The sequence below is a fragment of the Gammaproteobacteria bacterium genome (assembly GCA_022450155.1).
Lineage (GTDB): Bacteria > Pseudomonadota > Gammaproteobacteria > Arenicellales > UBA868 > REDSEA-S09-B13.
This window is the reverse complement of sequence record JAKUQR010000006.1, coordinates 57,672-115,342: the sequence shown is the minus strand read 5'-3', so window position 1 is coordinate 115,342 and position 57,671 is coordinate 57,672. Positions and strand designations below refer to the sequence as shown.

Genomic DNA, 57,671 nt, shown 5'->3' with positions numbered 1-57,671 from the left:
AATGATCCTCAAGCGGCTGACTGGTTGTCGTTTTGTGCACATACTGAACGTGGTAGGGCTCGATGAAGTTTTCCATCAACAACTTCCAGTTGGCCGGCACCTCGCCAAAATCCAAAGTGGCGACAGGTTCAAACTTTTCGGGTTCAAACCCAATCAGCTGGCGTTTGAGTGGCTCGATAAAAACATCGAAATATTCGGCCTGGCCATCCAGGTTGATAAATACCCAGTCATGAAATGTATGGCACCGAATCTCATAAAGTCCGTGATCTGCAAGGTCAAATCCATCGGGCAGACCTGTTTTTTCACCACCAAAGTATGGGGCGAGGCGGAGCTTCCCGCTGAAATCATAGGACCAGCGGTGATAAGGACAGGTAATCAGGACATCGCAATGCCCAGCCCGATCAATCAACTTAAGGTTTCGATGCCGGCAAACGTTATGGAATGCACGAATTTTGTCTGATTCACTTCGCACCAGGAATACCGGCTTACCCGCCACAGTTAGTGGTTGCACATCACCCACCTTAGCCAACTGATGCGCAAACCCGACAAATGACCACGAAGCAGTAAATAACAGGTTGGATTCCAATTCAAAAAACTCACTACGTGTATAAGCCGCGGCCGGTAGTCCATGGTGTACCGGACCCACTTGATCGAAGGCGTTAAAGAATGCTGTGTCTATCAGCACGGTCATAGTAATCACTCAGTGGGCTAATAGCGATGCAAGAGCCTACTTGTCATCATGATGCTCCGACTAATGCGCGGTTACCATAACAGAGAATTTACTTTTTACGTAGACGTACCTAGACTGACTGTACATCACCTGCCGGACCTTGAGGTCGCTTCTGTAACCGACACAAGCCGGCAGCACCCTATCTTGTCTATTTACAGGAATTCTGTCCATGCCCTACATCGAAAACTTTGCCGATGCACTGCCTGATTCAGCGCGTGTAGCCGAAGAAAAAAGCCGACTCGAAGCCGCGGGGGTTAAATACATCCTATCCTGCTGGATCGACCTGCTGGGTGTGCCCAAAACCAAGCCAGTGCCAATTAGCGATTTCGAGTTGTTATGCATGGGAAAAGGGCCTCAGTTCGCAGTCCATTCAATTTCATTCGTGCCAGAACTTGGTCCCGCTGATTCCGACCAAATTCCCCTGCCCGACCTCGACAGTCTCGTGATCTGTCCGTGGGATAAAACTTGTGCCTGGGTGTTCGCAGACCTGTGGTGGGAGGGACAACCTTACAAGCTGTGTCCACGCAGTGCGCTGAAACAAACCATTCAGAACGTTGCAGATCAAGGCTATGCAGTGTACGCCGGTGTAGAGCCTGAATTCATCGTCATGAAATGGCAGGACGGACAACCAGTCAAGGCGTTCGACAATGACCCGGCACCCGGGCAGGGTGTACGGCCCCGCCGACAGGCGTTCGGCTACGATATTGAGTTCTCGATAGACTCGATGGGTTTTCTCGGCGAGATGATCGACATCATCGAGGGACTCGGCTGGAACCTGCACGATGTGGTCTGTGAAGGGGGTTATTCTCAGTTTGAACTGGACTTTCACTACACTGACTTGCTGGCGATGGCCGACCGTCTGGTCTTTCTGCGAGTACTTCTAAAAGAAGTCGCCAAGCGCCACGGGCTGTTCGTCACCTTTATGCCGAAACCGACTATCGGTGACTGGCGATCGGGTGCACACATGAATACGTCGATGCAACTGGTCGATAAACCCGGCGAGAATATTTTCGAAGGCCCAAACGGTAGCTGGGGTGACGCTGTCTTTGGTGCGGTGGGCGGTTTGCTGCGACATGGCGGCGCCCTGACGGCCATTGCCTGCTCAACGGTAAATTCCTATAACGGTCTGGTTCCCCGGGTAGGCGGTTTTGAAGGCGGCACGGTCACGTGGGCACCGACTCACATGACCTATGGCTACAACAACCGGTCGGCCATGCTGCGCCTGCCACAGAGCCGGTTCGCTATCGAGAACCGGGCCGCGGATATGTGCATGAACCCCTACCTTGCCCTGGGCATGTCTGCCGCTGCGATGACTGAAGGCATCGTGAATAACTATGACGCCGGTACGCCGCTCAATCAGGATCTTTACAGCATGAGCGAGGATGAAATCGAACGTTCCGGCGCCCAGCGGCTGCCGCGAAACCTGCTGGAAGCCATAGAGATTCTGCGTACTGACAACCTGGCACGCACAGTACTGGGCGATGCCATGATGAATTCTTACCTGGCCTACAAATCCGACGAGTGGGAACGGTACCATCAGGCCATTACCGACTGGGAAGTCGTTGAATATCTGCGCCTTTACTGAGCGCTGGCCAGATCACCAGTCGTCAAGATCAACTATCTGATGATGCCTAACTCCAATCGATATCGACTACCAAACATTGTTAGAGAATATTGAGCAGTTAATCCAACGACAATACCATCTGCAAAAACAAGTTGTTTCTCTAAGTGTGTAAAAGCTGGTGGTAATTAGCTCAGAGAATATTTTTACTTACGGTGGTTGTTCTTGTAAATCCTCCTGACCATCAACATAACCGCGATCACGTTGGCTTGGGCATATCCTCCGGATCGATCCCTGGAACAAAGGTGATGCCTGCCTGCTGCTTCCAGTCGTGTGGATAAGCCGCATAGAAAATCACACATTTTTCATCGCACTCATAGGCAATATGATTGTCCTTCGGAACATAAAGGACATCACCTGGACTGCAGCTGTACGACTCACCATCGCAAGTCAAACGAAATGTCCCTTCCATGCAGTAAATTATCTCATCGCACGTCAGGTCCCAGGGCACCGAGACCTGATTAAGGAAGTTAAGACCACCACACATAGTGTCACTGACCGCGCTGGTTACGAACGGCTTGATGTAGCTTTTGCCAGGTTCCAGCGTGTGCAGTCGATGTTCGATGTCAGAGAATTTGTAGAGTTGTGGTTTGTTGGCCATATTCTTATCCTTTGCTTATCGGAAGTATTATTGCCGCGCTGAACCTGTTGTAACTTTACAGTCACTGAGATCGTTGCGGATATTATCTACCTAGTATCGTTGAAAGTTGGGTTGTTCGCGAACCACACTTTGCTGGTTCGTCTGGCAATCAATCAATTCCAAACGACAAACAGAACATCTGCATCTAATCAACATGGCGCGGTACGATTACCACATGAGTGCCACCAAGTGAACCCGAATCACCCCCCGTCTCTGTTCCAGGGGCAACATCTACATGTGGCGTTTCTGCTTGTCGCACTGCCGCTGATTTATATCACCCAACCGACAGAAGGTGTCTGGCTCGGCATCTCTGTTGCTCTCTGGTATTGGATCGCGATCACCACACCCGTCCTGCACCAGGCATTTGTATGGATCTCCTGGCGACTTCAACTCCAGCATCGGGTGTTCACCCGACACGGATCCTCTGAATCGGGTCTTCGAATTTATCTGATCTTGTTCTTTACGCTGTTTGTTGGCCGGTTCGTTACCCTGTTCGCCCTTTGCCTGGCCAATCAAAACACTGTTTCCCTACCAATGGAGTTGAGATTGCTGCTGGCGTTGCCGATCCTGTGCCTTGCTGGCTACACAATGTATTCCGTTAAGAAATTCTTTGGCTTTGCGCGTGCAGCCGGACTCGATCACTTCGATCCCGATTATCGCAACCGACCCTTGATCCAGGAGGGCGCATTCAGATGGACAGCCAATGCGATGTACGTGTTCGCCATTCAATCACTGTGGCTGTTCGGAATTCTGGCTGCGTCCAAACTGGCGCTCGTTGCGGCGGCGTTTCAGGCTTTATACATCTGGGTACACTACTACGCGACCGAAAAACCCGACATGGCATTCATCTACCGCAAACAGCAATAACCCCAGACTGACGACGAAAATACCGGAGACACCCATGGCCTCGTTACCCGACGACAGCTCTCAAGAGCAACTCAAACCTTTCGATGGTATCCGGGTGGTGGATTTCACCCATGTGCTGGCTGGCCCTTCCGCGACCTATCAACTGGCCGTCATGGGGGCCGATGTCATCAAGATCGAGCCCCGCCATGAGCCGGACATGTACCGCGAAATCGGCGATAGTGCCGCGCTGGCAAACGAAGGCCGTGGCACCGAGTTCCTGTCCCAGAACGGCAACAAACGCTCACTGTCTCTGGACCTTTCAGCACCAGACGGTGTGGCGGTCGCCCGCAGACTGATCGAAACTGCGGATGTGATGGTTGAGAACTATCGCTTCGGGGTGATGGAACGCCATGGGCTGGGCTATGACGTGGTCAGCGCATTGAACCCACGCATCATCTACTGCTCACTGACCGGGTTTGGGCATACCGGACCTAAAGCCAGGCACCCGGCATACGATGTAGTCATCCAGGCCTACTCCGGACTCATGGCCGCAAATGGTACGCCCGACAGTTCGCCCGTCAGGGTCGGCCCCGCTGTGCTTGATTACGGCACCGGTGCCCACGCGGCGCTGGCGATCTCGTCAGCACTCTTTCAAAGGTCACGAACAGGATTGGGTCAATGTATTGATGTGGCCATGGCCGATGCAGCAATGATGCTGATGTCAAATCTCGTCATGACGACTCAATCCATTGGCCAGACGCCTCCGCCGCCCGGCAATCAACATCCCTCCCGTGCCGCCTATTCAGCCTATCCAACAGCTGACGGCCTACTGATGGTCGGTGCCTACACACTGAAACAACTGCAGCGGCTGTTGAGAGCGATTGACCGTAACGATCTTGCAGAAGAAGTCACCCACGCCACTGCTAAAGAGATCGGCGAGCGTCGGGATGAGTTTGCCGAACTACTGACCAATATTCTGGCGACAAAAACAGCCGACGAGTGGGAGGCACATTTCAATGACGCCGGTGTGCCTGCAGCGCGCGTACGCCGAATTGACGAAGCGCTTCAACATCCTCAAACACAATCGCGCCAGGTGCTGCAACAATCCGATACCATTCCTGAAACGGGCCTGCAACTAAAGGCACCGGTCGCTGCCTTCAATTTCGCGCATGGTGGGCCTACCCTGACGCGGCCAGCGCCCCGACTGGGTGAGCACAGCCATCAAGTTCTCAGCGAACTCGGCTATAGCGACGATGACATCAGTCAGTTGGCTGCCCGTGGCACCGTGTATCTTGAGGAATACTCCTCCACGCCCAAATAATGTACCTATGGGTCAGGTCCTGGACGCGGGCGGCCGCAAAAAGCGGAGTAAGCACAGCGCACTAACAGCACCCAGGAGCAGCCAGAATATCGCGTTGACGATTGCAGTGTGTACCAAGAAAACACTCGTCAGCGCTTCGGGCGCGGCACCGCTGTAGCTCTCCGGGCGGGGTTCACCGACCAGGTGAGGTATTGGTAACAATGCCGCACCGATAACCTTCACCCATCCTGGCGAACCTAAAATGAGCAGCAGCAACCCGATCCCGGTGAACGTCACCGCCAACAACCACCAGAGCTGACGCGGCGCCAATGTCGTCACCGTAGTGCCCGGCAACTCAGGCGGTAAACCCAAGGCAGGTGCAAAAAAGAACGTGGCGTAGCCCCCTATCCCCCAGAGTAGACCTTCGCGCCAACTAACCCGGCCACGAAGCGAAAGTACTGCAGTCATCAACAGTCCAAAACCGATACCCAGACCAATATTGCTGATGGCTGTCCACAGTAAGCGTGTGTGACTGTGCGCTGCATCACCGTGTGCTGACACCGCGTTCTCCGCACTGGAAACGCCACTGTCGATTGCCTGTTCATAGGACTCGGCTTCAGCAATAATCGGCAGCACAAATAATGATTGTGCCCCAGTCAGAACCAACCCGGACACCAGCCCAGCCAGACAGGCTGAGAAGACAATCCGTCTGAATACGTCCAAGTACGAGGTTCAGTGGCAGGGGAAAGCCGCCGAGTGGCGGGTGTCATGGGCCGAGTGATGCAGCGAGTCGTTATGCGCAAAACCGACACCATACAGAATGATCACTGCCAGGATGATGCCGACGAGTGATGGCCACCCGAGACGCCCAACAGCGGGTACCGAAGCTTCAACAACTGGATTAATGCTGTTCATGGCATGTCATCTGATTGACTGTAAACCTGAATTATCGCGAGCCGTGTAAGCATAACAGACCTGATACGGATCACTCCAGCGACCGGCTTTCGTGATCCCCGAACCGGCGCACTATATAAAAGTCGGGACAGAGTCTGGGATTCTGGTGTGCGACCAGTAGTCTCCTCAGTCATACGGTTTTGACACCTGCGGCGGTGCTTGCAGTTCTGGTCGCCGCGGGGAAAACAGCACCCGACATCCAATCCGTCATAGACTTCGCACGTCAGCAGATCGGCGGCTACAAAATACCCCGTCAGATGGTGTTCGTCGATGAACTGCCCAAGAGCGCTCTCGGAAAAGTCCTGAAATCTGAACTGAGATCTTTTTACGGAATCAGCCAAACGACTCAAGAACATTAGAGTTCTATTGCCGCCTGTCAAACCGATAGAAATCGATCTATTCAGGAGGATCTAGAAGCGACAAGGCCTAATTTCCTGACAGTCCCTAGCCTTCCAATCGGGTAGACTTTTCATCAAAGAGAACTACGAACAAACAGATCATATCTAAAGCAGATGATCGACTTGACCAGCAAGACCATACTCGTGACAGGGGGATCACGTGGTATTGGCGCAGCCACCGTGCGCCAACTCGTCGCCCATGGTGGCAGCGTGGTCGTTCACTTCGGTTCCAACCTTACCGCTGCACAGGCGCTCGCTGATGAATTCGGTGGCTCCTCGATTCATCTGTGCCAGGCAGACCTCACTTCTGAAAGCGAAACCGAACACCTCTGGGATAATGCCCTAGCCTGGCGCGGTCATATCGATATCCTGATCAATAATGCCGGCATCTACGAAAAATCACCCCTGAACCTTGATCTTGGCCAATGGCTTGACGACTGGCAACGGACGTTGCGTATCAACCTGCTGGCCGCCGCCCAACTGTGCCGCCGGGCCGTCACCCATTTTCGTGAAACCGGTGGCGGTGTACTGATCAATGTTTCGAGTCGCTCCGGAAAACGAGGCGACAATATCGACCACCTGCACTATGGTGCCTCCAAGGCCGGTATGTTGGCTCTCAATCGAACCATCGCCCGCGATTGTGCAAAAGACAATATTCTCGCCTACGGCATCGCACCGGGTTTTGTACTGACCGACATGGTTCGCCCGGTGATTGAGGAGAAAGGACTCGAAGCCATGGCAGCGATGTATCCCACCGGACGTGTGGCAACGCCGGAAGAGGTGGCCAGCTTGATTACTTTTTTTGCCAGCGGAGTGGCGCCGCAGGCAACAGGGAATACGATTGACTTAAGTGGCGCGGCAGAGGTCACCTGAACCGGGTTTAGTTTTCACTCAGAAATCGACCAACTGCTGGCCCGATGCATGAATTAGGCCGACATATGATTAAAGGAATTATCACACCATGAACCAGTTTTCTCCCGATAGCCTGGTTGCCCAGGATGACTGGAGTGACCTCAGCCAATTCAAGTCACCCCCCGCGATTGATATCGCACGCCTCCATACCCATCGTCTGGCGCGGCTGCGCTCATGTCTTCGGGATACTGGGGCCGCGATGTGCCTGCTCGTCAGTCCGATCAGCCTCCGATATGCGGTCGACTACCGGGCTTATGCACTGTTTCAGTCGCACATCCCGACAGCCTACTTGTTTCTGCCAGTTGACGGCCCGGTGGTTATCCACGGGGCCTTGGATTCCGCCCCGATGGCGGATGAATTTCGTGAGGCCCGGCCGATTTCCTACTTCGATGGCGCGACAGAACTTGAGAACAATGCAAAGCAACTGGCGCGGGATGTGGTCAATTACCTTAAAGAGATCGGTACCGACAATCGGCGGGTGGCTGTTGAATACGTCAACCCCAGTATCACTCAGGCACTGGAGGCGACAGGACTTGAAGTGATCGACGGTGTGCTGGTCTCTGAAAACGCCCGAGTCATCAAATCGGAAGATGAAATCAACTGTATCCGCTGGGCGGTCGCCGTCGCCGAGCACGGCATCGCCAAACTCAAAACCGCTCTGCGCGCGGGCGTGACCGAAGCCCAACTGTGGGGCTTACTCAACTACACCAACCTTGCCAACAACGGAGACTGGCACGACGGCCGCATGCTCGCTTCCGGTCCGCGAATCAATCCCTGGATGCAGGAAGCCACACTCAGGCGCGTAGAATCCGGTGACCTGGTGGGCTTTGACACCGACATGATTGGTCCTTACGGCTACTGTGCCGACATTTCCCGCACCCTGCATTGTAGACCCTCCAAACCAACCAAACGCCAAAAGGAACTCTACCGCCTTGCCCTAGAGGAGATTGAATACAATCTGAAACTGATCCGGCCGGGGATCACCCTGGAGGCCTTTCAGCAACAAGCTTTTGTGCCGCCGGAAGCCTTTCACCAGAATGCTTACACCTGTGTCATACACGGGGTGGGCATGTGTGATGAATATCCGAGAGTGAATCCGGTTTTTCGCGGGCCCAATCCCTACAACGGGACATTGGAAGCAGGGATGATCATCTGTGTTGAGAGTTATATGGGTGCTGTCGGGGAGCGCGACGGCGTTAAACTGGAACAGCAGGTGCTGGTGACAGCAGACGGCTATGAGATGCTCTCTAGCGACCCTCTGGAACCTTCATTGCTGGACTGATTGATAGACACATTAATCGGATCGTCTGCAACACTTTAATGCCTGTGTTCCCGCCGTTACTCGTGGCGCGATGACACTACCACGGCTTCGAAGACCCGTCCCAGGCATCAGCAACCTGCGGGACCTGGGCGGCTATGCGGTGCAGGGCGGATCACTGCGCTGGCACACACTGTACCGCTCTAGCGAGATCTCTGCGACGGATAACGACACCCTGCGCCAATTCCAGACGCTGGGCATCCGTACCCTGTGTGATTTCCGAGATGACAAACAGAAACAGAAGGTACCTATCGATCTTCCGTTCAGCGCGAGGGCGAATACCATCACGACCCCCATCAGCGTCAGCGTGCTGATTCGCTCAGCGCTTTCCGGTGAAAAACTCACTGGCACGAGTGCACGCAAGATTCTCGCGGATATCTACCGATCGTTGGTGTTGGACCACGCCGATGCCTATAAGCTCTTCTTCAACAGTCTTTTGGATCTCGGCAACTATCCTCTCGTCTTTTTGTGTGTGGCCGGCAAAGACCGCACAGGTCTGGCGGCGGCCTTGCTGCTGACCGCGCTCGGTGCCTCCCGCGACGCGATATTCGATGACTACCTGCTCTCGAACACCTACTGGGAAATGCCGACAGATGTGCTCACCGAAGAAGATGATGACGTCAGGAATGCTGTGTTTACAGCCGACTCACAGTACCTAGACGCCGCATTTACCGCGATATCCGAGCACTATGGCTCTACTGAGCGCCTTCTGCACGATGTTCTAGGACTGACCCCAGGACACCGAGAACAGCTACTCGCCTATCTGGTCGAATAAGGGCAGAGTGCTGCCACCCGTATCAACTGAACCTTAAAGGGTCTTTCAAACGGTACTCATAAAGATGTTCGTAATGTGGCCGCACTTTTTCGTACAGCTGTTTGGCGGGGTCCGGCACACTGGAAATGTCCGTGTAACCTGGCTTCTGCGGTTTTAGTCCCGTGGAGCCTTTCAATTTCTCGTGCCAGGACCCTCCGTCATAGAAGTCCCGCGGCGGACAGGTGAAACCGACCTGATACGGGAAAAGCTTGTTTTTCCAATCCGCCCAGTGGGTCGGTTTTTTGGTAGACGCTTACGTGTGCTCCAATGGCAGCCACTTCTTATAAATAGTTGCGCGCTTGAAGATAGGAGATGATCTGTTGTACGAGCGTATCCGGGTCTGTATCTTCGGCGTTGAGGACGATCTCAGCGTTTTGTGGCGGTTCATAGGCCGAGTCGATACCGGTGAAGTTTTTCAACTGCCCAGCTCTTGCTTTTTTGTACAGTGATTTCGGATCACGGGCTTCACAAACCGCAAGCGAAGCATCCACAAAAATCTCCACGAACTCGCCTTCACTCATGAGCGAGCGGGCCATCGCCCGTTCAGAGCGAAACGGTGAAATAAACGACGCCATAACGATCAAACCCGCATCGACCATCAGCTTGGCGACTTCCGCAACGCGCCGGATATTCTCAACGCGGTCCTGATCAGTAAATCCAAGATCACGACTGAGCCCATGCCGGACATTGTCCCCATCGAGCAGATAAGTGCGTTTACCCATCGCGTGCAGTTTCTGTTCCACCCGGTCAGCAACGGTCGACTTACCGGCGCCCGATAAACCGGTAAACCACAGTACACACGGCGTCTGCTGGCCAGCTCGTGCACGCGCTGCCTTATCGACCTCCATGTCGAACCACATCACATTGGTGGCCCGGCGTAACGCAAAGTCGATCACACCGGCACCCACCGTCATGTTCTGATCTTTATCGACCAGGGCAAACGCACCGACCCAGTCGTCACTGTCATGATCGGCGAACGGTACCGCCCGGTCCAACGCGATCTTGCAGTAGGCGATCTCTCCCTGGCCCAGTGTTTTAGCTGCGAGTTGCTCCAGCGTATCCGGCTCAACACGATACGAGAGATCTGTGATCTGGACGGTCGTTTCGATGCCCGCCAGACGGATCAGATAAAGTCGTTCGGGCAGCATGGCATCACGGCCGCTCCAGATCAGATGAACCGCAAACTGATCTGATGTGGGCATGTCATCTTCAGATGCGGCAGACCGGTCATCAGCAAGCGGATCAAACGCCCCACTCAGCAGTGCGGCCGACACATCGCGCACCTTTTGGATTTTGCTGTGCGCTAATTCCTGGCCGGCAGTTTCATTCATAGCCTGTGGATCCGCTGATTACGCATTAAGTGCCTGGGCACACCACGATGTTTCCAACGTGCTGCTTGTCGATAAACGCCTGTTGGGCGGCATGAAACTGCGACAAAGGGAATGTTGCCGCGAGCAAGGGCCTGATTTCACGCTGCTCAATATAGCGTACCAGATCCTCGAAGACGCCGGGCGGTGCCACCGTGGCACCGGTAAAGGTGAGATCTCGTAGATAGAACGTCCGCAGGTCGAATTCTACGACCGGCCCGGCAATGGCTCCAGCACAGGTATAACGGCCACCACGTGCAATGGCATCGATCAGCTGTGGCCACAGGACACCTCCAACCACATCTGCCACCACGTCGACCGTATCGCGGCCGATGGCCGCCTTAAGTCGTGATCGGATGTCTTCCGCGTTACGCTCGAGAACCGCAGCAGGGCTAATGGCACTCACCGCCTGTGCTTTATCAGCACCACATAGCGCTACCACAACCGCATCGCGCCGGTTTGCTAGTTGGACAAGAGCAGACCCAACACCACCCGACGCACCGGTCACCAACACGGTATCGCCAGCCGCGACTTGGGCATGATTCAGCATATTTTCTGCCGTGACATAGCTACAGGCGAACGTCGCCAGCTCCGCATCAGACAATACGCAATCGATTGGATGGACCTGACGCTGACTGACCTTGGTATATTCGGCATAGCCGCCGTCACACTCACTACCGAAGTACCCGGTTTTGTCGAGATTCATAGGGTCATTCCAGTCGCGGAGCCAGCCGTCGACCAGCACGCGCTGTCCGACGAGTGCGGCATCAGCCTGCTGCCCCACCGCCACCACGATACCGGCAACATCAGCCCCTTGAATTCGTGGAAAACTGACTGAGGTACCGCCCCAGGTGCCATCCTCCCCATCGGCACCCGTCAGAGCATCTCCGGTGGTCGCTTCCGTGTTCCCTTTGGAGTACCAGGCACTGCGGGTGTTCACATCAGTGTTGTTAAGCCCGCAAGCACCCACGCGGATCATTACGTCGTCGGTTTCCGGAACCGGCGTGGGCCAATCATCATGAAACACCAGCTTATCCAGGCCACCGTGGCCTGTCAGTACAACCGCCTGCATGGTCTTTGGGATTTCAGTTGTCATCTTGCATCGCCTCGGTTAACAGCCCGAGTCCTATGCTGCATACACCGCAACTGGTTTTCCCAGCAAAGACTCGTCTGGAGAAAATCCTAAGCCTGGCAGATCTGGAATCCTAAGTTCGCCGTATTGGCTACGCGGTCCCCTGCCTGGGGCCACGTCGACCGTCAGCATGTCCTGACAAGCCCAGCAGCCCAGCCGGAACTCATCCGGAATAGTTTGTGCCAAGGATGCGGCTTCGGCATCGGCCAATACGGAGCCTCCAGTGGCCATGACATAAATCTGGATACCGTGAGCGATGGCCACATCGCGAATCCGCTTGGCCTTGGTCAGCCCACCGACCCGATTGATCTTGATTCCAGCAACATCTGCAATGCCTTCGTGGGCGATCCTAACCATATCGTTCAGACTGACCAACGATTCGTCTACCGAAATCGGAGAAGTGGTCACCGCACGCACGGCCTTGATATCGTCCGTCGTCTCGCAAGGTTGCTCAAACGTCACTCCCAGATCAGCAACTGCATTCATCACGATAGCGGCTTCCCGGCGTGTCCAAGCCCGGTTAACATCATAGAGAATGCGCTCTCCCTCAAGCCGGTTTTGTTCGATATGCCGGATCCGCCGAATATCGAGCTCGATATCGCTGCCGCCCACCTTTACCGAATGGCCACGATAGCCCATCTTCCGGTATTTCTCGATGATCTCTATCATGTATTCAGGCTGACCTGAAGACACGGATGACATGATGCGCGTACCGGTTTCATAGCGCCCACCCAGCAGGTCCGGCAACGACAGGCCAGCAGCTTGGCCAGCAATATCCAAACAGGCCATGTCGATTGGAGATTTCACATAAGGATGACCGGGGAGTTCTTTGTCCATCACATATTCAATCCGCTCATTCTGTCGTGAATCCATGCCTATCAGAACAGAAGCAATGGTTTCGATGCCAGCCCGGATGCCGGGGCCATGGGCAGGTACATAGGTATGTCCCCAAGGCGTGCCTTCACCCCAGCCGATATGGCCGCTATCGGTTTCTATTTTCACGAAGGTGGCATCCAGCACTTCGAATTTCAGCCGTCCACCGGACAACCAATAGGGCTCGGAAAGTGGCAGATCCTTTTGATAGACGGAAATCTTCTTAATCTTCATCGCTGTTTACAACTCACACCCTTCGCGCATCCACTGCTGCAGTACCTTGATCGAATGCTCTGAATTCACGCCACCTGCCGGATCGATGACCAAAGGTCCAGGCCGGTAACCGCGATTCTTGAATCCCCTCTGTTGCGACTCAACCAGGTGGATATCCTCTTCGACGGTGGTCGCGCGGTCCTGTACTGCCAGTTCACGGATGATTCTTGATTCTTCGCCACCGACCGTAAACCAGCCTCGGGTCAGCCTGACCTCTTCAACATCTGTGGGCTGCCAGTGATAGGTATTGAGCACATTACCCGGATAGACTTGAAACGAAAATGTGGGCCAGAGAAACCACGATGAATAGTCACCGGCATGCCCATTGGCATCCAGGTTTATGGGGTAACTCATCTGGTCAAGATTCTGACACTCGGTGGTATGGCGCAGGCAGTATCCCTGGGGTTGAATGTCGTAGGTTTCGGGCTTTATGACACCGGTAGCAAACGTCTTGTGATTGATCCGGCAGTGATAGCACTCTGAATAGTTTTCAACTGACACCTTCCAGTTACATTTTTCGGGTACCTGAATCCACTCCAGGGGCTTCAGCGTATCGATATCCGGCACGTATGCCCGTAACTCCTGCTCTAGGTTCGGATACCACGTTGCCATGGGTGCAGCGTTGTCATCCAGGTTAACAAAAATGAAACCGCAGAGGACTTCTGTACGAACCTTCGACAGGCAGATCTTTTCATTCGAGAACCCTGGTACGACTTCGGTGTTCGGGCCTTTGAGCAACTGACCGTCCAGCTGGTAGGTCCACCCATGGTACGGGCAGACGATTACCTTGCGACAATTGCCTGCACCGTGCACGAGTTCGTGAGCCCGGTGCTGGCAAACATTATAGAATGTACGTAGTTCGCCCTGAGCATCCTGGATACAGAACAAGCCCTGCCTGGCGATCTCATAAGTGAAGTAATCACCCGGTTTCTGTATTTGAGAAACATGACCTGCGTACTGCCAGGTCCGCATAAACAGGCCCGACCGCTCGTTTTGGAAGTGCGCTTCACTGGTGTAGTAGTTTGGCTCCAAAGTGCGTATCACTTCGGAACTAGACGCCTTGTCGTCTGATGTCATGACAAACTGGTTTCGCTGTTCAAGAAAATACCCTGCTCATGGATACATTTGAATTTGGCAGCCAGTCATTCATGGGCATCAGCGATAACAGAAGCCATTAAAGTCTCCAATAACGCATGCAACACCGCTTTCAACATAACAAACAGTGGCCTAGCGACTGGCACCACAAAACGAGGGCGGTCTTGTACAAACAGCGGCGACGCGGGACGGTCTGAACTCCCGATAACGGTGATCCCCTGATCAATCTCGAGCTGCACAGATTCGACTACGTCAACTCATCGCGCCGTCCGGTAGTATTGTAATTATACTATCCTGCTGCCTATCTTCAGACCTGCTTTTGGGAAGTAAACTCACAGAAATGAATCAACCTGATAGCAACAGTACTAAACCAACGGAGACGGTGTACGGAAACCTGCTCCAACCCATTGCGTTGGGACCAACACGAGTTGCCAATAGGATTTTCAATCCTCCACACGGCACGACGTTGGGTTCCGAAGGGGTCGTTACGAATAACCTGATCGCATATCACGAGGCCCGCGCAAAAGGCGGCGTGGGCCTGATCATTCTCGAGGGCATGGCTTTTCACCCAAGCTTCGAGTTCGAGTCGGCTTACTTGAATGCGGGTCGTGACAGCATAATTCCTGGACTCAAAAAGCTATCCAGAGCTTGCAGAGAGCATGGCACAGCGGTATTCGGGCAGCTGTACCATGCGGGGCGTGCCGTCCGATCCAGTCATGACGGATCAAAACCATTAGTCTACTCACCGTCCGATATTCCCGATGAACGTTATCGCGTGGTGCCCAGGCCTATGCCCAATGAAATGGTCTGGGAGGTCATTGACAGCTACGCCAAGGCAGCTGTGCGTTTGGTGGAAGCAGATTTAGATGGCGTCGAAATTCTAGCGAGTATGGGTTATCTGATTGCTCAGTTTCTAAACCCGGCAACGAACCGACGCGAAGATGAGTTTGGCGGCAGCTTCGAAAACCGACTGAGATTCTTGCGCGAAACGGTTACACAGACAAGAAAGGCAATTGGTCAGGGGAAAACTTTGGGAATTCGCATCACCCTGGACGAGAAGACTGATACCGGCCTGGATGCCGATGAGGTCATCAAAATCTGCAGCGCCCTGGAAGAGGACGATGTCCTCGATTACTTCAGTGTGATCTCTGGTTCGTCGTCTTCTCCCGCCGGCTGGATTCATGTCTTTCCACCCATGGCTATCCCCCATGCTTATGTTGCAGACGATGCTGCACGACTGAAAAATGCAATCTCGAAACCAGTCCTGGTTGCAGGAAGAATCAACCAACCTCAGACGGCTTCAGAGATCTTGTCTGAGCGTAAGGCCGACATGATTGGCATGGCGCGGGCACTGATTGCCGATCCCGAGTTTGTAAATAAGGTTGCCCAGAACAAAAGCGATCATATTCGCGCCTGCATCGGATGCAATCAAGCCTGTGTGGGGCATCGTCTAACACACCACGCGATTTCCTGCATCCAGAATCCGCGAACCGGTAGAGAGCAACTCTTCCAGAATACTCAAGAATCGCAATCAACGAAGACGGTTATGGTTATCGGTGGCGGACCAGGAGGGATGAAAGCCGCCGTGACTGCAGCAGAACACGGGCACCGGGTTTTACTTTTTGAGCAGCAGGCAAGGCTCGGCGGCCAGGTAAATCTTGCAGAATTACTGCCCGGTCGGGCCGAATTTGGCGGTGTCACTACTAACCTTGTACATGAGTTGGAGCGGAACAGCGTTGATGTCTGCTTAAATTCAACCGTATCCAGTGAGACGGTCAACAAATTCGAGCCCGATGCAATAATTGTCGCAACAGGCGCAGTGACCCGGCTGCCAGAAGTTGAAGTAAACGATGTAGAACTCGTTCATGCTTGGTCTGTCATCCAGCGCCACAAGAAAATTGGACAGAACGTTGTCATTGCAGACTGGGCATGCGATTGGACCGGCCTTGGAGTTGCTCATAAACTGGCGCTGGAAGGGCATCACGTGAGGTTGCTGTCGGGTGCCAGTATTCCTGGAGAGTCGATTCCGGGTATTGTTCGAGACCAATGGATCGGCGAACTGCAGAGCCTGAATGTTGAATTAATAAACTTCGCCCGTTTTTTCGGAGCGCAGGATCGCTCTGTATTTTTCCAGCATATGATCAACGGCGAACCGATTATCTGCGAAAACGTCGACACGATCGTCAGTTGCTACGCACCCCAATCAAATAAGCAATATGACTGGTTATTTGAGCCAACCGGCACGCACAAACAACCCACACTCATAAAAGTCGGTGACGCACTCGCCCCCAGAACCGTTGAAGAGGCAGTTCTGGATGGATTTCAGGCAGCCTGGTCTTTACAGTGAAGAAACACTGGGTGGGCCCGCGAAGCATTTACAGGTAAGAGTAGCATCGTGGAGGACCCATGAATTCTCTCGATACAACAGGAGTGTCAGGTGGGTAACGATCATTGGTTTGATCCAGATCTATGGACACGCATCACTGAACCCACGGCTGAGGGGTCTGGCCTGCCTAATGCTGCCTACACTGATTCGGCGTTTTTCAAGCTGGAGCAGAACTCACTGTTTAAAAAGACCTGGGTGTTCGCTGCCTTTGCTCACAAACTCCAGGATGTTGGAGACCTGTTACCCGTGGAGGTGGCCGGGCAACCCATCCTGCTGACTAAAAGCGATGAAACCGCTATCAGAGCCTTTCACAACGTCTGCCGGCATCGGGGTGCGATACTTGTCGACGAATGGAAATCCAAATGCCGCACGATCGTCTGTCCCAACCATTCATGGAGCTACAGCCTCAGCGGAAAATTGTTGTCACGGCCTCATTTTTTCGGTGGTGGCAAACACGACGTTAATCCTGCGCAATGCCAGCAGTCAAACTTGATCGAGATTCGATGTGAAACCTGGAACGACTGGGTGTTTGTTAACTTAGATGGGAATGCCGGCAATTTTTCCGCTCATATTGAGCCCATAGTCAATAAACTTGATGGATACGATCTTAGCGCCTTGCATTTTGCTACCGAACTGGAATTCGATATTCGCGCAAACTGGAAACTGGCAATCGAAAATTTCATCGAGCCTTATCACGTCTTCTCCTGCCATCCCTGGCTTAATTCATTTGTCGCTATGGCGGAACGAAGTCCGCCGACATTCGAAAATCACATCCTTTCATGCGGCTACGAATTCAAGAAAACGGATCCTGCCCGCGGGGAGGGATTGCCATACTTTCCGAACCTTCCGAGTGACAAGAAAAGGCGCGGGGACTGGTATGTATTGTTCCCTAATTTTGCATTTGAGATCTTTCCGGACCAGCTCGCCGTCTTTGTTGCGGCACCATCAGGACCTGATCGATGCAAAGAAACGATCGGACTTTATTTTGTCGGCGACGGCGCGAATAGTGATCAATACACGAACGCGCGCAACGTGGTCATCAAAAATTGGCATGATCTCAACAATGAAGACATTAGCATCCTGGAGCGCATGCAGGCTGGGCGCTTATCCGACGGGTTTGATGGTGGCGTGCTATCGCCCTACTGGGACCCGGTTCAACAGCATTTTGCTCGTTTGATCTTTGAATCAGTCGTATCGGTACCAGAGTCGTGAAGCGGGCATTAATTCATCTGAGCCGGCAATTTCGCACGACGAAAACAATCTGAAGCGATGACCATTCAACCAATTGGTTTTGCCGTAGACGACTGGACCCCACCGGTCAGGCCGCCTGCAGAACCGATGATCGGACGGTACTGCCAGCTCGAACGTCTTGACGCGGACCACGATGGACAATCGCTGTTCGATTCGCATGCGCTCGATACCGAAGGTCACAACTGGACCTACCTGCCGCAGGGCCCATTCGAGAACTATGTCGAGTTCCACACCTGGCTGAGTGGTATGGCCAAGCTGGATGATCCATTTTTCTTTGCCATCATCGACAGTGAAAGCCAGACCGCCGTCGGGATTGCCAGTTACCTCAGAATCACGCCACTAGCGGGGACGATCGAAGTCGGCCATATCCACTACTCCCCGCTACTGCAAAGAAAGCCGGCCGCGACTGAAGCGATGTACCTGATGATGAAACAGGCATTTGAACTGGGCTACCGGCGTTATGAGTGGAAATGCGATACGCTCAATGCGCCATCCCGCACGGCGGCCCAGAGACTGGGCCTGTCTTATGAAGGCATCTTCCGTCAGGCCACCGTGTATAAACAACGCAACCGTGACACGGCCTGGTATGCCACCATCGATCGGGAATGGCCTGATCTCAAGCTAGCTTTTGAACAGTGGCTTGATCCAGACAATTTTGATCATGACGGCAATCAAAAAACCCGGCTGTCAACACTGACCGCCCCGCTGCTCAAGGCCAGAGGATGACCGCAACCCCACTGACGTGCGCTGATATCGATCATATAGGACGGGGCTATGATCCGGTCGCCGCGCGCTCGAGTTCGATCCACAGTGACTGCTACCGCGATGACCGTTTTCTGACTGCTGAACGCGAGCAAATATTCCACCGGACCTGGCAGTTCGTGTGTCACGAAGAAAAGCTGCGCCAACCCGGTAACTATGTCACCGCATCCCTACAGGGCCAGAGCATCTTTGTGGCCCGCGATACCGGCGGTGTCCTCCAGGCTTTTTACAACGTCTGTCAGCACCGGGGACATGAACTGCTGCAGGGTGAAGGCATCACCAGCACCATCACGTGCCCGTACCACGGCTGGGTTTACGATCTCAATGGATCGCTGCGGCGCGCGCGGCGCAGTGAACTGATCGAAAACTTCCGGGACAGTGACATTCGCCTGCAACCCATCCAGGTCGAGCTCTTCTGTCACCTGATTTTTGTCAATCTCAGCCCTGACGCTTCAGCACTGGCTGAGCAAAGCGGTGACCTCGCCCAGGAAATAATGACCTATGCACCGGATCTCGCAGAGCTGACCTTTGCACACCGTTTGACCTATCACCTGAAAGCCAACTGGAAAGCCATCGTCGACAATTTTCTGGAGTGCTATCACTGCCCCGTGGCTCACAAAGATTTTGTGACACTAGTAGAGATGGATACCTACAAAGTCAAAACCCACGGCATCTATTCCAGCCACATGGCCAAAGCCGGCCGCACCGAAAACCAGGCCTATGGCGTCGACGATGTGAGTGTGACCGACCACGCGGTCTGGTATCTTTGGCCCAACATGGCCCTGATGCGTTACCCAGGCAGAGGTAACTTCATGGTATGGCGCTTTATTCCGGTCAATGCGGGAGAGACCTATGAGGAATTTGATTTCTTTTTTGAAACCGACACACCCACCGATGCTGAAATGCAAGCGATCCAATTCATTGATGACGTACTGCAGCCTGAAGACATCGGGCTGGTCGAAAGCGTACAGCGCGGCATGCAGACTCCAGCCTTCAATCAGGGTCGTTATGTGGTGGATCCCACGGGGTCCGGTTTGAGTGAACATGGGGTCCATCATTTTCACGGCCTTGTACTCGATGCCTATCGCAGGGCATGCAGCCCATGAATTACCCGACTGGTACCGGACAACTGCAGAACAAGACCGCCGTGGTCACCGGCGGCAGTCGTGGGATCGGCCGCGCCATCGTGGACAAATTTGTCGCCGAAGGCGCACAGGTGGTGACCAGCAGCCGACACGCAGCCGATAGCGATCTGCCGGACGCGGTTCACTGGCTGCAGGCTGATGTCAGTGAGCGAGATGAGGTCGACACACTGGCTGAATTTGCGGTCGATCAACTCGGCGACATCGACATCCTCGTCAACAACGCCGGAGTTCAGCTCGAAAAAACCGTGGTCGACAGCACCGATGCGGACTGGGACCAGCTGATGGGCACCAACGCGCGGGGGGTGTTTCTGGTTTGCCGGCGCTTCATACCGATCATGACGGCTTCAGGCGGTGGTTCGATTATCAACATCGGCTCGATCAGTGGCGAGCATGCGGACCCGACCATGGCGCTATACAACGCATCCAAAGCGTTTGTCGCAGGTCTGAGTCGATCGATTGCGGTAGACCACGGTGCCGAAGGTATCCGCTGCAACACCATCTGCCCGGGCTGGATTACAACCGGCATGATTGATGCCGCCTTCGATCTCGCCAGAAATCCAGCCGCATCCAAAGCGGACGCACTGGCCCGGCATGCGGTGGGCCGGCTGGGTCAGCCGGAAGACATTGCCGCCGCTGCCGTGTGGCTGGCCTCAGACCAGAGTGCGTTCATGACCGGCCAGTCGATGACCGTGGATGGCGGGCTCGTGGCTGCCTCACCGCTGCAACCGGGACTATTTTAGGCTGGTGTCCTCCCAAAATGTCCTGATAGGTGTGAGCACGCCCAAAATACATCGATGACATTATCTGGAAAAAAAGCACTGGTCACCGGCGCGGCCGGGGGTATTGGCCAGGCCATCGTCAGGGCGCTGACCGACGCGGGTGCGGCTATTGCGGCCACAGATATTCAGCTCGAAGGTATCCCGTGTGATGTCGCTATCCTTGGGGACCTTACCGATTCCGCGCACTGCGATGCACTGCCCGCAAAAACTCGCGAAGCCCTGGGCGGTCTTGATATTGTGATCAACAACGCCGGGATCATCCGCCGCGGTGTTATTACTGACTCAACGGACGATGACTACGTTCAGTCTATGGCTGTCAACGTCGAAGCACCTTTCCGTATCTGCCGGGCGGCCATACCGATCCTGGCTGCCAATGGCGGTGGTGCCATTGTCAATGTCTCATCCTGCTGGGGTGTACGGCCTGGCCCGAATCATCCGCTCTACTGCATGTCTAAAGCAGCACTCGCATCGATGACGCAGTGCCTGGGCCATGACCACGCCCACCAGGGCATCCGTGTGAACGCCGTCTGCCCCAACGAAGTGAACACGCCCATGCTGCGCTCGGGATTCAGTGCCCGCGGCATCGATCCTGAAAAAGCCATTGATGATCTCAATCGGTCCGTACCGCTGGGGCATATCGCCCAACCGGAAGAGATCGCCGATGTGGTGCTGTTTCTCGTCTCTGATCAGTCGCGCTACATGTGCGGCGCGCTGGTTGAAGTCAATGGCGGAAAGCCAGTGACATGACGACAGACCGTAAACAGGTTGCGTTGGTTACGGGCGGGCGCAGCGGCATCGGACAGGCCTGTGCCCGGAATCTGGCTAGCCAGGGAATTCAGGTGTTTACCGCACAACGGCAGGACGACCCTGAATTTGACAGCATCTGCGCCGATCTCGCCGACACCGACGCCCCCCGCCAGATTATTGAGCACGTCACTGAACACGCTGGACAGCTCGATATTCTGATTAACAACGCGGGCATAATGCTGGAGGCGACTGTCGAAAAAATGTCGGTTGAGGACTGGGACCGAACGCTGGCCGTTAATCTTCGGGCACCTTTTCTTCTGATCAAACAGGCACTGCCCTATCTTCGAGACGGCGGCCGTATTGTGAACATCGGCTCCATCGAAGGCCTGGGCTCGAATGCACGCCACCCAGCCTACTGTGCGTCCAAAGCGGGCCTGCATGCGCTAACACGCGCTGTTGCAGTCGATCACGGGCCGGACGGCATCCGCTGTAACGCCGTCGCACCGGGCTGGATTGATACCGAACTCAATACCGACTTCATCGAGTCGATGCCGGACCCGGCGCGCTTCCGCGAGGAGCTCGGCCGTATCCACCCGGTGGGCCGTACCGGCACACCCGAAGAAGTCGCATCACTGGTCGCCTGGCTGGTCTCAGATGACGCCTCGTTTGTCACAGGTCAGATCTACACGGTCGATGGCGGACGACTGGCACGACTGCCCCTGCCCTGAACCCCTGTCTCGGTGATGACCGAACGCACGTTGGGCATTGCCACGATCGGGCAGGCACCGCGCGATGATATTGCCGCACTGTTTTCCGAGCAGACACCTTCGTCCACCCGTATCCTGTTGCGGGGCTGTCTGGATAACCTGACCGATGACCCGATCGCCCAGCGCCCACCGATGGATGGTGCCGATACGCTGTACACCCGGCTACGCGGCGGGGTTGACGTCAAAATCTCAAAAACCCACGCGATTGAACGGGCGTCCAACACACTGCAACAACTTCGTGGCGATGGCGCCGATACGCTGGTCTTTGCCTGCACTGGCGAGTTTCCTCCGATGGACGGTGATACCGGTGTGATCTTTCCCTCGCGAATTCTCAATGCGCTTGCCGAGAGTTTGCTCCCGCGCGGGCGGCTGGGACTGCTCATCCCGCTGCCCGAACAATCAAACAAGCTGGCGGCGAAGTGGCAGCGCACTGGTGTGGAGGTGGTCGCCGAAGCTTTGCGCCCCAGTGCGGATGATACCCACACACGAGCGGCCGCCGAACGCCTGGCACACCTAAAACCGGACCTCGTCGCGATGGACTGTATGAGTTATACCCCCGAGAGCAAAGCCATCGCCTCGGCCATTGTGGGTGTGCCCACGCTGCTGGCCATCACGGTCACCGGCCGCGCCATCCGGGGACTGCTGGAATGACCGAAACACGAGAACTCAGTCTGGACGATATTGAGTCGTTGGCGGTGGGTGCGTGGATCCTCGGTACGGGCGGCGGCGGCAGCCCTTACCTGGGTCTGTTGAACATGCGCCAGCTGTATGCCGCAGGCCATCGCGTCCGTCTAATCTCTCCGGACTCCCTGGGCGATACCGACACGATCGCGGTCGTCTCCAACCAGGGGGCGCCGCTGGTTGGTCAGGAACGGCTGACGGACAGCCGCAATATGGCCCGTGCCGTCGCGCTCATGGAAGAGATCACCGGCGTCGACTTTCAGGCCATCATGTCCCTGGAGATCGGCGGTGGCAATGCCATCCAGCCGCTCATGGCTGCCGCGCACCTGGACCGGCCCGTCGTCGATGCCGACTGTATGGGCCGTGCTTACCCAGAAGCACAAATGACCAGTTTCGCGGTCGGCGACTTAAGACCCTACCCGCTGACCAGTATCGATCCGCGGGGAGTGGAATCAGTCGTCTACAAAGTACCCTCCTGGAAATGGATGGAGCGCGTCAGCCGCAAGATCTGTACTGAGTACGGATCGGTCGCCGCAACCTGCAAGGCACCGCGAAGCGGCGCTGAAATCAAGCGCTGGGCGATTCCGTATACCACCACCAAGGCCATTGAAATTGGCTCGGCCGTGCGTAACGCGCAACAACTGCATCACGATCCGATCGAAGCCATCCTTCGTGTCGAACCGGGAAAAAGACTCTACAGCGGGAAGGTGACTGACATTGAACGAAGAACCACGGAAGGTTTCTTGCGTGGACAGGTCACGCTGGAGGGTCTGGATGACTCCCAGGGCATACTGATGCAGATCAGCTTCCAGAATGAGTGGGTCGTTGCCTGGCAGGATGGCACACCGCGGGTCACGTCCCCGGATCTGATCTGTGTACTGAACAGCGACTCCGGGGAAGCCATCGGCACCGAAACGATCCGTTACGGACAGCGCGTCAGCGTGATTGCCCTACCCCCGCCTGAGGTGTTTCTCTCAGCGCGGGGACTCGAACTGGTTGGCCCCAGCGCGTTCGGCTACGACATCCCCTATACCTCTGTCTTTGTGTCATGAGACGCATCGGCATCGACGTTGGCGGCACCAACACCGATGCAGTCCTGATCAAGAACGGTGAAGTCCTGCGCGCGGTGAAAGCGCCCACCAGCGAAGACGTGACCGGCGGCATCATCGCAGCTCTGTCAGCACTGCGTGCTGAACCTGCCGGTCAGGGCGATGTTGACAGCGTGATGATCGGCACCACACATTTTGTGAATGCGATCGTGCAGCGCCGTTCTCTGTCGCCAGTCGGCGCGCTGCGTATTGGTGATCCAGTCAGCAGCAGCCTGATGCCGTTCTGTGACTGGCCGGGTGACCTCGCAAACATCGCCAAGGGAGGTGTGTGGTCGGTCGAAGGTGGTCATGAATACGACGGTCGGCCCATCCTACCCCTGGATGAGGACGCCATTCGTCAGGCGGCTACTGAAATGCGTGACCAGGGTCTGACCGCGATTGCCATAGCGTCGATCTTTTCCCCCATTGATGCCGACCACGAACAACGTGCCGCCGCCATCGTTGCGGACGAAATTCCCAGCGCCGTGATCACGCTTTCGTCCGACCTGGGTCGGATCGGGTTGCTGGAGCGGGAAAATGTTGCGCTGCTGAACGCAGCATTGAGCGGTCTGGCAGTTCAGACCATCAACGCATTTGAGGCAGCACTCCATCAAGTCGGTATCAACACACCGCTGTATATCACCCAGAACGACGGTACGGTGGTCGAGGCCGCAACAGCGATCCGGTTTCCGGTTTACAGTTTTGCCTCCGGCGCCACCAACTCCATGCGCGGCGCTGCCTATCTATCCAGCATAGACGATGCCATCGTAGTCGATGTTGGCGGCACCACAACCGATGTGGGCCAACTGGTCAGTGGTTTCCCGCGGGAGTCCAACACGGTTGTCGAGATCGGTGGTGTGCGCACTCTGTTCCGGATGCCGGAATTGCTGTCATTCGGACTGGGCGGCGGCAGTCATGTCTGCCTTGATCCACTGCAGGTCGGCCCGCTGTCGGTCGGCTACCAGCTGATACATGACGGGCTTATTTTTGGCGGCAGTCAACTGACGGCAACAGACATCGCCGTCGCCCGCGGCCTGCTCGACCTCGGTAATGCAGAACTTCTGCACAGCATCGACACCGACACACAATCTGCAGTACTGACTGAATGTGAACGGCTCCTGGAAGAAGCCGTCGACCGGGTTAAAACCCGCGCCGGCGATACACCACTGATCGCGGTCGGCGGGGGTGCGTTTCTGGTACCCGACCGACTCAGGGGTGTGTCCGACCTGCATCATGTCACCCATGGCGACTGTGCCAACGCAGTGGGTGCGGCCATTGCACAGGTATCCGGCGAGGTCGACCAGATCTTTCGGGATCTCTCGCGCACGGAAGCGATCGAACAAGCCACTCAGCTGGCGACATCGCGGGCCCTCGCGGCGGGTGCGGCTGAAGCCACGCTGACAACCATCGAAACCGAAGATATACCACTGTCTTATCTGCCCGGCAACAGTCTTCGCGTTCGTGTGCGCCGGGTGGGCGATGTGGCTGGATCGTGAGGTATTGCTGAGCGTAACATCTGCGTAATCCCCAGCCTAGCTTCACGTTGCATATGCGTCCTGAATCGATTCAAACTGCTGTTGATACCCTGCTGACTGCCATCACGGCGGAATTCGACCGTGGGTCCAGTGATGCCTGTCGCCGCACCGTCGATCTGCTCCAATCGGTGGATACCACAATCAGCACCGAACCGGTCCAGCCGATAAGTAGTCTCGACACACTGTGCGACCTTCCAGGTCCGATCCTAAAACTGTTGCAAAGCGAATCGCAGATGCCATCGGTTTGCGAAATCATAGCAGTGGCCAAAGAACTTCAGTGGCATGAATCCGCCCGGTCACACACGCCCTACAGTCAGCTGATCGGCCCGACAGGTCTGGTCAAGCACCGGAGTTTCCGGGTCGGTCTATTCGCCTTGATCTCAGGTATCGACTATGCCGATCATGTTCACCCGGCGGATGAGGTGTATATCGTTCTGGCCGGCTGTGGCAGCTGGTCGCTGGATGGTGGACCCTACCAGGCAAAAGGGGCTGGCGACATTATTGATATTCCATCCATGATGACCCATGCTATGCGAACGGATAGCACACCGGCGCTGACAGTCTATTCATGGACCGGCGATGACGTATCCCTAGATCACTACCGTTTCTGCTGATTCTTAAGGACAATTAGTCATGCAATCACATGCCCGGGTTGTTGTCGTCGGCGGCGGCTGTGTTGGTGTCAATGTGCTGTACAGTCTTGCGCACCGCGGCTGGACAGACGCCTGCCTGCTCGAGCGCACCGAACTGACTGCGGGCTCTACATGGCACGCCGCCGGCCTGATCCCGATCTATTCGTTTTCCTACAAATTCGGCCGGCTCATCAAGAAGACCATCGAGATCTACGAAGACCTGGAAGCAGAGACAGGCCAGGGCATCGGCTGGCACAAGTGCGGCCAGCTGCGTATTGCCGAAACACCAGACCGTATGGACGAGTACCTGAACTACGCTGCCATTGCAGAAACCCAGGGTGTGCGGGCAGAGATTCTGACACCAGAACAAGCCATTGATCTGTGGCCGTTGATGACCCGAACCGACAAACTGCTGGGTGCGGTCTATAACCCCGATGACGGCCACATCGCACCGGCTGATGTGACCCAGGCCCTGGCCAAGGGAGCCCGGCAACTGGGGGCGAACATCTACCGGGAGACGGACGTGACGGCGATTGAACGGCTGCGCTCAGGCGAGTGGAAGGTCGTCTCAGCGCAGGGGGACATCGTCTGCGAGCACGTGGTGACCGCCACTGGCAATTACGCCCAGCACACCGCACGAATGCTGGGCCTTGAACTGCCCTGCTTTCCCTTACTGCACCAGTACTGGGTTACCCAAACCGTACCCCAGATCCGTGAACGACAAGACCAAGGACTGCCCGAGCTGCCGGTCCTGCGTAATGAAGCGATCAACGGCTATGTGCGGGAAGAACGGGACGGGCTGATGTTTGGCCCTTATGAACAACCCGACCGCCTGGAGCATTTTGCCCGGGACAGTGTGCCCGAGTGGTTCGGCGCAGACCTGCTGCCGGAAGACATGGCTGCGGTTGAAGACAATTGGGCCGCCGCACTCGAGCTGGTGCCGGCGCTTGGAGAAGCCGGTATTCAGTCCAACGTGCGCGGACCGATCTGTGGCACACCGGACAACCTGCCGCTGTGCGGACCCGCCTGGGGCAAACAAAACCTGTGGCTCGCTGAAGGTTTTACGGGCGGCATCCTGATGGGCGGTGGTCTGGGCCATGAACTCGTTAACTGGATCATCGATGGCGAACCCCATGTCGACCTGTCCGAAGTCGATCCGAGACGGTTTGGTGACTACGCCAACAAGGTCTATACCGGGGTCAAGAACAAGGAGGCCTTCGGTCACAATTTCGGCATTCATTACCCGGGCTATGAATGGCCCGCCGCCCGGCCGGCTAAAACCATGCCCTGCTACGATCGGCTGACTGAGGCCGGTGCGGCCTGGGGATCGATCTACGGCTGGGAAGTGCCGTTGTGGTTTGCCCCGGAAGGCGTAGAACCCCGCGATGAATGGAGTTACCGGGTATTCAACTCCATGCCGCACGTGGGTGCCGAATGCCGTGCGGTACGTGAAGCAGTGGGTCTGTTTGAAATGACACCGATGGGCAAGTACGAAGCCAAAGGACCCGGCGTTGAGACCTGGCTCAATCGCATTCTTGCCAATCGCATGCCGCGCAGGATCGGCGGCACAGTACTGGCACACTTTCTCACCTACAAAGGCACGGTCCGCGCAGAATTCACGGTCACCCGACTGGATGATGATTTGTTCTATCTGATTGGTACGCCACGTGGCGAACGCCATGACTTTGATGTACTGGAAAAGTCGCTTCCCGAAGATGGCAGTGTCAACCTGTACAATGTAACGCTTGAACGGGGCGGCTTTACTGTGGTGGGTCCGAACGCCCGAGCACTTTTAGAGAAACTGGTCGATGCAGACCTATCGAATACCGCTTTCCCCTGGATGACCAGCCAGACCGTCACAGCGGGACTCGCTTCAGACGTGCGACTGATGCGGGTCAACTACGAAGGCGAACTGGGATGGGAACTCTATCACCCGATCAACTACAACCTACACCTGTTTGACGAGATCACCAAAGCTGGAAGTGAGCTTGGCCTAAAACACTGCGGTTACCGCGCGATAGAGTCTCTGCGACTGGAGAAATCCTACCGCGCCATGTACCGCGACATGGACGTTGAGCACACCGCACTGGAGTCGGGTCTTGATCGCTTCATCAAGTTCGACAAGGATATCTTTGTCGGCAAGGATGCCCTGCTCGATCAGCAGAAACAGGACCTTGGCCAACGCCTGGTGACACTGCAGGTCGAGACGGTAGATGCCGACGCTTACATGAATGAAGCGGTTTACCAGGATGGTCAACTGGTCGGCCGGGTGACTTCAGGCGCGACGTCGCATCACGTGGGCAACTGCCTGTCCATGGCATTCGTTGCCATTGAACACACCCAACCGGGGACAAAGCTGGAAGTCCAGGTACTGGAACGTCGCTGTCCGGCAACAGTGATCACGGACTCGCCCTACGATCCTGACAACCTGCGACCCCGGTCGTAAATCAGGCCAGTCGAGTGACGCTTCAGCCGGAAAAACACACACGAAAGGGCGGACGCTCCGCACGCCGTGCAGCGCGGGTGAACGCACCCATCATTCATCAACCGGCCCTGGTGCCGAACATTCCGGTTTACGAAGTGGTCAACGCCGAGGGCGTTGAACAGATTCATGATCTCGCCATGCGCATTGTGGAAAACATCGGCGTTGATTTTCGCGATGCAGAATCACTGGAGATCTGGAAGAAAACCGATGCTGAGATACAAGGCGAACGGGTTCGGGTCAGCCGCGACACGCTCATAGCACTGGTCGATCAGGCACCGTCGGAGTACGTGCACCACGCACGCAATCCGCAGCGCACGGTGACTGTCGGCGGCCGTTCGATGGTGGTGTCGCCTTCTTATGGCCCCCCTTATATCTATGATCTGGAGGGCAAGCGCCGGCCGGCCACGCTAGAAGACCTGCACAATCTGCAGAAACTCAATCATATGGCCTCCAGTGTCCATATCGCCGGCGGACCGGTCGTCGAGCCGATGGATATCCCCGTGCCACATCGGCACCTGCATATGGCCTACAGCGGGTTCAAGTACTCGGATAAACCGATCGTCGGCAATGTTACTACCCGCGAACGCGCGGAGGATACGATTGATCTGTGCAAAATCGTGTTTGGCGACGACTTTGCCACCAATAACTGCTGCACCACATCGCTGATCAACGCCAATTCGCCGCTGGTGTGGGATGCCACCATGCTCGACGCTCTCAAGGTCTATGCCGCCAACAACCATGCGGTCATGTGTTCACCGTTTTCCATGGCTGCAGCGTCAACACCCGCCAGCAATGTCGGAACGATGGCAGTGGTTACGGCCGAAGCCCTGATGGCGATCGCTTTTGCTCAGTTGGTGCGACCCGGCTCACCCATGCTCTTTGGTGTACCGGCAATGACCGTCGCGCTGAACACCGGTGCGCCGGTACACGGTAGCCCGGATTCGGCCATCGTCCAGTTCCTCGCCGGTCAGATGGCGCGGCGTTACGGCATACCCCACCGGGCGATCGCCAATTGTGCAACCTCCAAGTCGGCTGACATGCAGGCCGCTTACGACTCGATGTGGGGTCTATTTCCTTCTTTTCTAGCCGGCGCACAGTGGATCACCATGGCCGGCGGCATGATGGAAGGGACACTCGGGGTGGGCTATGCAAAAACAGTTATTGATTTTGAACAGCTCGATGCGTTCTACCATTTCTGCCAGGGCTGTCGATTTGATGACCTGGACGAGATTTTCGAAACCGTGAAGGACGTCGGACCCGGCGGTCATTTTCTGGGTTCGGCACACACCCGCAAGGCCAATCTATTTATTTTTCCCTCCCAGAACAACGTCACCTACGAGCAGTGGGATGATGAAGGCCGGAAAGACAGTGAACAGGTCGGGCTGGACAAGGCAAAGCAGTGGTTGGCTCGGTACGAAGAGCCAGAGTTCGATCCGACAATTGATGAAGCGCTCTCCACTTTTATCACCGAAAAAGAAGCCACTATCCCATCGGAGTTGCGCTGACAGATCCAGGCTTATTGAAGCTGAACCGAATTACTGACTGGTGCTTTACGAATCTAGCATTCAGAATGCCTGTGAATGAATGTCCCGGATACCCTTTTTTAGATTTTAATCAGAAGATAACCTGTGGATTCCAGCCTGAAAGATGATGCCAAGGATCTTTTGATCCGATATGGCGGTGATGCTTTTCCGAACCTCTTCCGGTCAGCAAAAGGGAGTATTGTCACTGACACTGATGGTCGTGAGATCCTGGATTTCACATCGGGTCAGATGTGCGCAACACTGGGCCACAACCATCCGGCGATCACTAAAGCTATTAAGGAGAGTTGTGACACTGCACTTCACATGTTCTCGGGGATGATTCCGGAGCCGGTCGTGAAACTCGCTAAAGCGCTTGCAGACTGGCTGCCATCACCACTGCGAAAATCCCTATTACTGAGTACGGGCAGCGAATCCAACGAAGCCGCTCTGCGTCTCGCAAAACTAGCCACCGGCGGATACGAGGTCATTGCTCTGGGCGGTTCCTGGCATGGGACGACCGGAGGTTCGGCTGCAGCGACGTTTGCAAGCGACCGACGGGGTTACGGTCCCAAAGTTCCTGGCAATCATGTAATTCCAGAGCCGAACGCTTACCGCTGTCCCATTGAACACTGTCGTGATACCTGCGACATGTCGTGCCTGAGAGTTGGCCTGAAGATGTTCGACATGGCAAGTGACGGCGCGCCGGCAGCGATAATCGCTGAACCCATTATTTCAGCGGGTGGTGTTATCGTGCCACCTGCTGGGTATTTTGACTGCTTGCGTGACGCCGCCCATCAACGCGGTATGCTGCTAATTTTTGACGAAGCGCAGACGGCGTTCGGTCGGGTAGGTGCGAATTGTTCGGCTACCAAGCTCAAAGTTACTCCCGACATCATGACACTATCCAAGACCCTCGGTGGCGGACTGCCTCTAGCCGCGACGGTCACCAGCCCTGAAATCGAAGACCGAGCGTATACTGCGGGATTCACCTTCTATACCAGCCACGTCTCTGACCCATTACCCGCATCGGTTGGCCTCGCTGTTCTTCAGACAATTCAACAAGAAGCCCTCGTCGCAAGAGCGATAAAAATGGGCAACTATCTGACAGAAAGACTGCGGGACCTTCAGCAGCGCCATGAATCTATCGGAGACATTCGAGGTGAAGGGCTACTGTTAGGCGTTGAACTGGTTACGGACCGGGAAACCCGACAACCGTTTCATCAGCTCGGCTCGGTAACTACGGAACGCTGCTTCGAACTTGGCCTGTCGATGAACATCCGACGCCGACCGGAACGCGGTGCCGTCTGGCGGATTGCACCACCTCTGACGGTAACGACCGATGAAATCGACCTTGCAATCACAATCCTAGACCAGGCACTTGTCGAGGGCTTAGAAACTCTTACCAGTAAGTGCATTAACCTTCAAAACCAGGACCCCAATGCAGAGTGAGAGGCCAGCAAGAGATAACCCAACACAATCTGTCTGACAGAACAATCTGGATATCAGGCCTGGCGAACACTGGAGCCCAAACTGATGAGTGTGCTATGGAAACAAAGTGCGGTCGATGTCGTCGGCCTGCTCCGATCCGGAGAGATATCCCCTGTTGAAGCCGTACAGGCAGCCATTGCGCGCATCGAAGCGGTTGACGGCAAGACCAACGCACTGCCCATCCATTGTTTCGACCGTGCAATTGAACGTGCTGAAACACTGGACCTAGCCAGTCACCGGCAAAACCCGAAAAGCCTGTGTGGTCTACCAATCGCTGTCAAGGACTACAACGATGTGGCGGGTGTACGTACGACCTACGGTTCGCCAATATTTAAGGACTATATTCCTGAACGCTCAGATGTCACCGTCGCCGTGCTGGAAAAGAATGGCGCCAACCCGGTTGCCAAGTCCAATGTGCCGGAATGGGCGGGTGGTCACACCTTTAATCCGGTAAACGGTCTAACGCGCAATCCTTGGAACCTTAGTCGAAGCGCCGGTGGCTCATCGGGAGGCTCCGCCGCGGCATTGGCGAGCGGCCAGGTCTGGCTGGCTACCGGTAACGACCTGGGCGGCAGCCTGCGCACCCCGGCAGCATTCAATGCGGTGGTTGGACTTCGTCCCAGTCCAGGCGTAGTACCTCGGGGTCACGGTAACCTGACGTTTGACACACTGTGGGTTGAAGGACCCATGGGAAGATCAGTGGGTGATGTCGCGCTGATGCTCGATGCTGGATGTGGTCTGCGCACTGAAGATCCTCTGTCTTTTAATCATCACTGCGATTCTTTTACCCAGGCAATCAAACAGCATCAGTTGCCAGAACGGGTGGCCTTCAGTACCGATCTTGGAATCGTGCCGGTTGCCCAGGATATCAGGGCCCTCACCGAAAACGCGGCTGCCAGTATTTCTCGACTGGGCGTCGATGTCTCTGATGACATCCCAGACTTTACCGGCGTGCTGGATGCATTCCATACCTTAAGAGGTGTTCTTCTAGCCACCCTGAAAGGCGAACTGGTTCAGCAGCATCGAGACGAGATTCTCAGCGATATCGTGAAGAACGTTGATGTGGGTTTTAACATGACCCCTAAGCGCCTGATAGAGGCTGAGCGGGTAAGGTGGACACTGGCCCGGCACATGGCTGAATTTTTTGAAACTCATGAGTTTCTAATCTGTCCGGCCGCATCAATTGCGCCGTTTGAATCAGAAAAGCCCTTTATTACGGAAATCGACGGCACGCCCTGTAAAACTTACATCGATTGGTTTGCAATTACCTTTGCACTGACCATGACCGGTTGCCCTGTGGTCAGCCTGCCTTGCGGCTTTACCGATGAAGGTCTACCCATGGGTCTACAGATCCTGTCAAAACCCAGACGCGAAGATGAACTACTGAGTTTTGCAGCCTTGCTCGAAGAACACTTTACGGTACGCGATCAACTGCCTATTGACCCACGCGAGGCCAGTTGAACGAAAGCTAACAGAGGACTACCGGGGAAGCCGGCGCTGTCTCAACACAATATACAAGCCGCTGGCAATAATCAGTACCGTGCCGAGTAGCGTCCACCAGTCGGGGGCTTCCTCCCACAGCAGATAGCCGAGTCCCAGGGCCCAAACAATGCCGGTGTACTTATACTGAGACAGCAGGCTTGCATCCCCAAATCGCAACCCCTCTGTCATCAGATAGATTCCAAAACTAAACACTATTCCACTGGCTGCCAGCAGTACCAGGGTATGCCAGGATAACGGCACCCAGCCGAACGGTGCTGTCGCCAGCGCGGTCAATGTAACTGCTGCACTGGAATAGAACAGCAGCGACACTGACGTCTCGCGGGCCAGTGCTGTGCGGACAATGAGTTCGCGCACAGCAGACAACAGCGCCACGAGTAAAGGACCCAGCATAATCCAGACAAATGCATCACCGACAGGCTTAACGACCAGCGTCGCACCGGCAAACCCCACCAGCACCGCGCTGATGCGCCGCCAACCCACTGTTTCGTTAAGAAACCAAGGGGCCAGCAGCGTTACAAAAAGCGGATTCGTAAAGAATATGATGGTGGCTATTGAAAGCGGCAGCCTGCTCAGCGAGAAAACAAACAGAAACAACGGGCCCACCAGCAACAGCGCACACCAGAGTTGCATGCCCATGTTGTGGACAGCAAGCGAGCGTAGGCCACCTGCTCTGTAGATCAGAAATGCCATCGGTACCAGCGCAAACAGACCCCGTACGAAGATCGCTTCACCGATAGGATGTTCTTCAACCACCAGCTTCATCATCGCATCATTGAAAGTGATGAAACCGATACCCACTACACTAAGCGCGATGCCTTTAATAGGTCGCCACTCACGGGCATCTACTGTCAAGTCATTGGTGTTTTCTATTTTTCTTCTCTTGTCAGTCGGTACCGATAGGGCAGACAGAACTCACCAGGACTGAGCTGTCACCCACCGCTTCGCTGCATTGCAGTGATTGTTTTTTTCGGCCAGTTGCGCACAATAGCCCCCCGAACTGGACAATCGCACTATACAGGATCACCTGCGCATGTCACTGCCCCTCATTTCGCCTTCCATCCGGGTACGACGGACGCCTTTTACCCGCCGCGTTGAGGAAGCCGGGGTGAAAGCTTATTCCGTGTACAACCGGATGCTGATACCCGGGTATTTCCGTTCCTTGGAAGAAGACTATGCACACCTGAAGCGTGCAGTACAGGTCTGGGATGTATCCTGCGAGCGGCAGGTTGAGATCAAGGGTCCAGATGCACTGGCACTGGCGCAAATGACCACACCGCGCGACCTGTCACGAATGACCGACGATCAGTGTTACTACGTGCCGATGGTCGATGATGCAGGTCAGATGCTGAACGACCCCATCGCCATTCGGCTCGCTGAAGAGCGCTACTGGTTATCGCTTGCCGACAGCGACATGCTGTATTACTGCAAGGGCCTCGCCATGGGCCGTGACTTGAACGTCGAGATTTTCGAACCTGACGTATCACCTCTTGCGGTTCAGGGTCCCAAATCGGACGAACTCATTGAACGGGTATTCGGCACAGACATCGTTGAGACCCGGTTCTTCCGACACAAAACGGTCAATTTCCAGGGCCAGGATATGATCATTGCCCGATCGGGTTGGTCTCACCAGGGGGGTTTTGAAATCTACCTGGACGGCAGTCAATATGGCGAAGACCTGTGGGACACGCTGTTTGAGGCCGGGAAAGATCTGGATGTTCGAGCCGGCTGTCCTAACCTGATCGAACGCATCGAAGCGGGTCTGCTGTCCTACGGTAACGATATGTCCATCGACGATACGCCGTTCGAATCAGGACTTGCTAAGTACTGCAATCTGGACACTGCCACCGGGTGCCTGGGACACCCCGCATTAGTTGAAAAAAAGCACCCGGATCGGCAGATCCGGCCACTGGCGGTAGCAGCCCCAGCAGTACCACCAATCAGTTGGTCCTGGCCGCTCACAGATACAGCCGGGAATGCCGCGGGTCACGTCTCCTCGATCACGTGGTCACCGGACTTTGAAATCAATGTCGCGATCGGTATGGTCCACAAGGACCACTGGACCGCGGGCACCACCCTGCACGTTCAAACCCCTGACGGACCACGCGACGCCGAAGTGCGTGACTCATTCTGGATTTGAATCGCCGATGACAGCGGGTAATTCTTCGCAGACACTACAATCTCTTCGCCAGACCGGGACAACACCATGACAGCCAGTGAGCGTGCTATCCGACCACGACGCACCTTTATCTTTGCACCGGGCCTTAAGCCGAAAATGTTCCCCAAGGCTCTTGCCTCCGGTACCGACATCGTCTGTGTCGAACTCGAAGATGGCATCGCACCCAAAGACAAAGACGAAGCCCGAGAAAAAGGCCTGGCCTTGTTTGCATCACCCCAGGCTGACGATGGTGTCGAGCGAATCGTGCGTATTAACTGCCTGCGTACGGCATTCGGTCTCGCCGATGTCAACGCTGTGCTGGCGACGGATACCCCACCACCGGCGCTGATGCTACCCAAAGTGATGACACCGGATGAAATCATCTGGCTGGACGATCTGCTGTCAGAACGCGGTCACGATACCCGACTGCACGTCATCATCGAAACCAATGCCTCACTGGAAGCAGTACACGATATCGCGCGCGCGAGCGCTCGTATTGACGCACTGTTTTTTGGTGGGGTCGACATGGCAGCCGAGCTTCGCTGTTCCAATGCTTGGGAGCCTTTGCTTTATGCACGGTCGCGGGTCGTACATGCTGCAGCCAGTGCTGGTATCGACGCAATCGACGTACCTTATCTCGACCTGGAGGACCCCGATGGCATGGCTGAAGAAGCAAGGCTTGCACGCGAACTGGGGTTCGGCGGCAAGGGCTCAATTCATCCCAAACAGATTCCGATTCTTAACGATGTCTTCACACCCAGTGATGCAGAAATTGCGCACGCGCGCCGCATTCTGAACGCGTTTTCTGAAGCGGATACAGGACTGGTGGTTGTCGATGGTAAGCTGATTGAAAAACCGATATTACGCGAGATGCAGCGTATCCTCTCTATTGCAGAGCGGTTAGGGTCGTAAAATTAATCGTCCAAACTGGCAAGTAAAGCTCAGCTGATTTAGCCGCCGCTTCAGGCCTCGGCCACCCTCACCCGCCGACCATTCCGGATAGCACTCCAGGCCTCGTCGGTACCGTCATGATCGGAACCAAATAATTTGTCCATGGGCACCAGGCTATTGCCATAGTTGCAGTTGTACAGCCGATGGTGCAGTTGATGGTGGAATGGACTCAATCCAATCACTGGCTTCCCACAGACAGTCAAAGATTCGTAGCCGCTATGACTCGTACCGGCACCGATGGCGTTCCACTGCAGGTGGAAGAAGATATGCACCGGATGGGAAGCAAACAGAATGTGGATCAGTACGTTGCTGAGGTAAATGAGGTGTTCAAGCGGGTGCATCGAAAACCCTGACCAGGGGCCGGTGCTCACATTGCGGTGATGAACCGCATGGGCGACCCGGTAGAGTGGCTTCCAATGAAGCAAACGATGGATGAAGTAGAAGTGGATCGAATCCCAAAATGGGATCGCAAATAATATCAACACAAACCAGACGGGATGCTCGCGCCAGTCAAGATAGAACGGCAACAGCTCGTTCGCATAACTCCACATAAAAAACACTTCATAGGCTGTCCACAACGTCACACCGCTGACACAACTCCAGAAGACGTTGTCCCACACCTGGTCACGGGCAAAAAACTTTCGGTCGTCCCGACCGAGCGCCTGACCACTGAACTTGAGCTGTTTGCCCTGACGCTTGAAGGTAAAAAAATAGAGATGAAGACCACCCACGATCAGCACGAAGAGCATGAGATTACGCAGATACATCTGGGCGATCCAGCTGAACTCGAATGTGGCACAGCGCGTAATCGCAGGCTGCAGGTAAGCCCAGGTAATCAGCGCAAACAACCCAAATGGCATGACAACTGAAAACAGGTAGGCCCTGGACAGCAGGTATTTAATCGCTGCAACCGGCCGCGGGGGCCAAACAAAAACCGGCACCCCTTCAATTGGAAGTAAGGGTTGATAATTCCAAGAAGACTTATTCTGCCCTGCAATACCGTCTGTGTTAATTGCACTCGCCATCGATCCCTCCAGGGAGTCGCTCGTCATTGTGCAGAAAATCAGGGTCGAGTAAAGTTATATTCACTCGTGATTGACACTGGCCCAGTGTCGGACAAGCCGGACTGCCGAGTAAGATAGGTGAACATCCCACTTGATGGGCTGCACTGCGGCCTGTGTTCTGCAAAACAAACTGGAGCAACATGATGACACTGCTGATAGTCGGCATTGTGGTCTTTTTTACGATCCACCTGGTCCCAAGCCTTCCTCCCCTGCGACGCAGAGCAGTACAGCGATTGGGAGAAAACACCTACAAACTGATCTACACCGCTGTGGCGGCTGCAGGACTGATCCTGATCATCTGGGGCAAGGCGACTGCCGGCTATGTCCACCTGTGGACACCGCCCGATTGGGAACAGACTGTAGCATTTCCACTCGTTCTAACTGCCTTGATCCTGCTGGCAGCCAGCCACATGCCGGGTAATATCAAGCGGCTGGTGCGTCACCCGATGCTGTGGGGAGTGACACTCTGGGCATTAGCACACCTGTGCGCAAATGGCGACATGGCCTCGCTGCTGCTGTTCGGCAGCTTCCTCGTTTATTCGCTTTTGGGCATCGTCTCGGCCACCCTACGAAAAACAGGGAAAATAACTGAACCACAACCTGTTTTCCGGGATGTCATTACGGTTGTGGCGGGTGCTGTTGTATTTGCTGTACTGGTGTTCCTGCACCCCTACCTGTTTGGCCCACAGTTAATCAATTAATGAAAATCTCGATGAGGACCCGAACACTGTGAAGATCTCTGGCAGTTGTCACTGCGGCGCCGTTGGTTACCAGGTCGATTCCGACGGCCCTTACCCCTATCAGAAGTGTTACTGCTCTATTTGCCGTAAGACAAGCGGCGGCGAAGGCTACGCGACCAACCTCCTGGCGGACGCCCGTACATTAAAGATCAACGGGGAAAAACACCTTGCGACTTACCAGGCAAAGCTCTGCGCCCCGGAATCCCGAAAGAGTGAGCACCGGCGATTGTTCTGTCGCCATTGTGGAAGTCACCTCTGGGCCTGGCACAGCGACTGGCCGGACTTTATGCATCCGATCGCCAGTTCTGTCGATTCTGAACTGCCCAGACCACCCTATTACACCCACATGATGCTGAACTACAAACCGGGGTGGGTGCAGACTTTTAGTGCAGAAATGGACCGTTGTTTCGATGAATATCCCGATGAATCCATCGCTGAGTGGCACACCCGACTGACATCAGACTGAGTGCGCGCTAAGTCGCTGGCATTGGAATGACCGCCGGGAGGATATTATTGGTGACGGGTATTCTCTGATGCATAATCATTCGTTCATCGAAGGAGGTCACCATGGCGGTTTCGGCCGATGAGGTCACGCAGTACCACGACACGGGCCTGATTTTTCCGCGGCGTGTGATGAGTGCCGCCGACGCGGCCAACTACCTCGCTGAACTCGAAGTCTACGAAACCAATTCTGGCGGTCCGATCAATGGCAAGTGGCGCTACAAGTCGCATCTTGTGTTTCCCTGGTTCAACCGACTCATGCGGCACCCGGCAATTCTTGACCTGGTGCGCGCTATCCTGGGGAATGACCTGATGGTTTGGACCACCCATATCTACCCCAAGGAGCCTGGTGATGGCCGCTTTGTTTCCTGGCACCAGGATAGCGCCCACTGGGGCCTCGACAGTGACCAAGTGCTGACGGTCTGGGTGGCTCTGACAGATACTACCCGAGAGAATGGATGCATGCGCATGATTCCGGGCAGCCACCACAAGGGCCAGGTGGAGCACCAGGATACCCAGGACGCAAACAATATCCTGACCCGTGGCCAGACCATACAAGATGGGATTAACGAAGAAATATCTGTCTGGGTCGAACTCAAAGCCGGCGAAGCATCAATTCATCATGTTGATATGTTTCATGCGTCAACGCCGAATTGTTCTAGCAAGAGGCGCGTCGGCGTTGCTATACGCTATATCACACCCAGCGCCCGTCAGACCCGAATCGACGAGGATTATGCGACACTGGTCAGTGGAGAAGACCGCTTTCGCCACTTCAACGAAGAGATCACTCCGGAATCCACCATGTCTTCTGATGCCGTCGACTTCCACGAGCATGTGGCGGACCTCCAGGGTCAGATTTATCTCACCAACACGGACCGAAATAGCATTGCCGGACTCCAGGACCCATAAAGATCCGATGCAACCTCTTGAACCCGCGGTCTCGCCATAAGAATCCCCGACTACTGAGTCCATCACTGACCACACTTTTACTGAGCACACGTCATGACAGATAAACCCAGGATGACAACCGATGGCGCACTGACGACGTTGGACATTCACTCGCTGCCGGAAGAAACCACCTACGCCGGTGTGACCAGTTTTCTCCGCCGGCCCTATCAAAAAGATCTCAGTGATATAGACGCTACCGTAGTCGGTATCCCCTTCGACACGGCAACGACTAACCGCCCGGGCGCCCGTTTCGGACCTCGTGGAATCCGGAACGCATCGGTAAGCCTAGCATTCGGTACCCGCGTTTACGGCTGGGATTTTCACCCCATCCGCGAGATGCGAATCTGTGATCACGGTGATCTACCGTTCGACTTTGCTCAGCCAGCAAAGGTCCCTCAGCAAATCGAAGAATACATCTCCTGGATGCTGGACCAGGATGTCATGGTGCTGTCACTGGGAGGCGACCATTTCATCAGCTTACCACTGATCAAAGCACACGCTGGAAAACACGGTAAGCCGATTTCCCTAATCCACTTCGACGCGCACAGTGACACCTGGCCTGATGAACATGCTGATGGCGTGAATCACGGCACCATGTTTTGGCATGCAACACAACAGGGGTTCCTCGATCCTGCGACATCTGTTCAGATCGGCCTGCGGACCGACAACCAGGACACCCTGGGTTTCAATATCCTCGATGGTCCCTGGGTGCAACACCACGGTACGGATGCCGTAATCGAACACATCCGCAAGATTGTTGGGGACAACAAAACCTACCTGACCTTTGACATCGATTGTCTGGATCCCGCATATGCCCCGGGTACCGGTACGCCCGTCTGTGCTGGGCTCACTACCAGCCAGGCCAGGGAAATTGTGAAAGGTCTGGCCGGTATCAACATCGTGGGAGCTGATCTGATGGAAGTGGCTCCGCCTTACGACCACGCTGAGATTACCGCACTGGCTGGGGCAACACTGGCGCTCGATTTTCTTTGCCTGTTCACCAAAGCACCCTGGCGCAAAATCACCCGATAATTTGGCTTAGACCCAGCACCCGGTTAAAGGCGAAAACAATCGGGATTTTACCGCTGATTTCCGCGTGGTACGCGGATGGCTCCCCACCCTCCAAATTCAAACGGGGGCGGCAGCCCATTGTGGCTCTTACCGCCCCCGCACGGAACCGTCGGGTGGCGTCATCGTCTTAACCTCCTCGGTGTGATTAAGGGGGAAACGATCGCTGCAAACTACCACAACCGGACCGTTTGGCAATTGGGCCAGCAGGACCCCGGTCACATTCACGGCAATCTAGAAATTTTGCTCCCACTTACTGTGACTTGCCAGATCGATTTAGTTATTCTAACTATGAACAAAGAATATATCGTTTGTCGACTCCTTTTATTTCCTATAAATTTCGCACCGATTTAATCGTTCAAGCCTTTTCGCTCTCTACTTTATGGATTAATTAAACTAATATGTCTAAATCACCACCCCGATTCCTCGACCAGACGGTCGCAAAATGGACCGCCGCAAACGACGAACATGTTCTCAAAGGACCTGAGTCGGCACTGCTGACCGTACTGGACTCAAAAGAATTCAGTATTCTCGACTATGGCATCGTCATGCGGCGCGCCCAGCGAGCCCGGGCCCAAACAATACGCCTGTTCGTCGGTCAGTTGGGCCGCGCAATGAGTCGCGTAATAAACGCGCTATGGGCAAATCCGGTTGATAAGCATCGCAGAACCCGTGCCTACCGCCAGCGAGATCAACTGATCCGGTCACTACCCAGTCACCTGCTGCGGGACATCGGCATTGAACCACCGAGTCGATTTCAGACACACTCGAGTCAGTTTCAGTCGCCCCAGGGCTTTCAGACCTGGGTTGCCTACCACCAGACATTCTGGCGATAACCGGTAGTCCACCCGGTACTGACCCTTGGCCGGGTATTTCTACCCGGTCGGCTGATTCCTCCTATTTCCCGGCCAGGGTTTCAGGATAACGTGCCCGGCCAGTAGTTGACCGAGGCGCGGGATCGCCTTGCAACGATGGCAGCGCAAGTGGCGTCAGTCTTCGCCTCCCTCAAATGCTGCCAGTTCGCTCATGAACGACCCTGCAATATCGGCATTGATCTTGCAGTCGAGCAGGATAGGTCCTTCCAGTGAACGTATCGAGGGCGCTGCCTGTTCTAGATCGTCCATGGTCCGGATTGTAAATGCCTCAAAAGCAAACCCTTCGGCGATGGGTGCAAAGTCCACATCCGGAAACACCGACGTGTCTACCGGACGCTGGTGCATCTTTAAGAAGTGCAGTTCGGCACCATAGGCACAATCGTTCATCACCACGATAATCAACGGCAAATCTTCGCGAACAACCGTTTCTAGTTCGCTGATGGTCATCAGGAATCCGCCATCACCCACAATCAGCACGGTCGTGCTACCAGACCGCGCACGGGCAACACCCAACGCCGTACCAAACCCAAGGCCGATGGACGCAAAATTTGTGGTGAACTTGAAATGATCCGGGCCTGGTACCGAAATGTAAGGCACGATGCCGAGAAAATTACCCGCATCGTAGACCAGGTTGCGTTGTTCGGGCAGTATTCGATCCAGTGCGATACCCAATGATCTGGGGTCAATAGTACGGGCCGTATGTGCGGCTAGGAAATCACCTGCCGGGTCGAATTCTGCAATGCGCTGACGCGTTTCGGAGGTATGAAAGGGCCGGTCTTCCATCGACCGCACTGGCAGTAGCGCCAGCAACTGTTCGCAGACCTGCTTTGCGTCGCCCACCAGTGCTACGTCAGCCGAATACCACCGACCAATGTGGGTTCGTTCGCTATCGACCTGGATCAAGGGCACAGCCGGGACCGCAGAGCCAAAACTGGTTGTCCAGAAATTGAGACTGGCACCAAAAACTATGATGCTGTCTGCCTGATCGATGTAACGTCGCCCCACCGAGTGCGTGAAAGAACCGATAATCCCGATCTGATAAGGGTGACCCCGGAACATCTCCTTGGCCCGTGCCGTGGTCAACAGCAGGGCACCAAGCCGATCAGCAAGTTGTTCCAAAGCTTCTCTCGCACCGGCGCGGTGTGCGCCCAGACCGGCAATAATCAAGGGCCGTTCACTCCGACTCAGACAATCGACTGCCGATTGAACTGCCTCGGGTCGCGCAGAATCTGTCTGGGCTTCCGGCACCACGACAGATGGTGCTGGATCGCCATCGTCCCACTCGAATTTTGCGAGTTGAATGCTGGTCGGCAGCAACAGAGCAACCGCGTTGCCCTGCATAGCCAGCGCAGCAGCATCTGCCAGCGTCGTGCGTGCCCCGATAGCACTTGTCGCGCGAAGCACCTGCAATCCAGCGGCGGTCAACACGCCCAGGGCATTGAACGCTTTGTAGTCAGGGCCCAGTGCGTTGGTCGATGACGTTCCAAAGGCAGCGTCTCCGTAAATAATGAGCACACGCGAACCGGTGCGGGCAGCGTAAACAGCGGCATGCAGACCATTGGCTGTAGCCGGTCCTCGCCCGATCACTGCTATACCCAAGGAACCAGTGGCCGAGGCGTAGCCCTCGGCCATCGAGATGGCCGCATTCTCGTGCCGGGCACCATGAAAGGTTATACCGGCCATGTCGAGCGCGGTCACGAACAACGCTGTGTCATCACTCATCAAACCAAACACTGCTTCAACGCCGAGCGATTTGATATCGGCTGCCAACACTTCATAGACGGGCACTGTACGCACCGCGTGACCACTTTCTACCGTATTCATATCTGCCTCCCCTGATGACCACCGATTGGTTTCCCGGACCGGGCATCAACTGATCAGCGATGCCACCTCACGGTCAATAATCTCGGGCGCCTCGTAGACCACTACATGCCCTACGTCAGGCAGCCATGTATTACGGGCACCTGGAATCTCAGCACCCAGCCTTTCTGAATGCCACCGTGGACAGGTTCTATCCTGCTCACCGCAAACAACGATTGTCGGCACTTTGATCTGGCCTAAAGCCGGGTAATGATCCTCCCTGACCTGAAAATCAACCAGCGCTACCCGGTCCTTTGTACTATTTGCACCCAGTATCGCGCGGGTGACTTCAACATGCTCTTCCTGGGCGACTTTTCCAAAGAGCGTACGAATGAATAAACGACCCAACCACTTCGAGGACAGGATCAACGGCATCAGACCAACCCTGATCAGCGGAATCTGTAGTTGGTTCTGGAGACTGCCCTTAGCGGCGATCCCCGCATGCCCACTGACCAGCAACATTGCCCGCAGTCTTGCCTCCACCACCGTTGGATGGTTTTCAGCCAGTACCACGGCCAGAAAAGCCCCCATCGAGTGTCCCACCAGTATGCCGTCTGTAACGTCGAAATGCTCGAGCACCGCCTTGTAATCACCCGCCATCTGACGCGACCCGAGACCATCGGCACCGATGCTCGACTGCCCGTGTCCCCGCTGGTCGAAAAGGATGATTCGAACATGTCTGTTGAGCAGTTGCTCTAGCACAAGGTTAAAACAACGCAGTTCGTTAAAGATCCCGTGGGCCAGTACCACCACTGGTCCTTCCCCCACTGCAATACAATGCAGACGGGTACCGTCAGGCCGTTCAATAAATGTCGTAACACCCTCGGGTGTGCGGGTAAGTCTTTCCAGATCCTTGAACGCCATCACTGTCCCTCCAACAGCTGTGCACCGTAAGCAAAGATCCCCGGGGTCCCGCCAGTATGAACAAACAGAAGCGTGTCCTGGGAATCAAGCTCCTGTGCTCGTTGCAGACAGCCAGCGAACGCTTTTCCAGTATAGACAGGATCAAGCAGGAGCGCTTCGTGGTGCGCTCCCAGCTTGATCGCCTCGCGGGTCGGGGGATTCAGCTGGCCGTAACCAGGCGCAAGAAAGTCGTCCTGCAGATAAATATCTGCGTCTGTGACTGGGGACTGCACTTCCAGCAGTTCTGAGATCTCGCGGCACCGCGCTCGAATTCTAAGCGCCTGCGCACCGGAATCTCGGCGTACACAGATACCCAGCACGCGAATCGACGATCCCAGCATCCGCAGCCCAAACAGCAAACCAGCGTGTGTGTGTCCGCTGCCGGATGCCACCACGATCTCACTGACTGCTTGATCCATCGCAGTCAGTTGCGAGACTATTTCCTGTGCCGCAACCACATAACCCAACGCCCCAAGTGGCGGATGACCAGGGGCCAGAGGAATAACATACGGCCGGCTCCCCTGCGCCCTGAGAACATCTGCGATCTCGTGAATACTCAAGTCGGCTCCTGACTCATCCTCACCATCTGGATAACTGTGAATAGTCGCGCCAAGCAACTGATTGAGAAGTACGTTTCCTGAATTCCGGTATAAAGCGTCCTCACTCTTCACCCGTTCTTCGAGCTGAATGTGGCAGGCCAGTCCATATCGAGCTGCTGCAGCCGCCGCCGCGCGTACGAAGTTCGACTGCACTGCACCAGTAATCAGGATCGTATCGGCATCTTGTGAAAGAGCATCACCAATGTAGTACTCGAGCTGGCGCGCCTTGTTACCGCCAAGAGCAAGACCGGTGCAATCATCACGCTTGACGTACAGCACCGCACCGCCGATTTTCACGCTCAGGTTCGGAAGATGCTCGATAGGGGTGGGTGTATGGGCCAGAACAGCGCGAGGCAGTTTTTCGAGCCTTTCCAGACCATTTCCCACGATCAGGTCCTCACTAGAACATACCCCGCGTTAACAAAAAGACCCAGCGAGGTAGCGGTGAGTAAAACAACCGTGATTCTGATGAACATGCGCTCCGTGATTCGCGACGCCAGTATTCGGCCGATCAGTATTCCGACTAATGTCGCCGGTATGAGCGCAGCGGTGACTTTTAATGTAGCAGGGCTCACCCCGGCCATCAAAGCCTGTAATGTAATTGCCACCGGATAGGAAAACACAAAAAGGGCCAGGATTGTCGCCCGGATCGTTTCCGGTGTAGCTCCTAAACGAACCATTCGGGCGACTGGCAGTGGACCTGGTATCGCGAGACTCGCATTCATGATTCCGGCCATTATGCCGACTGTCAGGTCCCTCACTCTACTCGAAGGAGTAGATAGCATGTTCGCACGACCGCCGACCCGGCCCGTTATAAACAGGACAGATATCATTACAACCAATCCAGTCAGAACTTTCAGTAGAATCAGATCAATAACTAGAAAAATAACGACGCCCAGGGGTACACCCACACCTGCCCCAATCACAAATAATCTGAGCAGGCGCCGGTCCACGAATGATCGCAGCGATGGCACGAGAATCAGAGCAATCAGCAGACTCAGCATAATAGCAACTTGAATCGCAGCACTGCTGTTCAACACAATCAGCAGCACTGATACAGCAATTAAGCCAAAACCAAATCCGGTTGCAGCCTGGACCAGAGCAGCACAGAAAACGACACAATGCAGAAGAATCCAGTGGCTTTCCGGCACAATAAATAGCCGCTCTTAGTACTGTGCTCTACCGCCTGATACATCGAAACAGGCCCCGGTGGAATAACTGCAGGCCGGACTCGCCACGAAGGCCACCATGTCGGCCACCTCTTCGACCCGGCATAGACGACCCATCAGAGTCCTTTCTTTGATCCCGGCGATATAGTCGTCACTCATCTCTTTCATGAGATCTGTTTCGGCAAGGGTTGGGGTAATACTGTTGGCAGTGATACCAAATGATGCCAACTCGCCAGAAATGCCCTTCATAAATCCAATGACACCGGCCTTGGCTGCATTATAGGCACTGACATTGGCGATCCCTTCTTTACCGGCCTGGCTGGCAATGCTGACAATTCGTCCGTATCCGGATTGTTTCATATGTGGAACGATGGCACGCGTACATAGAAAGACTGCAGTCAGATCGACCGCAATTACCCTCTCCCAGTTTTCCAGTGGATAGTCCTCAACCGGCACCTGGGGACCGTTGACACCCGCATTGTTGACCAGGATATGGATCTGTCCTGCCGTTGACAGTGCTGCCTCGACGGCTGATTGAACCGCATCTTGGTCAGTGACATCGATCCGTTCAACCCCGAGAAACCTTCTGTCACCCACGATTGGGGACGGCTCCTGATCCCAACCAAATACACGAACACCGCTTTGCATCAAACGCTCAGAAATCGCCAGCCCGAAGCCTCTGGCAGCTCCCGTCACTATGGCCACCTGATCCGTCATGTTGTTATCGCTCATCAGCTTCGCCCCTTCTGAACTGTCTCCGGTTAACCGGAAGAATATCATTCAACCTTAATCAGTGACCCTGGTTTACGATCGAAATACCGGGTATGTTGATCACTGGCTGAAACACGGGAAAACTTAAAACCATGGCACAACGCCTGTGGAACCCAAAAAAGGAACTGATGTCGCGCGCTGAAACGCGAGCACTACAGCTTATCAAGCTCAAGTCCCTCCTCAGCCGGGTCTATGAACAATCGCCCTATTATCGGGTTAAGTTCGATAAAGCTGGCGTGAACCCTCAGAACTTGAAAAGCCTCGAACACTACCAGGACTATCCGTTTTTCGATAAAGACGAAGAGCGCGCCAGCCAAGAAGCGGCCAGGGAACAAGCGGGGCACACATTCGGTCTGCACATCACCTGTAATCCCAAGGCTGTAAACCGCGTGTCATCCTCCTCCGGAACGACCGGATCACCAACCTATAGCGGCTTTACCCTGACCGACCGTGAAATTACCAACGAAAACCAGGCCCGTGCCCTGGTTCGCCTCGGCATAGAACCCGGTGATGTGGTCATGCACGCCAGCGTACTGTCAATGTGGATTGCCGGTATCCCGGGTGTTGACTCAATGATGGCTTATGGCGTGTGCTTGGTACCGGTCGGTGCGCTCAGCGGAGTTGAACGGGTCGCCCAGATCGCTCGCGATACCCGACCCAAATCGATTAAATGCACAGTGTCCTTTGCTCAGTATCTGGTCAAACACATGGAAGAGCGTACTGGGATAGATCCGCGAACACTGGGACTGGAAAAGGTAGTCGTATTTGGTGAACCCGGTGGCTCAATACCGGAGATCTACGAGCCTCTGGAAAAAGGGTTTGGCGGCGCGATGGTGCACGACATCATGGGCGCAACCGGCTGCCACAGCCCAACCGGCATTTCCTGCGAAGAGCACAACGGCATACACTTCTATGCCGAGGACAACGCCATGTTCGAGATCTGCGATCCTGGAACACTCCAGTCCCTGCCCATTGAGGACGGTGTTGAAGGAGAGATCGTGTTTACGGGTCTAGAACGGGAGTGCGGGCCGCTGATCCGCTGGCGGGATAAAGACATCATTCAGGTCGCCACCGAACCGTGCCGCTGCGGCCGCCCCGGCCCCCGTATGCTGTTCAAGGGCCGTGTCGACGACATGCTGCTGGTCAAGGGTGTTAACGTATTTCCCAACGCCGTCCGCGATGTGATCAATAAAACCTCCGACCTCACAACCGGCAATATTCGTATCGTTAAATCCGGCCCCGGTCCGGTAGTCCCGGCACCGGTACTCGTAAAAGTCGAAGTCAAAGCGGGTTTGCCCGATGAACAAAAACAGGCGCTTGCCGGTGATCTCGACAATGCCATCCATCATCAGCTTCGATTTCGGGCTACATTCAACTTTATCGATGAAGGTGAGTTTGAACTATTAAAAGGTGCGACCGGAAAGACCCGCCTGGTTGAGGAGGCAGACCAATGAGTACGCAGGAACGTGTTTTGTACGAAAACCGAGGCCACGTGGCCGTGATCACCCTGAATCGCCCTGCAGTACTGAACGCATTTGATCGGGACATGTATGATGGCGTTAACCACGCGCTGCAACTTTTCCGTGACGACAGTACTGCATACGTCGGTGTTTTGCAGGCAGCGGGAGACCGCGCATTTTCTGCGGGTGCCGACGTCAAGGCGATCGCTGCAGACATGGAGGCCGGCACCTTTGAGGGTTACGGCCCCCTGATCAGCGACGATAACATGGTCACCGCCAAACCGATCATTGCTGCAGTCCATGGGCACTGTATTGGCGAAGGCGTGAATCTCATGCTCGCCTGCGACCTGGTGGTCGCTGACGAAACCGTCAAAGTCGCCGTGTCCGAGGCCCGGATCGGGATCAATGCCGTGGACATTCCCCTTAAACTCGCCCGTAAGCTCGGCTACGCCAAGGCCTTTGCGCTGCTCGCACCGGGCGATGCCAAGGATGCGGCCTGGTGCCAGGCAGCTGGACTGGTGGAAATCATCACGCCAGCGGGCCAGGCACAGTCCCGGGCATTCGAGCTCGCGACAGAAATTGCGCAAAGCTGTGCACCCCTGGCGGTTCAGGCCCAAAAGGAAACGCTCTGGCGGGCCGTCTTTGAAGATGAAGCAGCAGGCCGACGTGCGGGCATGAACTGGCGCGAACTTACCCGATCTTCTCGGGATTACGCTGAGGGCCAAACGGCTTTTATCGAGCGGCGAAAACCGATCTTTACCGGTAAATAAAAGCCTCGTCTGAATCAGCCTACGCCACCACGTTTGCATTTATGGGGCTCACGAAAGATATCCCTACCCAGTTCGTTCATGTGCGCGTTGGAAACGCAGTTTGCCAGCTCATCATATCTACGAAGATGGTGCTCTTCCCATACCCAGTTTTCTGTGCAGCGGAAAGACTACTGGACCCGGAATGTGGGGGCCAGGGCATTTCTCGGTCATGCAGGTTGAGCCTTTGATGTCTTAGCCGACAAACAAAGCAAAATGGTCAACCTTCCTCACGATAGACAAAAATCGGGCTGCTCCAAGCCTGGAAGCCATCCTCGGTATATACCGAAACCCAGACAGGATTGTCGCCCACTGGTCGAATCGGCACTGCTACCGTTTCAATCATTTCCCGATGTGGATTCTCGTCCGGCAGGCGGAAGAGCTTTATCCGCCGTTCAAGTCCACCGGCCTCCATCACCAAGTCATCGATACCGATGTCATCCAATGCTGTGGCGAGCCCGCCGTGATTGGTCGTCAGGTCGATCCGGCTATCTGCAACGCTGTCCAGCCAAACATCGAACCCCGCATAATTCCCTGTCGTGATCGTATCGAACTGCACGGTATCGGACCCTTGCTGATCGACTAGTTTTTCGTGATTCCAGATGTTGATCTTGTTCATACGCTGTATGGTAGTGCCTTGAAAACGCGCCCGGCCCTTCCAGTAGGTCGTCCGCCCCCGACCACGGTACTCCGCACCTCCCCACAGAACCCGGACACGACCACCCAGGTCATCCACCGTATAAGGCCGCAAGGTCCGTAACACATCCTTGCCATTTCGCACCTCGATTCGTTCAATCGGCGACTGGGTGATCACCTCGATTCTCAAGCTGAGTGTGTCGCCATCGGTCTGGACGATATCACCCATCATTACCTCGTCGACGACCGACGAGGCGGCATCGGGAAAGACTTTTGGATCACGCTCAAAAAGCTGCCCGCCGCCGGACAGTTGTGCGCGCACGTCCAGGTGCAGGCGGGTTCCGGTAGTGCCGTAGTGGTGGCGTCGCCGCAGACACGCGAACAGCCCGTCACGGCTCAGCTCTTCGGCGTAAAAACAAGTCAGCCCACCATAAGCGCCAAAGGTCGCCGCCCCTGGGTAGCTTGCACCCGGACGACCCTTGTGACCATCGCTATTGCAGACCACACCGCAACGATGACCGAGCGCAAACCCATCGGTCAGCAACCACTCAAACGTTCCCCATGCCGAATGAATTTCCATCGCCGTCTCAAGCCGGGGGTCATGGGCATAGGCCGTGTCCGCGTAGCGGCCGCCGACGTGGGCGTAGACGACACAATCTTCTTCCTGTAGCACTTCAAACAGCCTATTGGCGTCAGATGCATCTGTGTCGAGGTCGGAACGATCGGTTAACAGTGCATGGGATGATCGACGAATCTGACGTCCTTCGCTGCGAAAGTAGACGTTGCGATCACCGCCAACCGCTGTATTGCCCGACCACTCGTATCCTGGCAGGGTCACAAACGTTCCCTCGTCGTTATACTCGGCACTCAGTTCGTTGAGATAAGCCCAGAAAGCATTGTTGATCTGAAAATCATTCGCCTGGTGACCTGTTGCATCCAGAAACGCCTTGTTGCGAGCGAAGTCGAAGTACTGACGAGACGTTGTGATCCCGATTGACTCACCACTTTGCCCATGCATGTCACCCCAATAACCGGCAAAGGACCCCTCCCGGATCACCAGGGGATGCGACTCGGCGACGATAGCACTCGTCGTGTCACGCACCTGGATACGCAGCACACCGGGTTCAGCAACACTCAGATCGTCAAAGACGATCGCTTTTTTACCTAGGAGATATTCGAACGTACCAGGCAGTCCGTCTACCGCAATATTGGTCTGGAAAATGAAGCTGCCTATGGCGCGGTCGGTCGGGTTGCCCCACTTGTCTTCAGCTTTAAGTCCAAACCGAAAGTGCTCACCAGGTCGTCGCAAAGACGGCAGAACGGCTTTCCAAACGACCGGAGGCCCGGGAACGATTGAAACCGTTGGTGTGTCAGGGATCGGCACAAACTGTCCAACAGCACAGACATCGGCCAGAACCTTGAACTCAAACCCACCGTCAGCCATGGTCTGAACCCGCATACCTGGCGAACCGCCCGAGGTATCGCCAAATACAATAGTGATGACATCACCTTCCTTCAGGTAACCCCCGTTAACGGTCACGGTCAGGGATTTCCAGCGTGGCCGGGCAGACACACCACGATGACGGTATTCAACTGCCAGGGGTATCCCGCTACTCGACCTGGCCGTGACATAGTTAGGTGACTTCGGATCTGAGGACTGCAATGCCTGGCCGTCTCCCATTGCCCGGAACACGACCCGTATAGACCCAGTGTCGTCCAGACCATAGCGCCCAACCGTATAAGTTAGGTGAAATGTCTGCAAGCTGCGGACCTCAACTGGGTCATGGGGTTCCAGCACAGCGTAACCGTATAAAACCGGATCTTCAGCTGGTTCAGCACTGGGCCATACTTCGCCAACCAGGTCCTCAGCCACTGGACCATCTACTGCGTTGACTGATTTTTCGAGCTTTGACATATGTTTTCTCTGGCAACAGGCAACCAGACCGAATCCTTTCACCACCTCAAACGGATACTCCTTCTGATAAACATTACCGTAACGAACGCAGGCATGCAGGTTTCCATCCACTCTGGCAGTTCGGTTACGGCCAAGTTGCACCGATCAAAAGATCATATTACAGTGTTCGACAATTCGCATGCACATGCGGAACGCTGTGGAGATCGGCGTGCTGGCACGGCTTCCAGGGTGGTGATCATCGTAAACCGGCCCGCCTCTCACCACGACTATAAACCCAGCCCGATCAACGGGCAGATTAGAACGAAGAGGGAGGAATTGGATATGAGACTTCGAATTGTTTTTCTGTCATTGGCCGCTGCTCTGGTTGCGTTGCCCGCAGCTGCAGCCAGTACGGTCAAGATCGGTTTCGTCACCACGTTGACAACCCCTGCTGGTGCTATGGGGCGTGACATGGTAGAAGCCGCCAATATTGCGCTCGATCACATTGGTCACAAGATGGGTGGAAAGGACGTCGAGTTCATCGTCGAAGACGACGGCTTCAAGCCGGAGATCGGCAAGCAGAAAACCGACAAGCTGGTGAAACAGGATGACGTGCATTTCGTCACCGGCTATATCTGGTCACACGTACTGCTGGCTTCCCGTAAATCTGCGCTCGACGCGGGCAAGTTCCTGATCAGTGCCAATGCCGGCCCCTCACTTCTGGCCGGTAAGCTATGTCACAAAAATTTCTTCTCCTCTTCCTGGCAGAACGACCAGAACCCGATGGCCACCGGCGAAGTGCTGAACGCGAAAGGGGTGAAAAAGCTTTACATCATGTCGCCCAACTATGCCGCCGGCAAGAACATGGTGTCCGGAGTCCAACGTACTTTCAAGGGCGAGATCGTCGGCAAAGACATGACCAAGTGGGGCAAGGATATGCAGCTTGATTTCTCGGCCGAGTTGGCGAAGGCCAAGGCATCTGGTGCCGACGCCATTTTTGTATTCTATCCCGGCCCCGCCGGACCTGCTTTCATCAAGCAATACCAACAGGCAGGCCTTCGTGGGGTGATCCCGCTCTATACCGTGTTCACTGTTGATGCCCTGTCACTGGGCCGTCTGCAGAAAGCTAAACTCGGTGGGGTTCTCGGCTCCTGGAACACGATGTTCTGGGCACCTGATCTGGACAACGCGACAAACAAGCGTTTTGTTGCGGACTTCAAAGCCAAGACCGGGCGCTACCCGACCCACTACGCCGCGCAATCCTATGATGCCATCATGCTGATCAAGAGCGGTGTTGACGCCGTCGACGGCAATATGGATGACCAGGACGGTATACGTGCCGCTATGATGAAAGCAGATTTCCCGAGTGTCCGCGGTAAATTCCGCTATGGACCGAATCACTTCCCGATCCAGAATTTCTATCTGCGCACGGTGAAGGAAGACGCCGCCGGGGACTGGTTCGTGTCGCACGTGTCAACCGTTCTGACCGATCACCAGGACAGCTACCACGACCAGTGCAATCTGTAACCTGCTTCTATCAACGTTAAATCAGCCCGGCAGACCCGCAAGAGTCTGCCGGGCGAGCTCTGCTGGTCCGGACCTCACTCTCCGCTGAATCAGAAAAATCATGGACTGGACACTGCTGACCGTACAACTGCTCAACGGTCTGCAACTCGGTATCCTGCTATTTCTCCTTGCTTCGGGGTTGACCCTGATCTTCGGTATCATGGATTTCGTCAACCTGGCGCACGGTTCGCTGTATATGGTCGGTGCGTTCTTCTGCGCCACCTTCACCCAGTGGCTTGACTCGTTTCTTCTGGGACTCCTACTCGCGCTGCCGGCCACCGCCGTCATCGGCCTGCTGGTTGAACTGGTGGTGGTGCGGCGTCTTTATCAGCGCGATCACCTGGATCATGTCCTGGCCACTTTCGGCCTGATCCTGGTGTTCGATACCCTCACGCAGATGATCTGGGGTCCGGATGGCCAGGTGATTCCCCTGCCCGCCTGGCTCGATGGGCAGATCGCGCTGACGAGCGATATCGTTCTGCCGACCTACCGGATCGCGATCATTGTCACCGGTCTCGCGGTAGCGTTCGGTCTTTTCGTTCTCGTCACCCAGACCCGACTGGGAATGCGCATCCGTGCCGGCGCATCGAACCGGACCATGATCAGTGCACTCGGCATCAACATCGGATTGCTGTTTTCGATCGTATTTGTCCTGGGCGCCGTACTCGCCGGCCTTGCTGGGATGATGATCGCCCCAATCACTGAAGCGTCGATCGGGATGGGTAACCAGATCATCATTGTGGCATTCGTTGTCATCGTGATCGGTGGCATTGGCTCGATCAAGGGTGCATTCATCGGGGCCATCATCGTCGGGTTGATTGACACGATGGGGCGATCTTATCTCGATGTGCTGTTCAAACTCTTCATGTCGGCCCAGAACGCCGAGACCTCGGCACCTGCCGTGTCGGCAATGCTGATCTATATTCTGATGGCTGTGATCTTAGCTGTCCGGCCAACCGGCCTGTTCGGACCACGTGGGCGCTGAGTCACCTTGGCAATGAACGTAAACAAGATGACGCTTCGGGACTGGGTCACCGGAGCAGTGATCACGGGACTGGCACTGGTGCCCCTCGTAGTGAGCCTGACTGACAATGCCTTTTTTCTCGATCTTGCGACCCGCTTTGTCATCCTGGCCATTGCTGCGATCAGCCTCAATCTGATCCTGGGCTACGGCCGCATGATCAGCTTCGGCCACGCGGCCTACATCGGCATCGGGGCGTATGCTGTCGGCATACCGGCCTACTACGAGATTTACAACGGATATCTTCACATACTGATCGCTACGAGCGTTTCCGCCATGTTCGCGCTTGTGACCGGCGTCGTGTGCCTCAGGACACGCGGCGTGAACTTCATCATGATCACGATGGCATTTGCGCAAATGGTGTTTTTCGCCTTTGTCTCCATCGAGGAGTACGGTGGCGACGATGGACTGGTGATTGAAACGCGCAGCGAGTTCGGCAGTCTCATCAATCTGGAAAACGCGACGGTTCTTTATTACGTCTGTTTTGTTTCATTGCTGGCGGTTCTATACCTGGTTCACCGCATCGTCCGCTCACGATTCGGCATGGTGATCCAGGGTACACGGGGAAATGAACCGCGTATGCAGTCACTGGGATTCGACACGTTCCGTTACAAGCTGGCCTGCTACGTCATTGCGGGCACAATCTGCGGTTACGCCGGTGCATTGCTGGGCAACTTTACCAATTTCATCAGCCCGGAAATGATGGACTGGACGCGCTCAGGTGAACTGATCTTCATGGTGGTCCTGGGCGGGGCTGGCAGCATTTTCGGCCCAGTTCTTGGTGCCAGTATCTTCCTGCTGCTTGAGGAGATACTGTCCGGGTTATGGCTGTACTGGCAACTGGTATTCGGCATATTCCTCATCCTGGTGGTGCTGTTCGCCAAGGGCGGTATCGACAGCTTGCTTTCCAGGCGCAAAGCGCAATAGCATGTCCACCAACGCCCTGTTGAGCATCTCGGGCCTGTACAAGGCGTTCGGCGGCGTTGCCGCGACCAACCAGGTCACTCTGGATTTTAACGAAGGCGAGGTGCACGCAATCATCGGCCCCAACGGCGCCGGTAAAACAACGCTGGTCTCCCAACTGACCGGCGTGTTGATGCCGGACGCCGGTCAAATTACGTTCAAGGGCAAAGATATCACCCGTATGCCGGCCTACCGGCGCCCACACCTGGGCATGGCTCGCTCCTTCCAGATCACCAGCATCATCCATGACATGACGGTGCTCGAGAACGTGGTCCTCGCCGTACAGGCGAAAGCAGGCCATTCTTACCGCTTCTGGCGCAACGCCAGCAGAGATCAGAACCTGACCGAACCGGCAATGGAAGCGTTGAAACGGGTTGGCCTCCAGGATCAGGCGATGCAGGTTGCCGGGCCCTTGTCTCACGGTGAACACCGTCAGCTGGAGATGGCCATGGTGCTGGTCACCGACCCGGTACTGGTACTGCTTGACGAACCCACGGCTGGCATGGGGCAGGAAGATTCAACCCGGATGATCGCAACACTTCAGGCGTTGAAGGGGTCACGCACGATCATCCTGGTAGAACACGACATGGACGCAGTATTTGCCCTTGCGGACAAGATCACCGTACTGGTCGAAGGCCGCGTAATCGCAACTGGGGAACCGGAAGCCATTCGATCTGACAAGGCCGTACGACAGGCCTATCTCGGTGAAGAATTGGACGAGATGCCCAGCTTCAGGGCCGGGCCCTGATGGCACACCAGTCCGGTCACGACTGACATGTTGAGGGTCGAAAATATCGAGGCCCACTACGGTGCGAGCCAGGCCCTGTTCGGAGTTCACCTCGAAGTCAGTCCGGGTGAGGTCGTCACCCTGATGGGTCGAAACGGAATGGGGAAAACGACTTCAGTCCACTGCATCATGGGAATTGTCCCGACGAGTGCTGGGCGGATCACCTGGGAAGATCAAATCATCACCAACCTGCCCAGCCATCGCATTGCGCAGGCTGGCATCGGACTCGTTCCTGAAGGTCGACAAGTCTTCCCGAACCTCTCCGTGATCGAAAACCTGGTAGCGGCAGCCAGGTCCGGCACAGGCCATGCACAAGGCTGGGATGTCGAGCGGGTATTTCAGATGTTCCCCGCCCTGGCGGCGCGCCGTGACGGGCTCGGAAACCTGCTCTCCGGAGGTGAACAGCAGATGCTCGCCATCGGCAGAGCTCTGATGACCAACCCTCGAGTGCTGATTCTCGACGAGGCTACCGAAGGCCTGGCACCGTTGGTACGGCGAGAGATCTGGTCCTGCCTGCTACAACTAAAGGAAGATGGGATGTCGATACTCGTGATCGACAAGAACGTAGCAGACCTGGCCAAAATTGCCGATCGACACTTCATCATCGAGAAGGGGCAGACCGTCTGGTCTGGACAGTCGTCGGAACTGCTTACCAGCGACGACATCAAGTACCGATACCTGGGCATCTGAGCAGACGACCGGACATCCGCGTCAGAACAGTGAGAAGTATTCCTTCTGTTCCCAGTCGGTGACCTCGGACAGAAAGCGGGCGACTTCAGCCTCTTTCAGCGTCAGGATGTAGTCGGTAAAGCTCTCTCCCAGCGCTTCACGAAAGACCGGATCAGCACGAAACGCAGCGATGGCCTCCATCAGGCTCGACGGCAGAGGCTCGGACTGCGTTTGGTAGGGTGTCTCCGTCGACGGGCCGGGGTCAAGGGCCCGATCAATCCCGTCGAGCCCGGAGATAATCTGGGAACACAGGTATAGGTAAGGGTTTGCGGCCGGATCGCCGATCCGGTTTTCGATCCGGGTGCCCAGGTCGGTATGACCACCAATCACGCGCAGCATCGCCCCACGGTTCCCCCATCCCCAGCCGACTCGGTCCGGGGCAAGTGCAAACGGCCTGTAACGTTTGTAACCGTTGATGGTTGGTGTGGTAAACAGGCAGCCGGCCTGGGCATGCGCCAGGATGCCACCCAGGAAGTGCAGACCCGTCGGCGACAGCCGCTCCCCCACCTGTTCGGGGACAAAGGCATTGCTGCCATCGGCATCTTTGACCAGCGACTGGTGCAAATGCCAACCACTGGAAAACAGGTTGGGCAGAGCCGGCCGGCACATAAACGTGGCGTGGTAACCGTGCCGGCGACAGATCTGCTTGACCGCACTGCGAAACAGGACCGCGGTATCCGCAGTACGCAGTCCGTCCTGGGGATGAAACGTGAATTCAATCTGGCTGGGACCGAATTCGGACTCCATGGAGCGCAGTGGCAGTTCGAGCTGGAGCGTCTGGCTGCGCAGCAGTTCAATGACCGGTTCCAGTTCGTCCAGCCGGGTCTCGGTCAAGTATTGAAACCCCTGGGCGAGAAGTGAAGTCTCAGGCGGCGTGCCCGGCTGTGTAGCATCTGCGAACGTGAGTCGTGCATTATCCAGTTTCAGGACATGAAACTCGATCTCCAGACCGCTGCGATAGGTATAACCTCTGGATGACAGCTGCTGAATCGCATCTTTACAGACCTGGCGCGTCGAAAACGGCACCGCTGACCCGTCGGCAAAATACAGGTCACACAGCATCCAGCCGGTCCGCGAAAGCCACGGCAAAATCCGGAAGGTGGTCGGGTCCGGCACCATGATGACGTCCCGAGCGCCGGTCATTTCAGTCAGGCCAAATC

53 protein-coding genes (2 of these 53 cut by a window edge) are annotated in these 57,671 nt (G+C 55.4%); 36 read left to right on the top strand and 17 right to left on the bottom strand.

The window, feature by feature from the left end; genetic code table 11:
* Nucleotides 1–691: the 5' portion of an aromatic ring-hydroxylating dioxygenase subunit alpha gene (locus tag MK323_05045; GenBank protein ID MCH2481526.1), read on the bottom strand. 440 nt of this gene lie to the left of the window's left edge; only the first 691 of its 1,131 coding nucleotides appear in the window; the start codon lies at nt 689–691; its stop codon lies off the left edge, out of view.
* A gap of 208 nt (nt 692–899) precedes the next feature.
* Between MK323_05045 and MK323_05040 the strand changes: the two genes are divergently transcribed.
* The gene (locus MK323_05040) at nt 900–2,315 is read left to right on the top strand and encodes a glutamine synthetase family protein (protein MCH2481525.1); all 1,416 of its coding nucleotides are present in this window, start codon (nt 900–902) and stop codon (nt 2,313–2,315) included.
* Nucleotides 2,316–2,550: 235 nt separating this feature from the next.
* Here the strand turns inward: MK323_05040 and MK323_05035 are convergent, their stop codons facing one another.
* Entirely contained in the window at nt 2,551–2,952 is a 402-nt protein-coding gene (locus tag MK323_05035; GenBank protein MCH2481524.1) for a cupin domain-containing protein, read from the bottom strand.
* 228 nt (nt 2,953–3,180) lie between these two features.
* On the opposite strand from MK323_05035, the gene MK323_05030 reads away from it, so the two are divergent.
* Nucleotides 3,181–3,858: a hypothetical protein gene (locus MK323_05030; protein MCH2481523.1), complete on the top strand. Its 678-nt coding sequence runs from the start codon at nt 3,181–3,183 to the stop codon at nt 3,856–3,858.
* Nucleotides 3,859–3,892: 34 nt separating this feature from the next.
* Complete coding sequence (locus tag MK323_05025) at nt 3,893–5,158, top strand: CoA transferase (protein ID MCH2481522.1); 1,266 nt, start codon at nt 3,893–3,895, stop codon at nt 5,156–5,158.
* A 12-nt stretch (nt 5,159–5,170) separates the two neighbouring features.
* On the opposite strand, the gene MK323_05020 is transcribed toward MK323_05025, so the two are convergent.
* Nucleotides 5,171–5,860, bottom strand: coding sequence for a CbtA family protein (locus tag MK323_05020; protein MCH2481521.1), 690 nt, complete (start codon nt 5,858–5,860; stop codon nt 5,171–5,173).
* A gap of 9 nt (nt 5,861–5,869) precedes the next feature.
* On the bottom strand, nt 5,870–6,052 hold the full coding sequence (locus tag MK323_05015) for a CbtB-domain containing protein (GenBank protein MCH2481520.1): 183 nt from the start codon (nt 6,050–6,052) through the stop codon (nt 5,870–5,872).
* 179 nt (nt 6,053–6,231) lie between these two features.
* Between MK323_05015 and MK323_05010 the strand changes: the two genes are divergently transcribed.
* The 4 genes from MK323_05010 (at nt 6,232) to MK323_04995 (ending at nt 9,494) form a co-directional block, all read left to right on the top strand.
* Complete coding sequence (locus tag MK323_05010) at nt 6,232–6,450, top strand: hypothetical protein (GenBank protein ID MCH2481519.1); 219 nt, start codon at nt 6,232–6,234, stop codon at nt 6,448–6,450.
* Between the two features lie 153 nt (nt 6,451–6,603).
* Nucleotides 6,604–7,362: an SDR family oxidoreductase gene (locus MK323_05005; protein ID MCH2481518.1), complete on the top strand. Its 759-nt coding sequence runs from the start codon at nt 6,604–6,606 to the stop codon at nt 7,360–7,362.
* 88 nt (nt 7,363–7,450) lie between these two features.
* Nucleotides 7,451–8,683, top strand: coding sequence for a Xaa-Pro peptidase family protein (locus MK323_05000; GenBank protein ID MCH2481517.1), 1,233 nt, complete (start codon nt 7,451–7,453; stop codon nt 8,681–8,683).
* 70 nt (nt 8,684–8,753) lie between these two features.
* Entirely contained in the window at nt 8,754–9,494 is a 741-nt protein-coding gene (locus tag MK323_04995; GenBank protein MCH2481516.1) for a tyrosine-protein phosphatase, read from the top strand.
* 320 nt (nt 9,495–9,814) lie between these two features.
* On the opposite strand, the gene cysC is transcribed toward MK323_04995, so the two are convergent.
* From cysC to MK323_04975, 4 genes are read right to left on the bottom strand one after another with little or no spacing between them, the layout of a single operon-like run.
* Nucleotides 9,815–10,864, bottom strand: a complete 1,050-nt coding sequence (cysC, locus tag MK323_04990) for an adenylyl-sulfate kinase (GenBank protein MCH2481515.1) — start codon at nt 10,862–10,864, stop codon at nt 9,815–9,817.
* Nucleotides 10,865–10,889: 25 nt separating this feature from the next.
* Nucleotides 10,890–11,996 (bottom strand): zinc-binding dehydrogenase, encoded by a 1,107-nt coding sequence (locus tag MK323_04985; GenBank protein ID MCH2481514.1) that lies wholly within the window; start codon nt 11,994–11,996, stop codon nt 10,890–10,892.
* A gap of 30 nt (nt 11,997–12,026) precedes the next feature.
* On the bottom strand, nt 12,027–13,139 hold the full coding sequence (locus MK323_04980; GenBank protein ID MCH2481513.1) for a mandelate racemase/muconate lactonizing enzyme family protein: 1,113 nt from the start codon (nt 13,137–13,139) through the stop codon (nt 12,027–12,029).
* A gap of 6 nt (nt 13,140–13,145) precedes the next feature.
* A complete protein-coding gene (locus tag MK323_04975) occupies nt 13,146–14,255 on the bottom strand; it encodes an aromatic ring-hydroxylating dioxygenase subunit alpha (protein MCH2481512.1) in 1,110 nt (369 codons plus the stop codon).
* Between the two features lie 358 nt (nt 14,256–14,613).
* Here MK323_04975 and MK323_04970 point away from each other — a divergent pair, with 358 nt between their 5' ends.
* The 15 genes from MK323_04970 (at nt 14,614) to MK323_04900 (ending at nt 33,003) form a co-directional block, all read left to right on the top strand.
* Nucleotides 14,614–16,620: an FAD-dependent oxidoreductase gene (locus MK323_04970; GenBank protein MCH2481511.1), complete on the top strand. Its 2,007-nt coding sequence runs from the start codon at nt 14,614–14,616 to the stop codon at nt 16,618–16,620.
* Between the two features lie 90 nt (nt 16,621–16,710).
* Complete coding sequence (locus MK323_04965) at nt 16,711–17,871, top strand: aromatic ring-hydroxylating dioxygenase subunit alpha (protein ID MCH2481510.1); 1,161 nt, start codon at nt 16,711–16,713, stop codon at nt 17,869–17,871.
* Between the two features lie 57 nt (nt 17,872–17,928).
* Nucleotides 17,929–18,636, top strand: coding sequence for a GNAT family N-acetyltransferase (locus tag MK323_04960; GenBank protein ID MCH2481509.1), 708 nt, complete (start codon nt 17,929–17,931; stop codon nt 18,634–18,636).
* On the top strand, nt 18,633–19,778 hold the full coding sequence (locus MK323_04955; GenBank protein MCH2481508.1) for a ring-hydroxylating oxygenase subunit alpha: 1,146 nt from the start codon (nt 18,633–18,635) through the stop codon (nt 19,776–19,778). The genes MK323_04960 and MK323_04955 overlap by 4 nt, the downstream gene beginning before the upstream one ends.
* A complete protein-coding gene (locus MK323_04950) occupies nt 19,775–20,557 on the top strand; it encodes a glucose 1-dehydrogenase (GenBank protein MCH2481507.1) in 783 nt (260 codons plus the stop codon). Before MK323_04955 ends, MK323_04950 begins: the two co-directional genes overlap by 4 nt.
* Before the next feature lie 54 nt (nt 20,558–20,611).
* The gene (locus tag MK323_04945; protein ID MCH2481506.1) at nt 20,612–21,343 is read left to right on the top strand and encodes an SDR family oxidoreductase; all 732 of its coding nucleotides are present in this window, start codon (nt 20,612–20,614) and stop codon (nt 21,341–21,343) included.
* The gene (locus tag MK323_04940) at nt 21,340–22,071 is read left to right on the top strand and encodes an SDR family oxidoreductase (GenBank protein ID MCH2481505.1); all 732 of its coding nucleotides are present in this window, start codon (nt 21,340–21,342) and stop codon (nt 22,069–22,071) included. The genes MK323_04945 and MK323_04940 overlap by 4 nt, the downstream gene beginning before the upstream one ends.
* A 15-nt stretch (nt 22,072–22,086) precedes the next feature.
* Nucleotides 22,087–22,761, top strand: coding sequence for an AroM family protein (locus tag MK323_04935; GenBank protein MCH2481504.1), 675 nt, complete (start codon nt 22,087–22,089; stop codon nt 22,759–22,761).
* Complete coding sequence (locus MK323_04930; protein ID MCH2481503.1) at nt 22,758–23,843, top strand: DUF917 domain-containing protein; 1,086 nt, start codon at nt 22,758–22,760, stop codon at nt 23,841–23,843. The genes MK323_04935 and MK323_04930 overlap by 4 nt, the downstream gene beginning before the upstream one ends.
* Complete coding sequence (locus MK323_04925) at nt 23,840–25,375, top strand: hydantoinase/oxoprolinase family protein (protein MCH2481502.1); 1,536 nt, start codon at nt 23,840–23,842, stop codon at nt 25,373–25,375. Before MK323_04930 ends, MK323_04925 begins: the two co-directional genes overlap by 4 nt.
* A gap of 53 nt (nt 25,376–25,428) precedes the next feature.
* Entirely contained in the window at nt 25,429–26,028 is a 600-nt protein-coding gene (locus MK323_04920; GenBank protein MCH2481501.1) for a dimethylsulfonioproprionate lyase family protein, read from the top strand.
* Between the two features lie 19 nt (nt 26,029–26,047).
* The gene (locus MK323_04915) at nt 26,048–28,492 is read left to right on the top strand and encodes an FAD-dependent oxidoreductase (protein ID MCH2481500.1); all 2,445 of its coding nucleotides are present in this window, start codon (nt 26,048–26,050) and stop codon (nt 28,490–28,492) included.
* A 14-nt stretch (nt 28,493–28,506) separates the two neighbouring features.
* Nucleotides 28,507–30,036: a trimethylamine methyltransferase family protein gene (locus tag MK323_04910; protein ID MCH2481499.1), complete on the top strand. Its 1,530-nt coding sequence runs from the start codon at nt 28,507–28,509 to the stop codon at nt 30,034–30,036.
* 123 nt (nt 30,037–30,159) lie between these two features.
* Nucleotides 30,160–31,503 (top strand): aspartate aminotransferase family protein, encoded by a 1,344-nt coding sequence (locus MK323_04905; GenBank protein MCH2481498.1) that lies wholly within the window; start codon nt 30,160–30,162, stop codon nt 31,501–31,503.
* 84 nt (nt 31,504–31,587) lie between these two features.
* Nucleotides 31,588–33,003, top strand: a complete 1,416-nt coding sequence (locus MK323_04900; protein MCH2481497.1) for an amidase family protein — start codon at nt 31,588–31,590, stop codon at nt 33,001–33,003.
* A gap of 18 nt (nt 33,004–33,021) precedes the next feature.
* Here the strand turns inward: MK323_04900 and MK323_04895 are convergent, their stop codons facing one another.
* Nucleotides 33,022–33,897, bottom strand: a complete 876-nt coding sequence (locus MK323_04895; protein ID MCH2481496.1) for a DMT family transporter — start codon at nt 33,895–33,897, stop codon at nt 33,022–33,024.
* Nucleotides 33,898–34,075: 178 nt separating this feature from the next.
* Between MK323_04895 and MK323_04890 the strand changes: the two genes are divergently transcribed.
* The gene (locus MK323_04890) at nt 34,076–35,182 is read left to right on the top strand and encodes a dimethylsulfoniopropionate demethylase (GenBank protein MCH2481495.1); all 1,107 of its coding nucleotides are present in this window, start codon (nt 34,076–34,078) and stop codon (nt 35,180–35,182) included.
* A gap of 66 nt (nt 35,183–35,248) precedes the next feature.
* Complete coding sequence (locus tag MK323_04885; GenBank protein MCH2481494.1) at nt 35,249–36,112, top strand: CoA ester lyase; 864 nt, start codon at nt 35,249–35,251, stop codon at nt 36,110–36,112.
* A gap of 50 nt (nt 36,113–36,162) precedes the next feature.
* Here the strand turns inward: MK323_04885 and MK323_04880 are convergent, their stop codons facing one another.
* Nucleotides 36,163–37,203, bottom strand: a complete 1,041-nt coding sequence (locus MK323_04880; protein ID MCH2481493.1) for a sterol desaturase family protein — start codon at nt 37,201–37,203, stop codon at nt 36,163–36,165.
* A gap of 155 nt (nt 37,204–37,358) precedes the next feature.
* Between MK323_04880 and MK323_04875 the strand changes: the two genes are divergently transcribed.
* From MK323_04875 to MK323_04855, 5 genes are all read left to right on the top strand, one after another.
* Nucleotides 37,359–37,916 (top strand): NnrU family protein, encoded by a 558-nt coding sequence (locus MK323_04875; protein MCH2481492.1) that lies wholly within the window; start codon nt 37,359–37,361, stop codon nt 37,914–37,916.
* Nucleotides 37,917–37,944: 28 nt separating this feature from the next.
* Nucleotides 37,945–38,421: a GFA family protein gene (locus MK323_04870; protein MCH2481491.1), complete on the top strand. Its 477-nt coding sequence runs from the start codon at nt 37,945–37,947 to the stop codon at nt 38,419–38,421.
* Nucleotides 38,422–38,522: 101 nt separating this feature from the next.
* Nucleotides 38,523–39,365 (top strand): phytanoyl-CoA dioxygenase family protein, encoded by an 843-nt coding sequence (locus tag MK323_04865; protein MCH2481490.1) that lies wholly within the window; start codon nt 38,523–38,525, stop codon nt 39,363–39,365.
* Nucleotides 39,366–39,476: 111 nt separating this feature from the next.
* Nucleotides 39,477–40,436 carry an agmatinase gene (gene speB / locus MK323_04860; GenBank protein ID MCH2481489.1) on the top strand — a complete coding sequence of 320 codons (960 nt, stop codon included), beginning with the start codon at nt 39,477–39,479 and terminating at the stop codon, nt 40,434–40,436.
* A 437-nt stretch (nt 40,437–40,873) separates the two neighbouring features.
* The gene (locus MK323_04855; GenBank protein ID MCH2481488.1) at nt 40,874–41,308 is read left to right on the top strand and encodes a hypothetical protein; all 435 of its coding nucleotides are present in this window, start codon (nt 40,874–40,876) and stop codon (nt 41,306–41,308) included.
* A gap of 153 nt (nt 41,309–41,461) precedes the next feature.
* On the opposite strand, the gene MK323_04850 is transcribed toward MK323_04855, so the two are convergent.
* The 5 genes from MK323_04850 to MK323_04830 are packed head-to-tail and all read right to left on the bottom strand — an operon-like array spanning nt 41,462 to nt 46,610.
* Complete coding sequence (locus MK323_04850) at nt 41,462–43,171, bottom strand: thiamine pyrophosphate-binding protein (GenBank protein ID MCH2481487.1); 1,710 nt, start codon at nt 43,169–43,171, stop codon at nt 41,462–41,464.
* A 45-nt stretch (nt 43,172–43,216) separates the two neighbouring features.
* Nucleotides 43,217–44,071 carry an alpha/beta hydrolase gene (locus MK323_04845; protein MCH2481486.1) on the bottom strand — a complete coding sequence of 285 codons (855 nt, stop codon included), beginning with the start codon at nt 44,069–44,071 and terminating at the stop codon, nt 43,217–43,219.
* Nucleotides 44,071–45,096, bottom strand: coding sequence for a D-cysteine desulfhydrase family protein (locus tag MK323_04840; protein ID MCH2481485.1), 1,026 nt, complete (start codon nt 45,094–45,096; stop codon nt 44,071–44,073). Before MK323_04840 ends, MK323_04845 begins: the two co-directional genes overlap by 1 nt.
* A gap of 2 nt (nt 45,097–45,098) precedes the next feature.
* Nucleotides 45,099–45,860, bottom strand: coding sequence for a sulfite exporter TauE/SafE family protein (locus tag MK323_04835; protein MCH2481484.1), 762 nt, complete (start codon nt 45,858–45,860; stop codon nt 45,099–45,101).
* A gap of 15 nt (nt 45,861–45,875) precedes the next feature.
* Nucleotides 45,876–46,610, bottom strand: coding sequence for an SDR family oxidoreductase (locus MK323_04830; protein ID MCH2481483.1), 735 nt, complete (start codon nt 46,608–46,610; stop codon nt 45,876–45,878).
* A gap of 131 nt (nt 46,611–46,741) precedes the next feature.
* Between MK323_04830 and MK323_04825 the strand changes: the two genes are divergently transcribed.
* Both MK323_04825 and MK323_04820 read left to right on the top strand, forming a co-directional pair.
* Nucleotides 46,742–48,103 (top strand): hypothetical protein, encoded by a 1,362-nt coding sequence (locus MK323_04825; protein ID MCH2481482.1) that lies wholly within the window; start codon nt 46,742–46,744, stop codon nt 48,101–48,103.
* On the top strand, nt 48,100–48,879 hold the full coding sequence (locus MK323_04820) for an enoyl-CoA hydratase-related protein (GenBank protein MCH2481481.1): 780 nt from the start codon (nt 48,100–48,102) through the stop codon (nt 48,877–48,879). The genes MK323_04825 and MK323_04820 overlap by 4 nt, the downstream gene beginning before the upstream one ends.
* Nucleotides 48,880–49,135: 256 nt before the next feature.
* Here the strand turns inward: MK323_04820 and MK323_04815 are convergent, their stop codons facing one another.
* Nucleotides 49,136–51,466 (bottom strand): DUF3604 domain-containing protein, encoded by a 2,331-nt coding sequence (locus tag MK323_04815; protein ID MCH2481480.1) that lies wholly within the window; start codon nt 51,464–51,466, stop codon nt 49,136–49,138.
* 321 nt (nt 51,467–51,787) lie between these two features.
* On the opposite strand from MK323_04815, the gene MK323_04810 reads away from it, so the two are divergent.
* The 5 genes from MK323_04810 (at nt 51,788) to MK323_04790 (ending at nt 56,472) form a co-directional block, all read left to right on the top strand.
* The gene (locus tag MK323_04810; protein MCH2481479.1) at nt 51,788–52,972 is read left to right on the top strand and encodes an ABC transporter substrate-binding protein; all 1,185 of its coding nucleotides are present in this window, start codon (nt 51,788–51,790) and stop codon (nt 52,970–52,972) included.
* Nucleotides 52,973–53,072: 100 nt separating this feature from the next.
* The gene (locus MK323_04805; protein ID MCH2481478.1) at nt 53,073–53,996 is read left to right on the top strand and encodes a branched-chain amino acid ABC transporter permease; all 924 of its coding nucleotides are present in this window, start codon (nt 53,073–53,075) and stop codon (nt 53,994–53,996) included.
* Nucleotides 53,997–54,008: 12 nt separating this feature from the next.
* Nucleotides 54,009–54,959 (top strand): branched-chain amino acid ABC transporter permease, encoded by a 951-nt coding sequence (locus MK323_04800; GenBank protein MCH2481477.1) that lies wholly within the window; start codon nt 54,009–54,011, stop codon nt 54,957–54,959.
* A gap of 1 nt (nt 54,960) precedes the next feature.
* Nucleotides 54,961–55,743, top strand: coding sequence for an ABC transporter ATP-binding protein (locus tag MK323_04795; protein MCH2481476.1), 783 nt, complete (start codon nt 54,961–54,963; stop codon nt 55,741–55,743).
* Nucleotides 55,744–55,770: 27 nt separating this feature from the next.
* Nucleotides 55,771–56,472 carry an ABC transporter ATP-binding protein gene (locus MK323_04790; protein MCH2481475.1) on the top strand — a complete coding sequence of 234 codons (702 nt, stop codon included), beginning with the start codon at nt 55,771–55,773 and terminating at the stop codon, nt 56,470–56,472.
* Nucleotides 56,473–56,493: 21 nt separating this feature from the next.
* Here MK323_04790 and MK323_04785 read toward each other — a convergent pair whose 3' ends face one another.
* On the bottom strand, nt 56,494–57,671 hold the 3' portion of the coding sequence (locus tag MK323_04785) for a glutamine synthetase family protein (GenBank protein ID MCH2481474.1). Its footprint extends 283 nt past the window's final position; only the last 1,178 of its 1,461 coding nucleotides appear in the window; its start codon lies beyond the right edge, outside the window; the stop codon is at nt 56,494–56,496.

Excerpts from the sequence above, each read along its gene's own strand:
- MK323_04935 (MCH2481504.1), top strand. The coding sequence starts at position 22,087 with ATGACCGAACGCACGTTGGGCATTGCCACGATCGGGCAGGCACCGCGC.
- MK323_04850 (MCH2481487.1), bottom strand. The coding sequence starts at position 43,171 with ATGAATACGGTAGAAAGTGGTCACGCGGTGCGTACAGTGCCCGTCTAT.
- MK323_05035 (MCH2481524.1), bottom strand. The coding sequence starts at position 2,952 with ATGGCCAACAAACCACAACTCTACAAATTCTCTGACATCGAACATCGA.
- MK323_04940 (MCH2481505.1), top strand. The coding sequence starts at position 21,340 with ATGACGACAGACCGTAAACAGGTTGCGTTGGTTACGGGCGGGCGCAGC.
- MK323_04920 (MCH2481501.1), top strand. The coding sequence starts at position 25,429 with ATGCGTCCTGAATCGATTCAAACTGCTGTTGATACCCTGCTGACTGCC.
- MK323_04800 (MCH2481477.1), top strand. The coding sequence starts at position 54,009 with ATGAACGTAAACAAGATGACGCTTCGGGACTGGGTCACCGGAGCAGTG.
- MK323_04795 (MCH2481476.1), top strand. The coding sequence starts at position 54,961 with ATGTCCACCAACGCCCTGTTGAGCATCTCGGGCCTGTACAAGGCGTTC.
- MK323_05000 (MCH2481517.1), top strand. The coding sequence starts at position 7,451 with ATGAACCAGTTTTCTCCCGATAGCCTGGTTGCCCAGGATGACTGGAGT.
- MK323_04995 (MCH2481516.1), top strand. The coding sequence starts at position 8,754 with ATGACACTACCACGGCTTCGAAGACCCGTCCCAGGCATCAGCAACCTG.
- MK323_05025 (MCH2481522.1), top strand. The coding sequence starts at position 3,893 with ATGGCCTCGTTACCCGACGACAGCTCTCAAGAGCAACTCAAACCTTTC.
- MK323_05005 (MCH2481518.1), top strand. The coding sequence starts at position 6,604 with ATGATCGACTTGACCAGCAAGACCATACTCGTGACAGGGGGATCACGT.
- MK323_04975 (MCH2481512.1), bottom strand. The coding sequence starts at position 14,255 with ATGACATCAGACGACAAGGCGTCTAGTTCCGAAGTGATACGCACTTTG.
- MK323_04865 (MCH2481490.1), top strand. The coding sequence starts at position 38,523 with ATGGCGGTTTCGGCCGATGAGGTCACGCAGTACCACGACACGGGCCTG.
- MK323_04980 (MCH2481513.1), bottom strand. The coding sequence starts at position 13,139 with ATGAAGATTAAGAAGATTTCCGTCTATCAAAAGGATCTGCCACTTTCC.
- MK323_04900 (MCH2481497.1), top strand. The coding sequence starts at position 31,588 with ATGAGTGTGCTATGGAAACAAAGTGCGGTCGATGTCGTCGGCCTGCTC.
- MK323_04805 (MCH2481478.1), top strand. The coding sequence starts at position 53,073 with ATGGACTGGACACTGCTGACCGTACAACTGCTCAACGGTCTGCAACTC.
- MK323_04855 (MCH2481488.1), top strand. The coding sequence starts at position 40,874 with ATGTCTAAATCACCACCCCGATTCCTCGACCAGACGGTCGCAAAATGG.
- MK323_04945 (MCH2481506.1), top strand. The coding sequence starts at position 20,612 with ATGACATTATCTGGAAAAAAAGCACTGGTCACCGGCGCGGCCGGGGGT.
- MK323_04810 (MCH2481479.1), top strand. The coding sequence starts at position 51,788 with ATGAGACTTCGAATTGTTTTTCTGTCATTGGCCGCTGCTCTGGTTGCG.
- MK323_04925 (MCH2481502.1), top strand. The coding sequence starts at position 23,840 with ATGAGACGCATCGGCATCGACGTTGGCGGCACCAACACCGATGCAGTC.
- MK323_04830 (MCH2481483.1), bottom strand. The coding sequence starts at position 46,610 with ATGAGCGATAACAACATGACGGATCAGGTGGCCATAGTGACGGGAGCT.
- MK323_05040 (MCH2481525.1), top strand. The coding sequence starts at position 900 with ATGCCCTACATCGAAAACTTTGCCGATGCACTGCCTGATTCAGCGCGT.
- cysC (MCH2481515.1), bottom strand. The coding sequence starts at position 10,864 with ATGAATGAAACTGCCGGCCAGGAATTAGCGCACAGCAAAATCCAAAAG.
- speB (MCH2481489.1), top strand. The coding sequence starts at position 39,477 with ATGACAACCGATGGCGCACTGACGACGTTGGACATTCACTCGCTGCCG.
- MK323_04915 (MCH2481500.1), top strand. The coding sequence starts at position 26,048 with ATGCAATCACATGCCCGGGTTGTTGTCGTCGGCGGCGGCTGTGTTGGT.
- MK323_04790 (MCH2481475.1), top strand. The coding sequence starts at position 55,771 with ATGTTGAGGGTCGAAAATATCGAGGCCCACTACGGTGCGAGCCAGGCC.
- MK323_04930 (MCH2481503.1), top strand. The coding sequence starts at position 22,758 with ATGACCGAAACACGAGAACTCAGTCTGGACGATATTGAGTCGTTGGCG.
- MK323_04815 (MCH2481480.1), bottom strand. The coding sequence starts at position 51,466 with ATGTCAAAGCTCGAAAAATCAGTCAACGCAGTAGATGGTCCAGTGGCT.
- MK323_04960 (MCH2481509.1), top strand. The coding sequence starts at position 17,929 with ATGACCATTCAACCAATTGGTTTTGCCGTAGACGACTGGACCCCACCG.
- MK323_04825 (MCH2481482.1), top strand. The coding sequence starts at position 46,742 with ATGGCACAACGCCTGTGGAACCCAAAAAAGGAACTGATGTCGCGCGCT.
- MK323_04985 (MCH2481514.1), bottom strand. The coding sequence starts at position 11,996 with ATGACAACTGAAATCCCAAAGACCATGCAGGCGGTTGTACTGACAGGC.
- MK323_04820 (MCH2481481.1), top strand. The coding sequence starts at position 48,100 with ATGAGTACGCAGGAACGTGTTTTGTACGAAAACCGAGGCCACGTGGCC.
- MK323_05015 (MCH2481520.1), bottom strand. The coding sequence starts at position 6,052 with ATGAACAGCATTAATCCAGTTGTTGAAGCTTCGGTACCCGCTGTTGGG.
- MK323_04885 (MCH2481494.1), top strand. The coding sequence starts at position 35,249 with ATGACAGCCAGTGAGCGTGCTATCCGACCACGACGCACCTTTATCTTT.
- MK323_04890 (MCH2481495.1), top strand. The coding sequence starts at position 34,076 with ATGTCACTGCCCCTCATTTCGCCTTCCATCCGGGTACGACGGACGCCT.
- MK323_04950 (MCH2481507.1), top strand. The coding sequence starts at position 19,775 with ATGAATTACCCGACTGGTACCGGACAACTGCAGAACAAGACCGCCGTG.
- MK323_04955 (MCH2481508.1), top strand. The coding sequence starts at position 18,633 with ATGACCGCAACCCCACTGACGTGCGCTGATATCGATCATATAGGACGG.
- MK323_04970 (MCH2481511.1), top strand. The coding sequence starts at position 14,614 with ATGAATCAACCTGATAGCAACAGTACTAAACCAACGGAGACGGTGTAC.
- MK323_04845 (MCH2481486.1), bottom strand. The coding sequence starts at position 44,071 with ATGGCGTTCAAGGATCTGGAAAGACTTACCCGCACACCCGAGGGTGTT.
- MK323_04880 (MCH2481493.1), bottom strand. The coding sequence starts at position 37,203 with ATGACGAGCGACTCCCTGGAGGGATCGATGGCGAGTGCAATTAACACA.
- MK323_04875 (MCH2481492.1), top strand. The coding sequence starts at position 37,359 with ATGACACTGCTGATAGTCGGCATTGTGGTCTTTTTTACGATCCACCTG.